The organism is Mucilaginibacter flavidus, assembly GCF_024055575.1.
GTDB classification, from domain to species: Bacteria; Bacteroidota; Bacteroidia; order Sphingobacteriales; family Sphingobacteriaceae; genus Mucilaginibacter; species Mucilaginibacter flavidus.
Genome location: NZ_JAMXOE010000009.1, coordinates 1 through 57,671, shown reverse-complemented (window position 1 = coordinate 57,671; position 57,671 = coordinate 1). Strand labels below are relative to the sequence as shown.

General features: G+C 43.0%; 48 protein-coding genes (1 of these 48 running past the window's edge). 16 read left to right on the top strand and 32 right to left on the bottom strand.

Annotation, left to right across the window (positions count from 1 at the left end):
• The 3 genes from NAF19_RS14880 to NAF19_RS14870 all read right to left on the bottom strand — a co-directional run.
• Positions 1-203, bottom strand: partial view of a hypothetical protein gene (locus NAF19_RS14880; protein WP_252790856.1) — the 5' portion only. It extends 184 nt beyond the left edge of the window; the window shows 203 of its 387 coding nt (coding positions 1-203); it begins with the start codon at positions 201-203; its stop codon lies off the left edge, out of view.
• A 251-nt stretch (positions 204-454) separates the two neighbouring features.
• Entirely contained in the window at positions 455-1,276 is an 822-nt protein-coding gene (locus tag NAF19_RS14875) for an energy transducer TonB (protein WP_252790855.1), read from the bottom strand.
• Between the two features lie 56 nt (positions 1,277-1,332).
• Complete coding sequence (locus NAF19_RS14870) at positions 1,333-2,154, bottom strand: energy transducer TonB (protein ID WP_252790854.1); 822 nt, start codon at positions 2,152-2,154, stop codon at positions 1,333-1,335.
• Between the two features lie 480 nt (positions 2,155-2,634).
• Between NAF19_RS14870 and NAF19_RS14865 the strand changes: the two genes are divergently transcribed.
• Together NAF19_RS14865 and NAF19_RS14860 are read left to right on the top strand one after the other, a co-directional pair.
• Complete coding sequence (locus NAF19_RS14865; protein ID WP_252790853.1) at positions 2,635-3,000, top strand: hypothetical protein; 366 nt, start codon at positions 2,635-2,637, stop codon at positions 2,998-3,000.
• A gap of 255 nt (positions 3,001-3,255) precedes the next feature.
• Positions 3,256-4,563: an ammonium transporter gene (locus tag NAF19_RS14860; protein WP_252790852.1), complete on the top strand. Its 1,308-nt coding sequence runs from the start codon at positions 3,256-3,258 to the stop codon at positions 4,561-4,563.
• A 147-nt stretch (positions 4,564-4,710) separates the two neighbouring features.
• Here NAF19_RS14860 and NAF19_RS14855 read toward each other — a convergent pair whose 3' ends face one another.
• From NAF19_RS14855 to NAF19_RS14845, 3 genes are all read right to left on the bottom strand, one after another.
• The gene (locus NAF19_RS14855) at positions 4,711-5,325 is read right to left on the bottom strand and encodes a DUF4468 domain-containing protein (protein ID WP_252790851.1); all 615 of its coding nucleotides are present in this window, start codon (positions 5,323-5,325) and stop codon (positions 4,711-4,713) included.
• Positions 5,326-5,389: 64 nt separating this feature from the next.
• Complete coding sequence (locus NAF19_RS14850) at positions 5,390-6,442, bottom strand: porin (protein WP_252790850.1); 1,053 nt, start codon at positions 6,440-6,442, stop codon at positions 5,390-5,392.
• Positions 6,443-6,666: 224 nt separating this feature from the next.
• The gene (locus NAF19_RS14845; RefSeq protein WP_252790849.1) at positions 6,667-8,286 is read right to left on the bottom strand and encodes an ammonium transporter; all 1,620 of its coding nucleotides are present in this window, start codon (positions 8,284-8,286) and stop codon (positions 6,667-6,669) included.
• A gap of 542 nt (positions 8,287-8,828) precedes the next feature.
• On the opposite strand from NAF19_RS14845, the gene NAF19_RS14840 reads away from it, so the two are divergent.
• Positions 8,829-11,003, top strand: coding sequence for a glutamine synthetase III family protein (locus NAF19_RS14840; RefSeq protein WP_252790848.1), 2,175 nt, complete (start codon positions 8,829-8,831; stop codon positions 11,001-11,003).
• 146 nt (positions 11,004-11,149) lie between these two features.
• Here NAF19_RS14840 and NAF19_RS14835 read toward each other — a convergent pair whose 3' ends face one another.
• The gene (locus tag NAF19_RS14835) at positions 11,150-12,538 is read right to left on the bottom strand and encodes a chloride channel protein (protein ID WP_252790847.1); all 1,389 of its coding nucleotides are present in this window, start codon (positions 12,536-12,538) and stop codon (positions 11,150-11,152) included.
• Between the two features lie 216 nt (positions 12,539-12,754).
• On the opposite strand from NAF19_RS14835, the gene NAF19_RS14830 reads away from it, so the two are divergent.
• Together NAF19_RS14830 and NAF19_RS14825 are read left to right on the top strand one after the other, a co-directional pair.
• Positions 12,755-13,936, top strand: a complete 1,182-nt coding sequence (locus tag NAF19_RS14830; RefSeq protein ID WP_252790846.1) for an AIR synthase related protein — start codon at positions 12,755-12,757, stop codon at positions 13,934-13,936.
• A 10-nt stretch (positions 13,937-13,946) separates the two neighbouring features.
• Positions 13,947-14,636, top strand: coding sequence for a sterol desaturase family protein (locus tag NAF19_RS14825; RefSeq protein WP_252790845.1), 690 nt, complete (start codon positions 13,947-13,949; stop codon positions 14,634-14,636).
• 267 nt (positions 14,637-14,903) lie between these two features.
• Here the strand turns inward: NAF19_RS14825 and NAF19_RS14820 are convergent, their stop codons facing one another.
• Positions 14,904-18,227 (bottom strand): TonB-dependent receptor, encoded by a 3,324-nt coding sequence (locus NAF19_RS14820; protein WP_252790844.1) that lies wholly within the window; start codon positions 18,225-18,227, stop codon positions 14,904-14,906.
• Positions 18,228-18,728: 501 nt separating this feature from the next.
• Here NAF19_RS14820 and lpdA point away from each other — a divergent pair.
• Positions 18,729-20,117: a dihydrolipoyl dehydrogenase gene (gene lpdA / locus NAF19_RS14815; protein WP_252790843.1), complete on the top strand. Its 1,389-nt coding sequence runs from the start codon at positions 18,729-18,731 to the stop codon at positions 20,115-20,117.
• 69 nt (positions 20,118-20,186) lie between these two features.
• Here the strand turns inward: lpdA and NAF19_RS14810 are convergent, their stop codons facing one another.
• Both NAF19_RS14810 and NAF19_RS14805 read right to left on the bottom strand, forming a co-directional pair.
• Positions 20,187-20,729 carry an RNA methyltransferase gene (locus NAF19_RS14810; protein WP_252790842.1) on the bottom strand — a complete coding sequence of 181 codons (543 nt, stop codon included), beginning with the start codon at positions 20,727-20,729 and terminating at the stop codon, positions 20,187-20,189.
• Between the two features lie 119 nt (positions 20,730-20,848).
• Positions 20,849-22,012: a galactokinase gene (locus NAF19_RS14805; RefSeq protein ID WP_252790841.1), complete on the bottom strand. Its 1,164-nt coding sequence runs from the start codon at positions 22,010-22,012 to the stop codon at positions 20,849-20,851.
• Positions 22,013-22,143: 131 nt separating this feature from the next.
• On the opposite strand from NAF19_RS14805, the gene NAF19_RS14800 reads away from it, so the two are divergent.
• On the top strand, positions 22,144-22,437 hold the full coding sequence (locus NAF19_RS14800) for a YciI family protein (protein ID WP_252790840.1): 294 nt from the start codon (positions 22,144-22,146) through the stop codon (positions 22,435-22,437).
• A 92-nt stretch (positions 22,438-22,529) separates the two neighbouring features.
• Here the strand turns inward: NAF19_RS14800 and NAF19_RS14795 are convergent, their stop codons facing one another.
• Positions 22,530-23,273, bottom strand: coding sequence for a hypothetical protein (locus tag NAF19_RS14795; RefSeq protein WP_252790839.1), 744 nt, complete (start codon positions 23,271-23,273; stop codon positions 22,530-22,532).
• A gap of 160 nt (positions 23,274-23,433) precedes the next feature.
• Positions 23,434-24,297, bottom strand: a complete 864-nt coding sequence (locus NAF19_RS14790) for an aldo/keto reductase (RefSeq protein ID WP_252790838.1) — start codon at positions 24,295-24,297, stop codon at positions 23,434-23,436.
• Between the two features lie 131 nt (positions 24,298-24,428).
• Between NAF19_RS14790 and NAF19_RS14785 the strand changes: the two genes are divergently transcribed.
• The gene (locus NAF19_RS14785; RefSeq protein WP_252790837.1) at positions 24,429-24,863 is read left to right on the top strand and encodes a DUF6526 family protein; all 435 of its coding nucleotides are present in this window, start codon (positions 24,429-24,431) and stop codon (positions 24,861-24,863) included.
• 188 nt (positions 24,864-25,051) lie between these two features.
• Here the strand turns inward: NAF19_RS14785 and NAF19_RS14780 are convergent, their stop codons facing one another.
• The 3 genes from NAF19_RS14780 to NAF19_RS14770 form a co-directional block, all read right to left on the bottom strand.
• Positions 25,052-26,803, bottom strand: coding sequence for a DUF6600 domain-containing protein (locus NAF19_RS14780; RefSeq protein WP_252790836.1), 1,752 nt, complete (start codon positions 26,801-26,803; stop codon positions 25,052-25,054).
• 198 nt (positions 26,804-27,001) lie between these two features.
• Complete coding sequence (locus NAF19_RS14775) at positions 27,002-27,415, bottom strand: DUF1761 domain-containing protein (RefSeq protein WP_252790835.1); 414 nt, start codon at positions 27,413-27,415, stop codon at positions 27,002-27,004.
• Between the two features lie 344 nt (positions 27,416-27,759).
• Positions 27,760-28,074: a DUF3892 domain-containing protein gene (locus tag NAF19_RS14770; protein WP_252790834.1), complete on the bottom strand. Its 315-nt coding sequence runs from the start codon at positions 28,072-28,074 to the stop codon at positions 27,760-27,762.
• A gap of 217 nt (positions 28,075-28,291) precedes the next feature.
• On the opposite strand from NAF19_RS14770, the gene NAF19_RS14765 reads away from it, so the two are divergent.
• On the top strand, positions 28,292-28,651 hold the full coding sequence (locus NAF19_RS14765; RefSeq protein ID WP_252790833.1) for a plastocyanin/azurin family copper-binding protein: 360 nt from the start codon (positions 28,292-28,294) through the stop codon (positions 28,649-28,651).
• Between the two features lie 426 nt (positions 28,652-29,077).
• On the opposite strand, the gene NAF19_RS14760 is transcribed toward NAF19_RS14765, so the two are convergent.
• From NAF19_RS14760 to NAF19_RS14730, 7 genes are all read right to left on the bottom strand, one after another.
• Positions 29,078-29,761, bottom strand: coding sequence for a LytR/AlgR family response regulator transcription factor (locus tag NAF19_RS14760; protein ID WP_252790832.1), 684 nt, complete (start codon positions 29,759-29,761; stop codon positions 29,078-29,080).
• Complete coding sequence (locus NAF19_RS14755; protein WP_252790831.1) at positions 29,758-30,903, bottom strand: TlpA disulfide reductase family protein; 1,146 nt, start codon at positions 30,901-30,903, stop codon at positions 29,758-29,760. Before NAF19_RS14755 ends, NAF19_RS14760 begins: the two co-directional genes overlap by 4 nt.
• 16 nt (positions 30,904-30,919) lie before the next feature.
• Positions 30,920-31,984, bottom strand: a complete 1,065-nt coding sequence (locus tag NAF19_RS14750; protein ID WP_252790830.1) for a sensor histidine kinase — start codon at positions 31,982-31,984, stop codon at positions 30,920-30,922.
• 174 nt (positions 31,985-32,158) lie between these two features.
• Complete coding sequence (locus NAF19_RS14745) at positions 32,159-33,055, bottom strand: hypothetical protein (RefSeq protein WP_252790829.1); 897 nt, start codon at positions 33,053-33,055, stop codon at positions 32,159-32,161.
• Between the two features lie 34 nt (positions 33,056-33,089).
• Positions 33,090-33,443 carry a nuclear transport factor 2 family protein gene (locus NAF19_RS14740; RefSeq protein WP_252790828.1) on the bottom strand — a complete coding sequence of 118 codons (354 nt, stop codon included), beginning with the start codon at positions 33,441-33,443 and terminating at the stop codon, positions 33,090-33,092.
• A gap of 112 nt (positions 33,444-33,555) precedes the next feature.
• Positions 33,556-34,089 (bottom strand): GNAT family N-acetyltransferase, encoded by a 534-nt coding sequence (locus NAF19_RS14735; protein WP_252790827.1) that lies wholly within the window; start codon positions 34,087-34,089, stop codon positions 33,556-33,558.
• Positions 34,090-35,637, bottom strand: coding sequence for a tetratricopeptide repeat protein (locus NAF19_RS14730; RefSeq protein WP_252790826.1), 1,548 nt, complete (start codon positions 35,635-35,637; stop codon positions 34,090-34,092). It abuts the gene before it with no gap.
• A gap of 329 nt (positions 35,638-35,966) precedes the next feature.
• On the opposite strand from NAF19_RS14730, the gene gltB reads away from it, so the two are divergent.
• The 4 genes from gltB (at position 35,967) to NAF19_RS14710 (ending at position 44,377) form a co-directional block, all read left to right on the top strand.
• Positions 35,967-40,487, top strand: coding sequence for a glutamate synthase large subunit (gene gltB / locus NAF19_RS14725; RefSeq protein WP_252790825.1), 4,521 nt, complete (start codon positions 35,967-35,969; stop codon positions 40,485-40,487).
• Complete coding sequence (locus tag NAF19_RS14720; protein WP_252790824.1) at positions 40,487-41,965, top strand: glutamate synthase subunit beta; 1,479 nt, start codon at positions 40,487-40,489, stop codon at positions 41,963-41,965. Before gltB ends, NAF19_RS14720 begins: the two co-directional genes overlap by 1 nt.
• Positions 41,966-42,164: 199 nt before the next feature.
• On the top strand, positions 42,165-42,974 hold the full coding sequence (locus NAF19_RS14715; protein ID WP_252790823.1) for a tRNA pseudouridine synthase A: 810 nt from the start codon (positions 42,165-42,167) through the stop codon (positions 42,972-42,974).
• 92 nt (positions 42,975-43,066) lie between these two features.
• Entirely contained in the window at positions 43,067-44,377 is a 1,311-nt protein-coding gene (locus NAF19_RS14710) for a DEAD/DEAH box helicase (protein WP_252790822.1), read from the top strand.
• Positions 44,378-44,519: 142 nt separating this feature from the next.
• Here NAF19_RS14710 and NAF19_RS14705 read toward each other — a convergent pair whose 3' ends face one another.
• From NAF19_RS14705 to NAF19_RS14680, 6 genes are all read right to left on the bottom strand, one after another.
• The gene (locus NAF19_RS14705; protein ID WP_252790821.1) at positions 44,520-44,738 is read right to left on the bottom strand and encodes a VF530 family protein; all 219 of its coding nucleotides are present in this window, start codon (positions 44,736-44,738) and stop codon (positions 44,520-44,522) included.
• A gap of 62 nt (positions 44,739-44,800) precedes the next feature.
• Positions 44,801-45,226: an SRPBCC family protein gene (locus NAF19_RS14700; RefSeq protein WP_252790820.1), complete on the bottom strand. Its 426-nt coding sequence runs from the start codon at positions 45,224-45,226 to the stop codon at positions 44,801-44,803.
• Between the two features lie 17 nt (positions 45,227-45,243).
• Complete coding sequence (locus tag NAF19_RS14695) at positions 45,244-45,564, bottom strand: ArsR/SmtB family transcription factor (protein ID WP_252790819.1); 321 nt, start codon at positions 45,562-45,564, stop codon at positions 45,244-45,246.
• Positions 45,565-45,645: 81 nt separating this feature from the next.
• On the bottom strand, positions 45,646-45,849 hold the full coding sequence (locus NAF19_RS14690) for a hypothetical protein (RefSeq protein WP_252790818.1): 204 nt from the start codon (positions 45,847-45,849) through the stop codon (positions 45,646-45,648).
• Complete coding sequence (locus NAF19_RS14685; RefSeq protein WP_252790817.1) at positions 45,850-46,152, bottom strand: hypothetical protein; 303 nt, start codon at positions 46,150-46,152, stop codon at positions 45,850-45,852. It abuts the gene before it with no gap.
• Positions 46,149-46,817 (bottom strand): YdeI/OmpD-associated family protein, encoded by a 669-nt coding sequence (locus NAF19_RS14680; RefSeq protein WP_252790816.1) that lies wholly within the window; start codon positions 46,815-46,817, stop codon positions 46,149-46,151. Before NAF19_RS14680 ends, NAF19_RS14685 begins: the two co-directional genes overlap by 4 nt.
• Positions 46,818-46,971: 154 nt before the next feature.
• On the opposite strand from NAF19_RS14680, the gene NAF19_RS14675 reads away from it, so the two are divergent.
• Positions 46,972-47,580: an HAD family hydrolase gene (locus NAF19_RS14675; RefSeq protein ID WP_252790815.1), complete on the top strand. Its 609-nt coding sequence runs from the start codon at positions 46,972-46,974 to the stop codon at positions 47,578-47,580.
• Between the two features lie 72 nt (positions 47,581-47,652).
• Complete coding sequence (locus NAF19_RS14670) at positions 47,653-49,260, top strand: S41 family peptidase (RefSeq protein ID WP_252790814.1); 1,608 nt, start codon at positions 47,653-47,655, stop codon at positions 49,258-49,260.
• Positions 49,261-49,375: 115 nt separating this feature from the next.
• On the opposite strand, the gene smc is transcribed toward NAF19_RS14670, so the two are convergent.
• A complete protein-coding gene (gene smc / locus NAF19_RS14665) occupies positions 49,376-52,918 on the bottom strand; it encodes a chromosome segregation protein SMC (protein WP_252790813.1) in 3,543 nt (1,180 codons plus the stop codon).
• Positions 52,919-53,179: 261 nt separating this feature from the next.
• Between smc and NAF19_RS14660 the strand changes: the two genes are divergently transcribed.
• Positions 53,180-53,818: an NAD(P)-dependent oxidoreductase gene (locus NAF19_RS14660; protein WP_252790812.1), complete on the top strand. Its 639-nt coding sequence runs from the start codon at positions 53,180-53,182 to the stop codon at positions 53,816-53,818.
• A gap of 96 nt (positions 53,819-53,914) precedes the next feature.
• Here NAF19_RS14660 and NAF19_RS14655 read toward each other — a convergent pair whose 3' ends face one another.
• The 3 genes from NAF19_RS14655 to NAF19_RS14645 all read right to left on the bottom strand — a co-directional run bounded on the left by NAF19_RS14655 (position 53,915) and on the right by NAF19_RS14645 (position 57,237).
• Entirely contained in the window at positions 53,915-54,703 is a 789-nt protein-coding gene (locus NAF19_RS14655; protein WP_252790811.1) for a PhzF family phenazine biosynthesis protein, read from the bottom strand.
• 119 nt (positions 54,704-54,822) lie between these two features.
• On the bottom strand, positions 54,823-56,256 hold the full coding sequence (locus NAF19_RS14650) for a glycogen-binding domain-containing protein (protein WP_252790810.1): 1,434 nt from the start codon (positions 56,254-56,256) through the stop codon (positions 54,823-54,825).
• A 3-nt stretch (positions 56,257-56,259) separates the two neighbouring features.
• A complete protein-coding gene (locus NAF19_RS14645; protein WP_252790809.1) occupies positions 56,260-57,237 on the bottom strand; it encodes a pepsin/retropepsin-like aspartic protease family protein in 978 nt (325 codons plus the stop codon).
• Between the last annotated feature and the right edge of the window lie 434 nt (positions 57,238-57,671).

Below are 57,671 nucleotides of genomic sequence, written 5' to 3'. Positions count from 1 at the left end.
GTAGGAGTGTTTTGAATACATGCCTTTATCAGACATTTAACGTGTGCTTTTTTTCGATGTTGATTCTCCTTTACAATTTCAGGCAAGGCGTTAATTAGTCTCAGTACCTTTTTTTCCCGGTCATTTGTACCAACGAAATCCTGGGCATTTATTTCTTTATAAAAACAAACGGTGAGAAAAAAAGCGAGAACGATGAATTTCATTGAATTGTAAAGCTTTATAAAAATACATTAAATTAACTGCTCGTCAACTTAATCAAAGCCCAATTAAATAAAAAAAGGGATAACAAAAAGGAAGTCAACCTTTAATGCTATCCCATAAAACCAGCCCGAAACTATTAATCACGTAGTTTAGCCCAAGTACAATCAAACCGGTTTTTATTTATTGTGCTCAGTTTAGTTTACATTAGTTTATAACTTGAGAAACTCCAGGCCTTTCGCCTTTTGCCTTTCACCTAAATTTCCGGTGCCTGGAAAGTGATCGGTATTGAATATTTTACCCTTACCGGCTGGCCATTTTGCATACCTGGCTTCCATGCTTTAGCCAACTTTAAAACGCGCAGGGCCTCCTCATCAAAACCATGGCCGGCTGCTTTGTCAACAGTTATATTCGACAGGCTCCCATCTTTTTCAATGATAAAGCTTAAATAAACTTTGCCGCCTACGCCCTCCTCTTGTGCAACCGCCGGGAAACGCAGGTTCTTGCTTAAAAATTTGTTCCAGGCTGTTGCGCCACCAACAGGTTCGGGCATAAAATCAACCGTGTTTACGTTGTAAACTATTTCAGGTGCTGGGGTTACCGATGGCCCCGGTTCAATAGCGGGCGGCCCGTGTTTTATATCTCCACCATCGCTAGTTACTGGTCCTATTAAAGTATTGGTAAGGGTTGCGTTGATTACCGGCTGCTTTGCGGCTTCGGCATCGGGCCTTACAACGGGGGGTACAAAAGCAGTCGTCTTAACTGGTTCGGATACCTTTGGTGGCGTTACCGGCTCAATTGGTTTTGGCGGATGCACTGCCTCCGGCGGTTTAACATTAGGGTCGATTTTTACAATTGTGGTATCGTTGGTCGGCAACGGTTGCACAGCAGGGCTTGTCTTGAAAACCAGCGTGCTGCCAAACAAAACCCCCACACCTAAAAAAGTGATGGCCATTGCTTTCACCATCGTATTAGAATAACTGTGACGTAATTCATAAGCGCCGTAAGCCTTGTTACGGTCATCAAACACCCGGTCGGTCCACTCGGTGTCGTACAAATTAAATTTTGAAGTAAGCATAAGGTTGAAATTAAGATTAGGTTAAAGCCTGTTGTTTGTTATTATTAATGAGTAAATTATTGGTCGGCTAACTGGAAATTAATTGGGATGGAATATTTAACCCTTACCGCCTGGCCGTTTTGCATACCGGGTTTCCAGGCCTTGGCTAATTTTAATACGCGAAGGGCCTCTTCATCGAAACCATGCCCTGCCGGTTTATCGACGACTATGTTTGATAAACTGCCATCTTTTTCAATAATAAAACTCAGTAACACCCGGCCACTAACCCCATCTTCCTGTGCAACAGCCGGAAAGCGCAAATTCTTATTTAAAAATTTGGCCCAGGCAGCCGCGCCGCCCACCGGCTCCGGCATAAAATCAAGTGTGCCTAAATTGTGAACACTATTGTCAACCGCTGGCCCATCGCCACCTGTTCCGGGTTTATCCTCCGGGATGTCAATATTTACACCCGTTGTCCCTTTTAGTGTTTGCTGACCAATAGCCGATCCTTTAATGTCATCATTTTTAACCGGATCCTGTGCTTTTAAATCGACAACTACTACCGGGGGTACATCCCTTATGGTAGCAATGGTTTTCACCGGCTGCGGCTTAATATGTTCAGGCGCTTTTGGTGGTTCAATTTTTTTAATCGGCTCCACGGGTGGCATAACATTCGGACGCAGGTCTACAGGGGTAATGTGCACAATTTCTTTACGCGAGCTGGCGTAAATACTGACCGCACACAGAACACCGATAGAAAAAAATGTGATAAGCATTGCCTTAACCATGTTATTGGCATAGTTGTGCCTTAAATCGTACGCGCCGTAAGCCTTGTTGCGGTCGTCGAATACAAGATCGAGCCACTCGTTCTTGTACAAATCAAATTTTGAGGTTAGCATAGTGGTTGAAATTTAATTTTATATTATAACGCTATTCCCCTATTTAGTATTGCAACTTTGTTACTTTTATCATTATTGCAATAATAAAATGCAACTTTGTGTATTTTTATAACTAAAACATTAGTTTATTGCAAATCTATCAAAATTTGCAACATTGTGTATTTACTATTTTACTGATTTTCCACGCCCTTTTTTAGAAATTCTGCGTGTTTTGCTGATTATGACCAACTGAGCACAATATCCACACCGACCGGTTGAGAATTATATCTAATAAAAGTATTTAACATAGAATATGCGGGGGTGCAGGAGTCAGAATTGTGCCGTTGTTTAGCAATATTTAAGGTCGATCAGGCTCTTCTGCCTATGAATAACTTAGCAAGTTAGCAGCTCACAATCATCAATACATCACCAAACATCGACAATAAATAAAAAAATTACATAAAAATGGTATTTTAAATAAAATTTACATACTTTCATAATATGCAAAACAGGCTTTTTAAAATATCAGCCTTATTTATATTACTATTCACCGTATTTTATGCGCGTGGCAACGACGCTTTGCATAAAAAAGAAGATTTAACGTCAAAAAAAGTCGCTACTTTAAAAGAATCACTCAAAAAAAATCCTGATTATCCTTTTAATTACGAATTTATATTAAATAATGCACCACCCCAGGTGCTAAATATTCAACAACACCGTGTGGTACATTTTTCGCACGGAATAAATAACCGCCCCTCTACTTACACCATATCGGTAAGCTATCTTAATTCTATCTGCGGGCAGGGCAACAGCGAGCTCTCGCATTTTCGCAGGCTCACCCTCTTTCCATTTCATGATTTCTGGTAGTCACTAAAACGGTGATAAGAAACATAGCTACCTGTGCTGATTACACAGTTGGCGACATTGTTTTTAATTTAGTTTTAGTACTGCGCAGGGTTTTGATTGAGCCTTGTGCAGTATTATTAAGTCCTAAGTCCATAGTCCCGAGTCGATAGTCCTGAGTCAATAGGAATTGAAGTCCCTTTTTATTTCATCTTTGACTTTTGACTTCCGGCTTAAGACTACAGACTCCCTGCAAACCCTTTTCCCAAAAACTTAAATATGAAAAAATTCATACCATTTGGCGTACTTATAATTGTAATTATACTTGCCCTTGTATATCCGTCTATTGATATTGTTACCATAAAAGACAGCCTGATTAATTCGGGCGATACTGCCTGGCTGCTGGTTAGTACAGCGTTGGTATTAATAATGACACCGGGTCTCGCCTTTTTTTACGGCGGCATGGTTAGCAAAAAAAACGTACTGTCAACCATGATGCAAAGCTTTGTATGCATGGGTGTTATTACCATTATATGGGTAATATTCGGATTCAGCCTTGCCTTTGGCGATGATATTGGCGGTGTTTTAGGCAACCCCGGCACATTTTTCATGATGAAAGGCATGCTCGGTAATGCTACCTGGAAGCTGGCCCCCACCATTCCCCTCGTACTGTTTGCCATGTTCCAGCTAAAATTTGCTGTAATAACCCCGGCATTAATTACCGGTGCATTTGCCGAGCGTATCCGCTTTAACTCTTATATCATTTTCCTTTGCCTGTTTATGATTGTTATATACGCACCATTGGCCCACTCAACCTGGCACCCCGACGGTTTCTTGTTCAAACTTGGTGTACTTGATTTTGCAGGCGGCACAGTTGTACACATGTCGGCCGGCTGGGCAGCACTTGCTTCGGCATTATATCTTAAACAGCGTAATGATAAAGCCCACGCTCCTGCCCGAATCAGCTACGTACTTTTAGGTACCGGCCTGCTTTGGTTTGGCTGGTTTGGTTTTAATGCTGGTTCGGCACTTGGCGCAAACGCTTTGGCAGCAACCGCATTAGGCACCACAACTACAGCATCAGCTGCAGCAGCTATATCATGGATATTTTTTGACATGGCCCGCGGTAAAAAACCTTCGGTAATGGGGGCCTGTATCGGTGCCGTTGTCGGCCTGGTGGCTATAACACCTGCAGCAGGTTTCGTATCTATTCCTCACTCATTAATTGTGGGTATCGTTGCTGCGGTGGTAAGCAACCTGGTTGTTATCTGGAGGTCATCAACCAGCATTGACGATACACTTGACGTGTTCCCGTGCCATGGTGTAGGAGGCATGGTAGGTATGCTGATGACTGGTATTTTTGCCCACGTAAACGTTAACTCGGCAAACACAACAGGCAATGGCTTATTCTTTGGTCAAACCCATTTGTTTTTTGTGCATTGTATTGCGTTGGTTGCTGTATCAGCGTTTGCATTTTTCGGATCGTTATTGTTACTAAAGATAACCGATATGATCAGCAAGCTGCGCGTTTCTCCTGAAGAAGAGCTGATTGGATTGGACGTTAGCCAGCACGACGAAGAATTATAATACTAAAAACTAAATCAACTGTAAAAAAATAAAGCTGCTCCGGTTATCGGTGCAGCTTTTTTGGTTTGTTGTAGAGGGCGTGTTGCATAAGCCCTGGATGTACAAAGTAGAGGGCGTATGCAATATGCCCCTACCCTAAATTCCGTGCTACCAATCCTTCGTCGATATCTTCTTTACCCCAATATCCTTTTTAATCGCTGAAACCTTCGTCATATATTCCTTCAATTTTTCGCCTATTTTAAGGCTTGAAGTTAATACACCATTCAAGTAAGCAGCTAAATCCTTCTTTTCAATTTTACCTTCCGGTTTTTCAAGCGGGATATAAATACCCGGAATAGACTCGTAGACGTTATACCTGTTACGCTGGTAAGGGTTAAACACAAAGTCTGTTAGCCAATAACGGTATTTCCCGTCCCTTATATCAATTCTTAGGGTAAATGATACCGAGCCATCTTCGTGCGATGTCAGCAGCGTTTTTTTTGATACCAGGAACTTACCCGAGCCCATTAATGCAAACGATTTTTCTTTTGTACGCGAATCTTCCTCCTCATGCATACTAAGTAGAGAAAGCGCCGTCGCCGGATCGGCTTTCTTGAAGAAATATTGCGCACGATTGAAAAGAGTATCTTTAATCGTTCCCGGTTGCTGCACCACCTGGTAATAAATGTATTTGTTATTCTCGTCGAAGGCAAGCGAATCTTTTTGGGCAAACGCCGCTCCTGCAAACAGTACAAATACTAAAACGGCTGTAAGTTTTTTCATATTACAAATATAAAGCCGCTCCCTAGCATGAGAGCGGCTCCTTGAAAATATTTTGGTTGAAATATTAGAATGCGTAAACCGCAGCCAGTACAAACTGTGATGCATGTTTGCTTGCCAGGCCATTGCTGTCGGTAAATGCCGCACCAAAAGCATCGCTCTTTGTGTCAAACCTTACTTCCGGAATAACAGTTAACGGACCAGCTTTAATGTTCGAGGTAACAGTAATAGCTTTCACATCGCCACCGTTATCTTTTACTTTAAAGTACTCACCGCGTAAACCGAAGGTTACAATTGGTGATACAGCTATTTGAGGATATAATGCTACACCTTCAAAACCACCACCATTGTTTGGAGCAGAGAATGTTGCAGCGTTTACACCCAATTTAAATGCATTAGTAATTTGATAGGCAGTTGTAAGGTCGAATTCAGTACCCGAATATGAGCCGGTTACCAGGTTTAAATAAGCTGTCCAGCCTTTCACAGGGGCAACCATTAATTGCGCACCAAAGGTTGACACATCTCCACTACCGGTTTTAGCGGCGTTTAGCGACGAGTAGTAATTCCACTGGTTGTTAAAGATACCTGCCATTAAGCTTACTTTATCGCTAAATGCATAAGTGGCTTTAAAGCCGGCATTTTGGAACGGGCCGCTGGTGAACAGGTACGATGTTGAATAGTTAAAATTACCTGCAGGCGATATCACCTCGTAACCAACAAACGTGGCCATATAACCCGCGGTAAGGTTGAATTTATCAGTTACATCATACGATACATACAAATTTTGGATGTGATAGCCCGAAGTTGGGATAGATTGATCGCTGCGGGGACCAAAAGAAAGCTCCCCAACAAAAGCTGCTTTGCCTACCTTTTTTTTCAGGGCAAGGTCAATCATGCCTATCGATATGGAATTGTTTTCGTTTGCAAAGCTGGTTGGGATATTTGAATGTCCCGAAAAATCAGCTTTGTAATAAGTATCTACCGAACCTGAAAATACCAGGGGCGGGTCTGCTGCCGGAGCAGCGGTCTTACCGGTGTCGGCCGGCATTGAAGCCGCAGTGGCTTTAAAAGTAGCAAGTGATGCGGCAAGTACAGTACAAAGTAAAAATCTTTTTTTCATGATAATGAGTTGATTGAAAGTTGAATTTGTTTTGATTGATTTGAAATTTTGATTGATTTGAAATTGTTAAAGCATAGAAATCCTGTATCTGAATTATTTAGCTTTAATTCAGCATTACTTTTAATAAAGTGTTATTATTTTAAAAGAACCCTTATGCGGCCGGTTGTAAAAGGATGGTAATTGCAGAATCAAAAACCAGCCGCATAAGGGTATATATTTTAAGGTTATGCAGTAACCTTAGCGCCTGTTTCAAACAAACCGCTTAAGCTAACTTCATCTTCCTGTGGTGGGTATACTTCAATACCGTGGTCGAATACGTCAAGACCACCAACACCTGCTTCGCCATGTTCTTCAACACGTAATCTCCATGGGTTCGGTAATTTGTTGATGATAAACATCATTACAAAAGTTACCACAAAAACCGCAATGGCAATTGTAAAGGTACCTATAGCCTGGGCCACAAGTACGTGCGTGCCACCACCGTAAAACAAACCGGCAACCGGTGCAGAGTTATCGGCGCCAGTCGGGCCTGTAGCGCCATACTGGCCACTTGCAAATAATCCTAATGACAATGTACCCCATATCCCACTTAAGCCGTGTACAGAAACTGCACCAACCGGATCGTCAATACGGAACCATTCGAAAATATAAACGCCTGCAAATACTATGAAACCTGCAACTGCTCCCAGCATTAGGGCGCCTAATGGGCTAACCCAGTAACATGGGCATGTAATAGCAACCAAACCGGCAAGGAAACCATTTACAGTAAATGCCAAATCAAATTTTCCTTTTGTCGGACCCCACCATAACGCAGCAAGCATGGCTGTGAAACCTGCGGAGCAGGCAGCAAGTGTAGTATTTGCAGCAACGCGACCAATACCCTGGCCATCCATAGCAGACAATGTACTGCCAGGGTTAAAACCATACCAGCCAAACCATAGTATAAAACCACCCACAGCGGCAACCAATAAGTTGTGACCCGGAGGTAGTCCGCCTTTTTCTTTGTTATCGCGGGCAAAAATACGGCCTAAACGAGGGCCTAATACTATTGCACCTGCTAATGACGCCATACCACCAATGGTGTGTACAACTGTTGAGCCTGCAAAATCGCGGAAGCCCTGGCCTAAAGATGGGAGGAAGTTTCCGGCGGTTCCCATCAGCGCAAGGAAACCATCAGGCCCCCAAGCCCAGTGGCCTATAATTGGGTAGATGAACCCTGTAATACCAATTGAATATAGAATATCGCCACGGAAGCTGGTACGACCGATCATTGCACCAGAAACGATGGTTGAGCAGGTATCAGCAAATGCATACTGGAAAATCCAGTGGGCCAATACGGGGATACCTGTACCTTCGTAAGTTAAAGGTGTATTTTGAAGAAAGAACCAGTTGGTGATGGTTTTACCGTCGGCGCCTAAGCCACCCCAACCGATAAAGCCGTTACCATGGCCAAACATAAATGCGTAACCAACAGCATAAAATAAAATTCCGCAAAGGCAGGTATCAAAAACACACTCCATCAATACGTTTACAGTTTCGCGCTTGCGGGCAAAACCAGCCTCAAGCATAACGAAACCAGCTTGCATACCAAATACAAGGAAAGCAGCAACCAGTGTCCACACTGTGTTAACTGTATTAATTAATGATGTTTCGTGCGCAGTGTACACTTCGGCAGCAGCGTGTGCCTTTGTACCAAAAATTCCTGGCAATGTCATCATTGCAAATACGATAAGGCCAAGGCCTATCATTTTCCCCGCAAAAATAGTAGCGCCAAGTTGCCATTTTTCTCGTGTCAGTTGTCGGACCGAACTGAGCAAGCCGTCCTTTGTAGTTTTCACTTTCATTGTTTGATTAGTTTAATTTAGTTTGATTGATATTATTTAAGGTGATTTTTTTACGCTAGTCTTATTTTGTTTGATTCCGTGTGATTATTGCTGATTTTTTGCGAAATATTTAACAAACACATCGTTTTTATAAATTTTTCTATGAAATTATGGATGAATTTTAATAAAAACAAATTTTACAACAATAATTTAACATTAAAATTTACATTTTTATCAAATTAATAAATTTACACCTAAAAAACAATGATTTTTTGAATTATTAATAATGACAAATTTATGATAGCAAAAAACAGATGTCAAAAAACATAAAACTCATATTAAATCAATAAATAACCGTTTAAAATTTAAATTTCATCATAAAAATTAGCAAATTAACGCATTAAAACCATCAAAAAAGCCAAAATCTAACCACAAACACTCCTAAACGGGTAAAAATTGAGTTGCTTTTAAAAAAAATACACTTTTTTTCATATTTATTTTAAAATCTGTATATATAATAAAGTATAGTTTTATTTTTGACCATAACCTTTAAAATCAGTTTCATGGGCAATATTCGTTTCCAGGCTTTGCAGGCAGTACTTACCAGGGGCATACCCGAGGTGAAATTTCCTTCCCAAAAAATCTCCGACTTTTTTGGAGCAAACGTTTTCGATAAAAAGAAAATGAAAGAATACCTGTCGTCCGAAGCATACCAGGGCATCATCAATTCTATTGATAAAGGCGAACCCATCCCCCGCGATATGGCGGAGCAGGTTGCCTCAGCCATGCGTTCATGGGCTATGGGAAAAGGCGCTACGCATTATACCCACTGGTTTCAACCGCTTACGGGCTCAACTGCTGAAAAGCACGATGCCTTTTTTGAGCCTACCGGCGATGGCGGCGCAATCGAAAGATTTTCGGGCGATGCATTGGCCCAACAGGAACCTGATGCATCAAGTTTCCCAAGCGGCGGTATCCGCAATACATTCGAAGCACGCGGTTATACCGCATGGGATCCATCATCCCCTGCCTTTATAATGGCGCGTACACTTTGCATCCCGACTGTATTTGTTTCATACACCGGCGAAGCACTGGATTATAAGGTGCCTTTATTAAAGGCATTGAATGTGCTTGATAAAGCCGCCGTTGACGTTTGCCATTATTTTGATAAAAGCATTGAAAAGGTTAATGCATCGCTGGGAATTGAACAAGAGTACTTTTTGGTTGATATAGCCTTATTTAATGCACGCCCCGATTTGTATCTAACCGGACGGACGCTGTTTGGCCACATGTCCGCCAAAAACCAGCAACTGGAGGACCATTATTTTGGCTCGATACCTGAGCGGGTGTACGCATTTATGCAGGACATGGAAACAGAAGCCTTATTATTAGGCATTCCGCTAAAAACACGCCACAATGAGGTTGCACCCTCACAATTTGAGTGCGCACCTATTTACGAAGAAATAAACCTTGCCATTGACCATAACCAACTGCTGATGGATTTGATGGACAGGGTGGCCAAACGCCATAACTTTAAGGTGTTACTGCACGAAAAACCGTATGCAGGCATCAATGGCTCGGGCAAACACAACAACTGGTCGATGATAACCAATACCGGTAAAAACCTGTTGTCGCCGGGCAAGACGCCAAAAAACAACTTGATGTTCCTTACATTTTTTGTAAATACTATCAGGGCAGTGTACGAACATGCCGATTTGCTGCGGGCATCTATCGCATCGGTAAATAACGACCATCGTTTAGGGGCCAATGAGGCGCCGCCTGCAATCATATCCATATTCCTCGGCAGCCAGCTGAGCGACGTGCTGGATGAAATTGAAACATCTCGCATCAGCAAAAAAATAAAAGAAGACGCGCTGTTATGGCAGGGTATCCCTAAAATACCGCAGATATTAAAGGATAATACCGACCGCAACCGCACCTCGCCGTTTGCTTTTACTGGCAATAAGTTTGAATTGCGGGCCGTTGGTTCTTCTGCAAATTCTGCCAGCCCGATGACAGTACTGAACCTGATAGTGGCCGACCAGCTTAAAAAGTTTAAATACGATGTAGATAAGCTGATAAAGAAAGGCGAGAAAAAAGATGTGGCATTGCTATATGTGATAAAACGCTATATCAAAGAGTCGAAGAACATTCGCTTTGAAGGCAATGGCTACAGTGCGGAATGGGAAGCTGAAGCTGCGTTACGCGGATTGGCCAATATAAAAACTACGCCCAAAGCGCTGGATGCGATGCTGTCAGACAAAACCGACTATTTATTTGCCGACACAGGTGTTTTCTCGAAAAGAGAGTCGCACGCCAGGCACGAGATTTTGTTAGATAGCTTTTACAAAAAATTACAGATTGAGGCCCGTGTAATTGGCGAATTAGGTACTAACGTAATTATCCCCGCTGCCCTAACCTACCAAAGCAAGCTGGTTGAAAATGCCAGGGGCTTAAAAGACCTTGGGCTTGATAAAGAAACCTACAAAACGCAGCTGGATATCATCATGAAAATATCAGAGCACGTTAACGCGATTCAAACCGATATCGACCAAATGGTGAATGCCCGTAAAAAAGCCAATACCATTGAAGACATCCGCGACAAGGCGATAGAGTACGATGAAAAAGTAAAACCATTCTTCCAGCCAATACGCTATCACGTGGATAAGCTGGAGCAGTTGGTGGATGATTCGTTATGGCCATTGCCGAAGTTTAGAGAGTTGCTGTTTATAAAATAATTGGGCACTAATTTTAACGAATTAAATCGAATTTTACGAATTAGATTAGCGCGAATCAAAGCAAGTTGAACCGGAACTGGTCCCTAAAACCGACTCCATAAGGTTAATTTGATAAAATTCGAACTAATTCGTGAAATTCGTGTCTTTCAATTCGCGTTACTATTTTCCACCTGTTCCGTCAGTTCCATCTCCTCCGGGGTATTTAGTTCCTTAATATATTGCACTTTGAGGTGGTCATATAGCGAGTGCTTATCAATTAATATCGATACGAGGCTTGCAATCATTCCGGCAAGTATCAAATGAAAAATGATATTATGGCTATTGGTCATCTCCAGCACCAATATAACCGATGTAAATGGCGACCTGGTAACGCCGGTTAAAAAACCAACCATGCCAGCTAAAATAAGCAGGTTCGCGTTGGCTTCGGTTACATTAAACCACGATGCCATCAGTGAACCGACGCTTGCCCCTGCTCCAAGTGCAGGCGCGAATATGCCGCCTGCCGAACCTGCAGTAAATGAAACCAATGTGCCCCCTATCCGTAACAGGGGCGTGTACCACGCAACATATTTATGCGTTGTAAATAACGTCGTCTCCATAATATCCTTTCCCGACCCTAACGCAACTTTATCGATAAAAAATGCCATCGATGCCAAAATAAGCGCGCAAGCAACTACATAAATAACATGGTGCCAATGAGATTTAAACTTTGCCTTAAATTTAAAAATGAACAGCACCAGTTTTGACATTCCGCTACCGCATAGCCCGGAAATAACAGCAACCAGTGCCACGCCTAAAAATATATAGCCCGACAAACCGTCGACTTTAGGATATCCCAGGTATAAATATGGACCAAGTAGCGCCTGTGCTGAAAGTCCGGCGATAATCACCGACGAAAAAATTGCTGTTTTATAATAGCTAAAATGGGTTTTTGTAAGTTCCTCAATGGCAAATACTATACCGCCAAGCGGTGTGTTGAAAGCCGCGGCTAAACCTGCCGCTGCCCCGGTTACCATCATATTTTTCTTAGCTATTTTTGGCCACCATTTTGGCAACACCTGGTAAACAATTTTGTATACCGACGTGGCAATTTGAATAGTAGGCCCTTCCCTGCCTATGGCGCCGCCGCCAACCGCCATCACCAGGCTTGAGCATACCTTTACTATAATAATGCGAAAACCCAAAAGCTTATCGACAATCTTTACAGTTTTGGGCGATGAAATCTGTATGGCTGCCATTACCTGCGGAATACCGCTTCCCCGCGCGTAAGGTGAAAAACGATGTACCAGCCACCAGGCAAACACAAAACATACCGGCGACAATATAAAAAGCATCCAGGCATGGTGCGTAAAAACAAACGTTGTTAAATCCTCCGCAGCAACAAACAGCTTTGTATACAAAACTGCCAGCAAGCCGGTAATTATTGAGGCAAACCAAAATGGTATAGCCTGCAGTGCATTCTTTTTTAAGTTTTCATTGCGTATCCTATCGAACGCGGTTTTGAGTTGAAGACGAAGCCAGGTGATGAATTTCATGTAGCAGCGGGGGTATTACTTCTGTTGAACAAAATACCGGCCGGTATGTGTTAACAATAGTGCAAATGTAATCCTATGATGCGAATTTCACGAATTAGCCCGAATTTTCTCAAATCGGATTCGTGTAATTCGACTTCGTTCGCAAAAATTAGTGCTAACTCAATTCGTCTAATTCGAAATAATTCGTGAAATTCGTGCCTTTTTAATTCGGTGCTTATGAGTTCTTCGCAAAGATATGACCAAAGGGGTGTTTCGGCCTCGAAAGATGATGTACATAATGCTATAAAAAATATCGACAAAGGCATCTTTCCAAAGGCTTTTTGCAAAATTGTGCCCGATATTTTAACCAATGACCCATTATATTGCAATATAATGCATGCCGATGGCGCGGGTACCAAATCGTCATTAGCATACACTTACTGGAAAGAAACAGGCGATATTTCTGTTTGGCGGGGCATAGCACAGGATGCTATTATTATGAACCTTGACGATTTGCTTTGTGTGGGTGCAACCGATAATATCCTGCTGTCATCAACCATAGGTCGCAACAAAAACCTTATCCCCGGCGAAGTGATTGCCGCTATAATAAACGGCACCGAAGAAATCCTGGCCGAATTGAGGCAAGCAGGCATCGGCATCTACTCCACAGGTGGCGAAACTGCCGATGTAGGCGACCTGGTACGGACCATCATCGTCGACTCTACCGTTACCTGCCGCATGAAACAAAGTGACGTAATATCCAATCACCGTATACAACCCGGGGATGTCATCGTCGGCCTGGCATCATACGGGCAGGCTACCTACGAAAAGGAATACAACGGCGGCATGGGCTCAAACGGCCTCACCTCAGCCCGGCACGACGTTTTTAATAAAACCATTGCGGATAAATACCCTGAAAGCTATGATGCGGCTATTCCGTACGAATTAATCTTTTCAGGTAGTAAAAACCTTACTGATTTAATTGATATCGGCGACAGCCAAAGCGTAACGGCCGGCAAGCTCGTGCTATCAGCAACCCGTACTTACGCTCCTATCATCAAAAAAATGCTTGATGCGCATCGCGATAGCATACATGGCATGGTTCACTGCAGCGGCGGCGCGCAAACCAAAGTGCTGCATTTTATCGATAACCTGCATATCATAAAAGATAACCTGTTCCCGGTTCCACCGTTGTTTAACCTTATACAGCAGGAATCAAAAACCAGCTGGCAGGAAATGTACAAGGTATTCAACATGGGGCACCGAATGGAGCTTTATGTACCACAGGAAATTGCTGATGACTTGATAAACATTTCGGAAAGTTTTGGGGTTGATGCAAAAATTATCGGGCGGGTTGAAGCTGCTGATAAAAAGCAGGTAACGATAACGTCGGAGTTTGGGGAGTTTGTGTATAATTAAAGCAAAATTCATGCTGCATTTTCTGTCGTCACAATCGCCACTAAGCTTATGGGTGATTTTTTTGGCGGAAAATTTTGCAGTAACGGCAATAGCTTTATTTGCCGGCTGGACTATTCTCAAGCTGCTTAAAAAACCTGCAAAACCCGCATCAGGGAAAGAGTGGCGAATTTGCCTAATCACCAACCTGTTTAATACGGCTATAACATTTTCAGGTTTTTGGTTGTGGAAACACCATTATATTAGCTTTAGCTTCGACCAAAACTGGCGGTTGGTGGCTGATTTCTTCATTGTTTTTATATTGATGGATTTGGCAATGTATATTTTTCATTACGCTATTCACCATTCAGCAGTTTATAAAATAATCCACCGCTTTCATCACCAGTACCAGCACCCTATCCCCATCGATTTATTCGTACTTCATCCGCTGGAAACGGTAAGTTTTGGTGCTTTGTGGCTCGCGGTTATCTCTTTGAATAGCTTTAATTTTTATGCCATTGCAATTTACCTGGCAGCAAACGTTATCTTCGGCATCATTGGGCATTTAGGCATTGAGCCCTTGTCTGCCAATACGCGTAACAAGCCTGTCTTCAAATACCTCGGCACGTCAACTTTTCACCACACGCACCACCTTGATGTAAATTACAATTTTGGTTTTTATACTAACTTATGGGATAAGTTATTTAGGACTTATAAGGACTAATACGATATATTTTCGTTGTTTCACTACCACTCTTTCGCCATTTCCTCAACTTACTTCAGCGAATAAAAATCACCCGCCTTAACCCTGACTACGGGCTTCTTCTATCCCGCGATTATATCGCTCAATATCAGTAGGATTATTTTCTTCATCCAATTCTTTATGCGTAGTAAATTTCACAAACTCTTCCATTACAAACTTAAATGTTTTGATACAAGAAAGGCCCGGAAGTTTGCCCGGGCCTTTTCTATTATGCGGTTAAAGGTGATATTAATTGAATGTGTACCTTACACCTAATTGTACCTGGTAACGCGAAATCTGGCCGATTTCGTTTACGAATGATGTAGTAACCGGTTTCAGGTTAGTTTTATCAAGGTACGGGAATGAATAGGTTGCGTGGCCTGTAGCCTGGTCAATACCCTGGTATTTAAGAACTGTAGTGCTGCCGTTGTTAAATCCGCTGTACGAATCCTTGTATAAACCCCAGTTTTTGTTTAAGAAGTTACCAAAGTTAATGAAGTCGGCAGTAAATTGTATAGAGTTTTTAGTTTTACCAATGTTCGTAAAAAACTCTTGTGCAAAGTGCAGGTCAAGCCTTTTAAAGTAAGGTAATACTACACCGTTACGCTGGGTAAATTGTCCCCTGTGAGCGCTAAGGTATTTATCCTGGCTGATAAATGAATTCAACTGGTTCCATATTTCATCTGGTGTACGTGGGTCAGCAGCAAAATCTTTAACCAGTTCGATATCGCCTTGCGCTTTTGGCACAAACATTAAATCGTTGGTGGTCGAGCCATCATGGTTTAAGTCGTTACCGGCGTTGGCTGAAGTGATGTACGACACAGCACCGTTATTAGCCATTTCGAAGATCAGGCCCAACGTGGTAGCTGTATGATGCCAGAACTCTTTTTTCCAGGCAAGCGATGCAATTATGCGGTTTGGTTGTACAAATGAACTGTTCGACAGGTAATCGCCGTTAGAGTTACCCGGAGTTGGGCGCGAGCTCCAGATGGTGCTGGCTGTTGAACCGCCATCGTTAACGTCTTTCGAACCACTATGGGTATAGGCTATATTAGCATATATGCCGTTTGTAAAGCTTTTTTGCAACTGTGCAGTAATAAAGTACGAATAACCTTTGCTGGTGTTGTTCATGTAGTACAACGATGTGATTGCAGGATTAGCCGCTGTTGCCGATGCAGCTGGCGTGGTTGTATTGCTCTTGGTATACTGGATTTGTCCTTCAGGGCCAGGCAATACGCTGAAGCCATCAGATACCACAAGGTTTTGGTGATAGATAGCGTTTATGTCTTTGCTGTAAACACCTTCAATAGTTCCTATCAGACCACCTGGCAATCTTTGATCGATAGCAAGGTTAGTTCTCCAGATTTTTGGATATTTAAGGTTTGGATTCGCAACGTCAAGCTCGTAAGAAGTGTTGGCTGCAGCTGTTCCCGGAGCAGGGCGGTTAGCGTTCGGATCTGGATTGAATTTCAACCTTGGGTCGGCTGGGTTATCCTTTTTGTTGATAGTGTATGAACCAAACAACACGCCATTGTTTGAAGCCTGGTTAGATATCCATACAAAAGGAACAGAACCGGCAAATAAACCAGAACCACCACGAACCTGGGTAGAACCATCGCCGTTAACATCCCAGTTAAAGCCTACACGCGGCGACAACTGTATACGGTTTTTCGGCAATACAGATGGGTCAACATGGATACCCTGCTGGAAAGTAATACCTGTTACGTTAGGGTTTTTCTGAAGGGTAGTTGGGAATATGTCATAATCAGCACGCAAACCGTAAGTTAACCTTAAATTATCAGTTACGTGGAATTTATCCTGCGCATACAAGCTAAGGTTGTAAGCCTTTATTTTAGCAAACGGGAACGCTCCACTAGGCAAAGCGGAGTTACGTGTTGCGTATTGGTTTGCAGGCAAATCATTTAAAAAGTCCGAAGCGGAGTTAAATATGTATATGCCATTGTAGTTAGGGGCAAAACCGTTGGTGTAGCTCTGCACCTGGTCATTAGTACCAAATGTAAATTCGTGTTTGCCTGAGTATATGGTTAAATCATCAGAAAACTGGCCAATATTCGTACTTAACAAGTTGCCGGCTGTAAATATTTCAGAACCGAACGATGTTAAGTTGGCAGTTGGCGCTGTTACTATATTACCATTTGCATCTGAAGTACCGTTGCCAATATCAACAAACGGAAGGGCGGTAGTACCCAGGAACGTGCGGAAATCGCGCAGTGCTGAGTAACCGATTGTTGCCCTGTTTGATATTTTGCTGCTGATACGGGTATCCAACTCAACAATACCTATGTTAAAGTTGTTGTTAATGCGGTAACCGGCTCCATAAAACGGAAGCGTAAACTTTCCGGCAGCCCTGGTACCAAAGTTTGACGGGCCTGAGTTTGAGTTACTCGGAGGTGCATCCCTGAATGATTTCAGGTAAAAATATTTCGCGCTTAAAGTATTGTTCTTGTCTATGTTCCAGTCAAGCTTGAAAGTTATTTTATCGCTGTGTGTTAAAAAGTTATAGTTCTGGTAAGGTCCCGGGTCATAACCGTAACCTTTTAGCTTGGCAGCAATAGCGTTAAGCGTTTGCGCATCAGCTTGCGACACGCTGCCGCTGCCACCCTGACCAGGTGCCGGGGCCGCAGTAAAGCTTGACGCAGGGTTGCTCACGCGTTCCTGCTCGCCTGACAGGAAGAAGAATAATTTATTTTTGATGATCGGGCCACCTAAACTGATACCATCAGTATGGTAATTAAACGGAATCTTGCTAACATTTGTAGCCCCCGCGCTGTAGCCGGTAAGGCCTACACCACGCCAGTAATCATATATTGTACCTTTAAATGTGTTGGTACCCGATTTTACTACTGTGTTAACACCTGCGCCGGTAAAGTTACCCTGCCTAACGTCGTAAGGAGCGATGTCAACCTGTATTTGGTCAATCGCATCTAACGATATTGGCTGCGAGTTTGTTTGACCGCCCAATGTGCTCGATAGACCAAAAGAGTTGTTAAACAATGCACCATCAACAGTAATATTGTTAAACAAACCGCTGCGGCCGCCAAAACTTAAGCCATTTGCTGATGGTGTAAGCTTTGTAAAATCAGACAATGACCTGTTAAGTGTAGGCAATGCCTCAATTTGCTGGCGGTTAACAGTTTCGCGGGCGCCGGTACGTGATGAGTTTATCACTTTACTGCCCGAAGCCTTGATAACTACTTCGCCTAATGTTGTAGTATTATCTTCCAATTTGGTATCAAGCCGTTGGTCCTGGCCAATTGAAAGTGTAATGTTTTCCTGAACATTGTCTTTGTAACCAATAAAGGTTACTTTAAATGTGTACGGTCCGCCTACCCTTAAGTTAGGAAGGTTAAAACGGCCGTCGGTACGTGTTACCGTTGAATAAACAGTACCAGTAGGTGTGTGTGTGATGCTAACGGTAGCACCTGGAATCGGGCCTTTCGCGTCGGTAACGATACCGTTAACGCTGGCCGTTGTTACGCCCTGGGCCGATACATCTTTCGTCATGAAAAACGTAATGCCTGAGAGTAAAATAAAGAGTAAAAACTTCCTCATAGTAGTTTCTTTAATTTTAAATTCTGTTAATTAATCAAATTGTGGGGCAAAGATAGGTACAACTATAATCGGCTATATTAAGTTAATGTTAATATTTATTATAAACTTTTCAACAGCAACGAATTATTTACATACATTAAGGAAAATAACAAGCTGTTTAATGTAATATTTCGCAAAATTTTATTTAGATTCAAGGACGTAAGTAAGACTATCGTATTTGTCTACTTTCCGTTTTAACCTCATAAAACAGACATTTCTCTGATTTTAGCATTTGACAGCTTTTAGTTAGCTTTGGCATCGGTTTTAAAGCGATAAAAGGAGGCAGTGGGTAAACGCATAATGGGCTTTATCGCCAAAAATCGGGACGGGATGGTTAGCAGGTTTGACCGCCCGGCAGGTAACAAAACATAAAAACTTTCACATTCGTAAAAAGGGAAATTGAAATCCCATTTTCAAAAAATTGTATAAAGAGTTCACTATTAAAAACATTATAATCAAAAAATGAATTACGATTTAATTGTTATAGGTTCAGGTCCGGGTGGTTATGTGGCTGCTATACGCGCTTCGCAGTTGGGTTTAAAGACCGCTATCATCGAAAAAGAGTCGCTTGGCGGCGTTTGCTTAAACTGGGGGTGTATACCCACTAAAGCCCTGATAAAAAGCGCCGAGGTATTTGAATACATTAACCATGCAGCCGAGTATGGTATTAAGGTTGGCAGCAGCGAGGTTGATTTTGAGGCAATGATAAAGAGGAGCCGCGGCGTGGCCGACGGCATGAGCAAAGGCGTCCAGTTTTTGATGCGCAAAAACAAAATTGACGTTATTATGGGAACCGGCAAGTTAAAAAGCAAAGGCACGGTTACCGTAACCAACGCAGCCGGAGAAACGTCCGACGTATCTGCAAAACATATCATACTGGCTACAGGTGGCCGCTCGCGCGAATTGCCTAATTTAAAGCAAGACGGTGTTAAAGTAATTGGCTACCGCCAGGCTATGGTGTTGCCTAAAAAACCGGCATCAATGATCGTGGTTGGCTCGGGCGCTATAGGCATCGAGTTTGCTTATGTATACAATGCAATAGGCACCAAAGTTACTGTAGTTGAGTTTTTAGATAACATCGTTCCTCTTGAAGACGAAGAAGTTTCAAAACAACTGGCCCGCACACTTAAAAAACAAGGCATCAATATCATGACCAGCTCAAACGTTGAGTCGGTTGATACCAGCGGCGATGTTTGCAAAGTGCAGGTTAAAACTGCAACCGGCACCGAAACACTTGAGGCTGAAATAGTTTTATCGGCAGTTGGTATTTCAACTAACCTTGAAGGCATTGGCCTCGAAGAAAACGGCGTACAAACCGACCGCGGTAAAGTTGTGGTTGACGATTACTACCGCACCAACGTTGAAGGAGTTTATGCTATAGGCGATATTGTTAAGGGCCAGGCGCTTGCTCACGTAGCATCAGCCGAGGGCATTATTTGCGTAGAGAAAATTGCCGGGCAAAACCCGCATCCGCTTGATTATAATAATATTCCGGGTTGTACTTATTGCTCGCCTGAAGTTGCCTCTGTCGGCTATACCGAAAAAGCCGCGAGAGCAGCAGGTTACGAATTAAAGATTGGTAAATTCCCATTCTCGGCATCGGGTAAAGCAAGCGCAGCAGGCGCTAAAGACGGTTTTGTAAAACTGATATTTGATGCTAAGTACGGCGAGTTTTTAGGCGCCCACATGATTGGCCATAACGTAACCGAAATGCTTGCCGAAGTTGTCGTGGCCCGCAAACTGGAAGCTACCGGCCACGAAATGATTAAATCAGTACACCCGCACCCAACCATGAGCGAGGCCATTATGGAGGCTGCCGCTGATGCGTATGGCGAGGTGATACACCTATAAAAAGTTGGCAGTAAGCAGTGGGCAGTGGGCAGTATTTTTACCAATTGCTCACTGCCAACTGAAAACTGGCTACTGCAAACTCTTCTCAACCATCTTCGAGAAGAAATCCCAAAGAACAATCCCGGCAGATACTACGATATTAAATGAATGCTTAGTCCCAAACTGGGGGATTTCGATACAGGCATCAATGTTTGCCATTACCTCCTCGCTTACACCGTTTACTTCGTTGCCGAAAATTAAAGCGTATTTAGCCTCTATATTGGGTGAAAACTCGTTCAGCATGGTTGCATTTTGCGCCTGCTCAACGGCTATAATTATATAACCTTCACTACGAAGTTGCTCAATTGCTTGCAGAGGTGTTTCAAAGTATTTCCAGTTGATAGATTGTGTGGCGCCAAGAGCAGTTTTTTCAATTTCGCGGTGTGGCGGGCAGGCGGTTATTCCACACAAGCAAACCTGCTCAACAGCAAAACCATCTGCGGTACGAAAAATAGAGCCGATATTATGCATGCTGCGCACATTGTCAAGCACTACCGCTACCGGAAATTTCTCCATCGCCTTAAATTCAGCTACCGAAGCACGGTTTAGTTCGTCGAGTTTTAGTTTCTTCATTTAGTGCAAAGGTAAAAGGCGAAAGGCAAATGGTGAAAGGTAAAATGCCGAAAGGCAAATTTAGCTCTCCTGGCTTTTTGCATATTTTTTTGCCGCTTCTTTCGAACTTCCGGACTTTACTAACTTTCGGACTTCATCACCCCCACCCCATCACCAATAAGTGAACGGTAAACTGAAGGGGCGTAACCTATTTTATTAGTATAATAAGTGGTGATATTTCTACTAAAATCCTCATATGCCGATTCTTTAACCAAAGCTATCCCACAGCCACCGAAGCCGGCGCCAGTCATGCGGGCTCCCGCTACATTGGCATCGATCTTACTGTATTCGGCTATCGCATCCAGTTCTATTCCGCTTACTTCATATAAATCGCGCAGCGAATCGTGCGAAGCATACATCAGACGACCAAATTCGTTAAGGTCATTTTGGCTTAAAGCAACCGCAGCCAGTTTAACACGGTCGTTTTCCTCAATTACGTGCTTGGCACGGTTGTAAACTACTTTATCTGTAATTAAATGGCTGTGTTTATTAAAGGTTGCGGTGTCAATATCGCAAAGGTTGTTAATATCTAATTCCTGTTGTAATGCTGCCAAAGCCGCCTGGCACTCCTGCACCCGCTCGTTATATTTCGATTCGGCCAGTTTGCGTGGTTTGTTGGTGTTTATTATTGCAAGGATATATTCGCCCAAATTGCTGTCAACAGCCTTATAATCCAGCGTGTCGCAGTTCAACATCAGGGCCTTGCTTTTTTCGCCGAAGGCAACAGCAAACTGGTCCATTATACCACAGTTAACGCCGATAAAATTATTTTCTACAGATTTGGCCAGCTTAACCAAATCAAGTTTGCTGTAACCGCTACTCATCAAATCATTCAATGCAAAGGCGGTAACTACCTCGATAGATGCTGACGACGAAAGCCCGGAACTAATAGGAATGTCACCATAAAAAAGCATATCCAAACCCGAAACCGGGTGACCGTCCTTTAAAAAATACTCGATTACACCCAGCGGATAATTAAACCAAAATTCATCTGTTTTAGTGTAGTCATTCTGTACAGGTACATCCAGCTTTTCATCAAAATTCAAACTCCTGAACCTGAAAACACCATCGCTATTTGGCGATACCAGCAAATAAGTACCAAAAGTTATGGCGCAGGGCATTACCAGGCCGCCATTATAATCAATATGTTCGCCTATTAAATTTACGCGACCAGGGGAAAAGTAAGCGTTTTGAGGTTCTTTATTAAATATCCTGTTAAACTCCAGCGTAAGAGATTGCTTCATTTAGTATCGGTAATTGGTTGAACTGCAAATATTGTAAAAAATGTAAAACTAACAGTTATTATTTACTTTTATTTTGCGATTGTTTCTTAAAAGTTTAACAAATTAATACCTTGACCCTAAATTAACTAAACATGAAACAGTATTTGATCACCGGGTATGACTTTACCGATGCAGGCGCTTTAGACCGCCGGATGGCCGTTCGCCCGCACCATTTAGACAAAGGCGCTGAAATGAGAAAAACGGGCAATTATATTTTTGGCGGGGCAATATTGAACGATGAGGGCAAAATGATCGGCTCGGTTATGGTAATGCAATTTGAAACCGAAGAAGAACTGGAAGCCTGGAAAATGGATGAGCCCTATATTACACAGGGCATTTGGGAGTCGGTAGATGTGAAGCCGTTTAAGGTGGCGCCGATGAGTTAGTATTAAGTCTATAGTCTTGAGTCCATAGTCGTCAGTCTTCTATTAAAAGAATAAACTACCCGGACTAAAGACTCAAGACTTCAGACTTTAGACTAACCCTTGCTTTTTTCGCCGGTTAACAGGTTGATAATAAATACTGAACCGTTAACTGTAAGTTTGGCCGTGCCATCGGTGTTAAAAACTAATGTACCTGCATAGCTGAAAGCACCTTTTTTAGGAACTGTACCAGTTAAAGTAAACGTAGCTGTGCCACCTGCAATAGTGGGTATTGGTTTGTTGAATTTTAAATTCTGAACTACTACGCTAAGATTCTCGTTGCCGTGATTGGTAGTGTCTTTTTTCGAGATAAACGAACCGCTTTGTATAAAAGTTGCGTTAAGAACGTAGTTAGGTGCTGTAGGTGTTAACCCGGCCACCTTAAATATTAAATTGCCGGTATTTGACGATGAAAAGTGAGGACCACTGTGACTGCCGCTAAAATTAACCTTACCTGTAATGTTATCGGGGAAATTACTTGCGTTACAGTTTAATGTATAAGAGTAGCCTAAACCATAGCTAAATGTTACCGGCGCGCCGGGATGGCTTGTTTTTGTAAGCGTATCTGTTTTAGTGGCTCCGCATGTCAGGTGATTATCTATAAACCATTTCGATTTAATTGTGACGTCGTCACTCAAGCTGGCCAGTCCGTTTGAATTAACTGACAAGGATGCGCCCACCATGTCCGCCGCGTCAGATTCGGAAACATTAGCAGTAGTATCGGTTTGAAGGCCGTTTTTGTTACATGCTATGGCGCCGGCCAATAGTAACATCATTAAGGGGATTGTGATTTTTTTCATAGCTTGTTTGTGTTTTGCCCTTTTACGTACAAAAAAAGGATTTGTTGTGCTTAAATGATTTTAATTTACTCATAATTAATTAGTTAATAAAACAACGCCAAAATTAAAAGAATAGTCTTTTGCGATTTTTATTTTCCTCAGACTAAATCATTATGGCATATCATCGCGGGTTTATGCTGTTTAATACGTTAACATCATCGTCTGTGAGGTCAATATTTACCGCTTCCATATTTTCTTCCAGGTGTTTTACGCTTGATGTGCCGGGAATCAGCAAAATATTATCCGAATGATTGTGCAACCAGCTTAAAGCTACCTGGTGAACCGATGCATTATGTTTATCGGCAATTTGTTTCAACTTATCCTGGCTGGTCACGTTGCCTGCATTGAGCGGGAACCATGGAATAAATGCGATTTGATGCGCCTTGCAATATTGCAGCACGTGCTCCCATTTGCGGTTATCAACGCTATACATATTTTGTACGGATACCACTTCAAAATACTCCTGCGCTTTTTTTATAACGTCTACATCAATCTCCGACAGGCCGATGTGTTTTATTAAACCTTCCTGCTGCGCCTGTTGTAAAAATTCAAAACTTTGCTCAGCCGGAACAATCGGGTCTATCCTATGCAATTGGTACAAGTCAATTTGATCAAGTTTTAGTCGCTTCAGGCTCCCCTCCAATGCTTTTCTTAAGTGGTCGGGTTTGGCGTTTATCGGCCATGCATCGGGTCCGGTGCGCAACAAACCGCCTTTAGTACCTATAACCAAATCAGCAGGGTACGGAAAAAGCGCTTCAACAATCAGTTCTTCCGAAACATGTGGACCGTAGCTATCGGCGGTATCAATAAAGTTAACGCCAAGTTCAACGGCACGCTGCAAAACCCTTATGGCTTCGGCTTCGTCTTTTGGTGGGCCCCATATACCTTTGCCGGTTATGCGCATAGCGCCATACCCCATTCGGTTAACGGTTAATTCGTTGCCTATGGTAAATGTTTTTTCGGATGTAATTGGTGAGTTAGTCATATTAGTTTGCGTTTTGGTTAAAAACATTAACGTCTATTTTCGCAATTTGTTCTTTAACGCTGGTTTAAAAGTGCAATTTACGATAGCCTATAAATCAAATAGTAGTATCTTGGCTCAAAATTTAAACCATCATGTTACAGCAAAATAACACCCACCACGCCCGCTACGTTAGCGGTTATCATTTCATATTAAGCAGCCTTCTGCTTTTTGGCACCATCACCGCACTGGTAAATGTTTACCTGCAATGGGCAGCCCACTACGATATGCTCAACTCCATACTAATAGCCGTGCTGTTTATATGCGGTCTGTTTGTTTTCTGGTATATGCGGCAATTCCCGCTAAGAGCACAAGATCGCAGCATCCGCGCCGAAGAGGGCCTGCGACATTATATTTTAACCCACAAACCCCTGGATAGCCGTATAACCATGGCACAGGTTATTGCACTCCGTTTTGCCCCCGACGATGAGTTCGTGGTGCTGGCCGACAGGGCCGCCAAAGAAAACCTTACCCCTAAAGAAATTAAACAGGAAATAAAAAACTGGCGGGCAGATAATCACAGGATGTAGTTTTAGTCCGAAAGTCCGGGAAAGTCAGTAAAGTCCGAAAGACGGAAAAAAGTAAGAAGAGAAGTTAAATAGAAAAACGCTAAGGGCTCTTACATTTAGTCCGAAAGACGGAAAGAAAATAAATAGTTAAAGCAAAAGGTTCTTACATTAACTGTAAGAACCTTTTGCTTTTTTCACCTTTTGCTGAATTATTGCTGTGTTGCTGGCCTTTGTTCTGGTTGTTTAACCGGTTCTGGTTTCTTTTCCTGTACCCGCGGCTGTGGTTTTGGCAAAATTACCGGCCTAGTTGCCGGTCTTTGAATTTGCGGGGCTGGCTGCGGGTTAGGGTTCACCTGCCCTGCATTAGGCCGTGGGCTTTGTACCTGCGGCGGGTTAACCTGTGGGTTTACCTGTCCGTTGCCCGGCCTTGGATATTGTCCCTGCTGCGGGTTTGGATTTGGGTTTACCTGTCCGTTGCCCGGCCTTGGGTATTGTCCCTGCTGCGGGTTTGAATTTGGGTTAACCTGTCCATTACCTGGCCTTGGGCTTTGCCCTTGCTGAGGGTTTGGATTTTGGTTAACCTGTCCGTTACCTGGCCTTGGATATTGTCCCTGCTGCGGGTTGGGATTTGGATTAACCTGTCCGTTGCCTGGCCTTGGATATTGTCCTTGCTGAGGGTTTGGATTTGGATTAACCTGTCCGTTGCCTGGCCTTGGGTATTGCCCTTGCTGCGGGTTGGGATTTGGATTAACCTGTCCGTTGCCTGGCCTTGAGTTTTGTCCTTGTTGAGGATTCTGATTTCCTTGCTGCGGGTTTGGATTTTGATTACCCTGCCCATTATTTTGCCTTGGATATCTTGTACCATCATCAGTTACCGGCCTGGTATTTGGCAGACCCTGTTGTGGGTTTGTATTTTGATTACCCTGGCCATTATTCTGCCTTGGATATCTTGTACCATCGTCAGTTACCGGCCTGGTATTTGGCTGTCCCTGCTGCGGGTTTGTGTTTTGGTTACCCTGGCCATTATTTTGTCTTGGATACTGGTTCCCCTGGCCGTTGTTCCCCCTTGAATTTTGACTGCCCGGGTTCCGGTTATCACCGTTATTATTGTAGGTTACTACACGCTGCGGTGCCGGCCGTTTACCATTTTGGTCCTGCGACGGGCGGTTTATAACGGGCCTGTAAACGTTCAGTTGGTTATTATCAAGTGTTTGACCGGGCCTGTTAATAACACCAATCCTAACCGGCCTTATAGTATTGTGTGTCCTGGTTTCAACATCGTTCACCTGCGGACCGCGATTGTAGCTAAACCCTCGGTGGCCATTTCTGTCGCGGTTATCACCATTGTTGGTATAAATATTATTAATAATTGTTGTATTATGTATAATAGTTACGTTGTTCCTAACCACATAGTGATTCATATCTCCGCGGCGGTTCATATAACCGGCATGCACGTAGCTCCAATCCTCGTCTCTTGGCCTCCAGTTGCCATTGTAGCCGGCATTTGGTGGCAATGGTGCCCAACCGTAATAGTCGCCGCTTTGGCCCCAGGTTACCCATGCAGGTGCCCATTCATTGCCCGGCCGCCACATCCATCCATAACCGCCATCGTAAAACCAGCGACCATAGTGAAATGGAGCCCAGCCCCAGCTATAATTTGATACCCAGGTCCAGCCTGCATCGCTGTAAACCCAGTTACCATTGGTATCATAGGGTCTAAAATCGGCATCTACATTTGGCTGCCATACGTAACCATAGTCCGGGTAGTCGATCCATTGGCCGTAGGGGCTCAATTCATCATAAAATACCTGGTCGGTGGTTGGCTGGTCGGCATATTGCGGCTGATTATCATATTGCGGCTGGTCGGTATAAACCGGCTGTGGATTGGTACTGGTGTATACAATAGGCGAACATGAACTTATCAGTGCGGCTATTGGGAATATATAAAATATCTTTTTCATGATAAGGAACTGTTTAATATGTATATAATAATTTCATATACTTATGACAGCCGCAAATTTATTAAGTTTAATGGATGATGATAATTATTATTTGGTTTGATTAGCTTCGTTGTAACGTTTGAAAGTTGAAATGTTGTAATGTTATTCAACGCTGCGCTCAATTTTCAAATTGACAAATCTTCAAATCGATTAATCGCCTTACCTCCACGCCCCGATAATAGCCCCCATAAGCGTTAGCGATACCATGCTATAACCGCCATTAACGAAAATGTACCGCCAGCTTTTTAATTCAAACAAACTGTGAATAGCAATTGCGCTGAATGTCCAGATACCAGCAAGGAAACCAGCTTCTGCACCCCAGGCAACAGTAGTTTTGCCTGCGCATGAGTCTAGCAGGAAAATGCCAAGGTTTACGGCCATCAACAGGGAAAAAAACGCAGTAAAACCGAATATCTTTCCTTTGTTTCCGGATTGTATCTTTTCTATGGTGAGGTTGCTGTCAACCATCCACGCATTGCCAAATAAGGCTTTTGAATACCAGATACCGCCAACCATAAAGGCTGATAAGGCCGCGACTATTACAGCAAGCCAGTTCAAATGTGAAATGTCCATTGTCTTAAGTTTTAATAAATGTAATAATATATTATTTGGAAGTCAAAAAATTTAAAACTGGCTTCTCGGGTAGTTTAACTTACCTTCCTGCCGGCGTTTTAAATTTTGTGCTTAAAGTAATAATATTGAAATGCACGCGATGTGCGAATAATGACTTTTGTTTTTAGGAAAGAACCAAGGGGGTAAGAGTCAAGAGCCAAGACCCAAGAATCAAGAATTTTAAATTAAAAGTAATGGGTAAACCCTTTATAGGATGTCAACGATAAATGTCGCCTTAGTGCTTTTTATCTTGGTTCTTGATTCTTGGCTCTTGCTTCTAAATTCCCGCTTCTTGAGTTCCGTTTCTAACTTCCTGTTTCCTGGCTTAAATCGCATTGTGGTAGCAGCAATAGCCTGTCGGTTACAGTTTCATCGTCCACCGTTTTTACGTATTTATTGCCCTGAGGACATACAGCAGGTATAAGGTAAGTCTTATTGCCTTCGGCATCGGTTATGTAGGCTTCGCCGTCGGCGTCTTTTATCCAATCGTAAATTTGAGTGCGGTCGGTTACACCGTTTACGTTTATCTTTTCGTTAATCCACTCAAAATAATCAATTGCCAGGTAGGGATTGTCGCTAACCCCCTCGTCTTTTTTGATACAAATTATTCGTACGGCCATATAGGTAGTGTTAAGTTAACCAGGTAAGCCAAAATTAAATTAAACACACCTGCGGCTATACCGTATTTACACCCAATTTGCCACGTAAAACTACGTAAAGTACTCAGCAGTAACGCATATAATTAATTAGTTAGAAAGAAATTGTCACAGCAGGCAACCTTTATGGCTTTTCATCCGTGATGATATAAAACAACGTATTATTTTTAATATTCATCTTATGAAAAAGAAAATCATCTATTTGTCGCTTATAGTTTTTGCCGGCGTATCGTTAACGTTTAGCTGCTCATCAAATAAAGCCAAGGTAAACCCTACCCCTTCGACCCCGGCGGCTACAGTAGCTATACAGGGCTTTGCCTTTGTTCCGGATACCGTACGAATTACAAAAGGCTCATCCGTTGAGTGGACAAACAAAGATTCGGCGCCACATACCGCAACAGAGTTATCAACCGTGTTTGATAGCGGCAGCCTTTCAACCAATCAAAAATTCAGCTTTACATTTAACAATACGGGCACGTACAGCTACCACTGCCTCATCCACTCGATGATGAAGACCGCTGTAGTTATTGTAACTAATTAAGGAGTGTTGGTCAACTTATAATATGGGGCGTTGCGGGGTAAACTGCAGGCCCCTTTTTTATTTAGTAATGCCGGGTTGAAACCCGGCGCTACAATATTGGCCGAGCCTACGGCTCTTTAAAAGTTTCAATCCTGGTGGGTACAAATTCCCGTGGCTTACAGGGGTCCAGGTGCCATTTTAATAAATACCAAAAAACTGAAACATGCTGATTATAAGTAAATTACAACAAATCACGCAAAAAGCATAAATCCTGTAACACTTGATTATCAACAAATTACATTTCTTAAAAACACAAAAACCTAATAATCAAGATGTTCCACAGCGTTCCACCGGTTCCGCATAAAAATGGAACGCTTTGCCGGCGTGACCCTGCGCCGTTGAGGTTGATTTTTTTGGTCAGCCCAGGGCCCATTGTATTAACATATTTTACAATTTCACCTTACCCATTAAATCATCCCGGAAATTTATCGAAACCGGTATCTTAGCTCCGCCCACCAACACTTGTCCCCGTTCTATTTTCTCTATTTTATCAATAGCCACGATGTAAGATTTATGTACTTTTTGAAAAGCCTCGCCCGGTAATTTGGCAATTAACTCTGTAAGTGTCATGCGTGTCAGTGTTCGTTTTTCGCCTTCATAAATACTCAGGTAGTTATCACCGGCTTCAATATAAGTTATTTTCGACGGGTCTATTTTCACCAGGTTGTAGCCATCCTTCACAAAAAGGCTTTGCGCCTCCGGCGGTTTTTTATCAGCAACAATCCTTTCATTTACCAGCGTGCAGGCCTGTAACAGCCTGCTTAAACTAACCGGTTTTAAAAGATAATCTGTAGCAGCCAGGTCAAAACCTTTCACTGCATATTCGGGATAGGCTGTAGTAAAAACAATGTGGACAGGTTTTGGCACCAGTGAAGCAAATTCAATCCCCGTTAAATCAGGCATCCTGATATCCAATAGTATGAGGTCGATTTTATGTTGCTGTAAAAAAGCCATGGCTTCGGTTGTGCTTAAAAACGTCGCCTTCAAATCCAAAAATGAAATTTTGGCTGCGTGCGTTTTCAACACATCCAGCGCAATTGGTTCGTCGTCTATAGCAATGGCGCTTATCATTTGTCTTTGTTCAGTTGTTCTATTTTTGCGACCAGGTCGGTAGGTTCTATGTTTCTTGCTATCACCTTTCCCTTTGGATCGATCAACACATTTTGTGGGATGGCCCTTATCCCGTATTGTACAGCCACCGCATTGTCGTGGCGTTTCAGGTCTGATAATTGCGTCCATGCCAGGCCATCATCTTTAATGGCCTTTATCCACGCGGCGCGGGTGTCATGCTCGTCGAGCGATATGCCTAATATAGTAAAGTTTTTACCTTTTAAAAGTTTAAAGGCCTCTACCAATTTCGGGTTTTCGGCGCGACATGGTGCGCACCACGATGCCCAGAAATCAACCAGTACATATTTACCACGGAATGACGAAAGTTTAACCGGCCGGCCATCTACATCGTTTTGAGCAAAATCCGGCGCTATAATACCTACGTTAACTTTACTATCCAACAGCATTGTGAACATTTGGCCGGTTCTATTATTTCGCAAACCCTGGTCTATCTTCTTAAATAATGGTTTTATTTCGGCAGTGTCGGGAAAAGGACCGGCATAATCAATAAGTGCAATAAGCGCTATGTAGCTTTTTGGATTTTGCAGCACAAATTGCTTTAACAACGGCCGGCGGACGGCTTTCAGGCTATCATAATAGGTTTCATAGGCATTTCCAGCCGCAGGTGTGCGCAGTTTTTGCATTTGGGCCGACAGGTGGTAGAGTTTATGCTCTGCTTTTATACCGAGTAGTGCATTTAATCTCGCATAATCCTGGTTTACCGGCGAATTGGTAAAAACTGCAGTCGAAACTGAATCTTTCAACGTTAATTTGATATTGCTTGGATGCAGGTAAAATTTCAGGGCGTCAATTTCATCAACAGGGGTTTTAAGTAGTTTTTTCAGGCCGATGCCGTTGTGATCCAGCACAAGGGTTGCCAATACAATATTTTGTATATCTCCCTTAACCTGGAATTTCCGGTTAACAACTGTGGCAGAGTCAATGTATTTTTGCCCTTCGTATTGGTAAACAAGGTACACTTTTGAAGACTTTGCCGATTGTCCCATAGTCCCGGTTAGTGTAAATGGCATTGGCGCCTGCGCCATTAATTTTCCACTGAATTGAGCGCACAGAGCAGCGATGATTAGTATTGCTTTTTTCATGTTGTTATTGGTTTAGTTAGATTACGATTGAAAGTTTAACCCTGAATATATTCCCGTCGTTTTCGATGGTAAGTTGATGCAGGCCGGGATACAACATTTGAAGACGCTGTTTCACGTTTGAGATGCCCAGGCCCGACCCTTTCTCTGCGTTGATGCCAGAAAAAACGCTGTTTTTAATCGTCATGATAAGTCGGTGCTTCTCAACGTAAATAGCAAGATCAATATTGCTGGGGTTATCCATGCTGATGCCATACTTCCAGGCGTTTTCAATCAGCGGGATGAGCAACATTGGGGCTATTTTATATTTGACTTTTGGGTACTCAATGCTGGTTTTTATGGTAATATTCTCTGTTTGAGGAACGCGCAGCTGCTGCAATGCAAGGTAATTTTCAATAAACTTCAACTCGGTATCCAGCTTTATAAAGTTCTCGCGCATGCCATCCATATTGTAGCGCATCATATCGCTCAGCAATTCAATGGCGTCGGCTGTTTTATTGGCATTTTCGTTTAGGGCGATCCCATAAATATTGTTGAGTGTATTAAAAAAGAAATGCGGGTTGATTTGCGCCTTCAGTAATTGTAGTTCGGCTTCTGATTTTTGCCGGTAGTATTGTATCCGTTGGTAGCGCTCATAAAAAAAGTTGTATAAAATAGCGTACCCGGCAACGTAAAGTTTAATAAAAATCGCCGACTCGATAAACTGTGCCCCGGTTGAATAAAATGCCAAATGCTTTGTAAACAACAGACTTATTGCGCCGCCAAGTATACCGAGACAGGCACTGCTAACTATAAACCAAACCAAACTTTTTTGCCGGAAGACAAATACATAATTTGCCTCGGCCAAAAAAGCTACTAGCACTACCCATAAAAATAAGGGCTGGCGGATATTGTGGTTTATAAAACTGTCGCTAAAGCTTATCAGCGAACCATCTTTGTTAACCGTATAAGCAAGGTCGAATTTTACCTTATAGATGTACTCAAGCCAGCTAAAAGCATTAACCGCGAGCCAAATAACAACCGCATGTACAACAAACCTCTTTGTGAAGGCAGAAGCTGTTGGTTTTTGATAGATCTCTTCCATTTTTTTAATTGCTTATCCAAATGAAAGATGATTTTTTTGCCCTGTAAAATAAATGAGCCGAAATGGGGGAAGTTTGGGGTGAAATGGTGGATAAGATTTACGAAGTTTTAAACTTGTTACGGGTGTACCCGACGTTGGCGATAAAAGTGAAGATTTGATTTTTACCGTGACAAATCATTTAATTTTCTTCAAAAACGGCTCGTTTTCTAACATCAGTCTGAAATTATCCGGGCTTACCACATCGTTATGCTCCTTTAAACTGTGTATAAAAAGCAGGCGATGAGCAACCAGTTGCTGTGTTACCAGCTTAGCTTCTTCCACCTGGAAATTGCGGATATCGGCATCGTCAAGTTTGCCCGCCATGGTTTTGCTTTCATCAAGTGTACCGCCATGGTCGGTGTATATGTCGATAAAACGGTGCTGGGTATCGGCAGTTATCCACTCCATAAACTTGTCCGTCTCGGCATAAAGGGCGTCAAAAAGCATTACCTCATCCACAGGCATTTGCCCGTTTTTTACAACGCGGGCAATAACCCGGTAAGCACCGCTATGACCTGCCAGCAGGATATGCCCTGCAGCACAATTGGCGGACACAAGTTTTTTTGCTGCCAGTCCCTGTAGCACATCGCTAACCAGTTTTTTAAACGTACCCGCATTTTCCAGCTTACCGCCGTAGCTATCGGGTGCATTGCGGGCTGTTTCGGCTAATATCAGCACAGCGTTCCGTTTTGAAGCGATAAATTGTTTGGTTAGCTCATATCTTATTGCGGCACTGTCAATATTGTTGCCCCACCCGTGAAACCAAAATACCAGGTCCACTTTTTTAGATGCACCAAGATTTTTTGGCGCGATAATTAATACCGAACTGTCATTATAATGAGCCGCCGCCGTATACAGCTTGCCATCGTAAGTATGCCCTTTTGCCCTGCCAGTATCAGGAAATGATGTATGCGATGAAAAAACGTGAAATTGCACAACACCCGGCATATCCTGCGCAACAACATTAAAGCACGCAAACAACATCAACACAATTAGTTTGGCATATAACCCGGATGGTTCTATTCTAAACATTCCTTTCTTGATTCTTGGTTCCTGCCTCTCGCTGTTATCCTATAAAAAACTGCTGACTTACAATTTTACCATTTTCAACCTTATAAACGCAAATCTCTTCAATCATTTTTGTTCCCTGGCCCTTAATCGTAAAATGCATGGAAAGAACTATACTAAAATAGTTTCCGGCAAAAATTGCGTCAGACAATTTGATATCATGGATTTCAACATTTGCCAAAAATTGCTCCTCGCGCTCAATCAGATTATGAAGGCCGGTGAATGGTTCACTTTTATAATTGGGGTCGATGCTTACTGCGTTATCGGCATATAACTCGGTATAAGCCTCAACAAATTTAAGCTCGGTGCATAGTGATGCTAAACGATTGGCTATTTCAGGTATAGTGTTCATTCTTTTTAAAATTTTGTGTTAAAACTAATGAACGACAATAGTATGCGATTGTTTACAACATCAACCATTTAAAAGTGAAGAATGATACGGATATGATATAACCCAAAAGCACCTAGCTGATCTTATACAAAACATGGCGTTTTAAAGGATGCCCATCGGCAATAGACGGATGTTCAAAATATCCCGCCTTAAGCATTCCAATTTTTCTCATTACGTTTTCCGACCGTATGTTATGTTCCGCTGTAAACGAAAATATTTCATCAATTTTTAACGTTTCAAAACCAAATAGCAGGCAGGCCTTTGCAGCTTCGGTTGCAAATCCATAACCCCAATTTACTTTGCTCAACCGCCAGCCTATTTCCACGCAGGGCGTAAAGTAGCTTTCGAACCGTGGATGCGAAAGGCCGGCAAAGCCAATAAATTCCCTGTTATCCTTTCGTTCAACGGCAAAAAAGCCGAAGCCATGTTGTTTAATATGATTAGTGGCCCTGTCAAATTGTGCCATTGTTTCATCAACAGTTGAAACCGACGGAAAAAACTCCATAACATCTTCGTCATTATTTAATTCCGAGAAAGGTCTAATGTCTGCTTGCTGCCATTGCCTTAATATCAGCCGGGGTGTTTCAACAAAAATTTCAGCGTTCATTTATCTTACTCCCATTATATTTTTAAACTCTGCCGTATTCCTGATGTTGTCAAAATCACCGTCGGTAAGCGCATACTTTTTATTGTAACCGCCATCAATACATTTTTTAAGGAAATTATTTGCTTCCCCAGGCTTATTCATAATAGCATACAAACAGGCCATATTATAATAATCACCCATCAACACAAAAGTATCGTTAGTTTTCAGGAAGCTACTTTGCATTACTTCAACTGCCTTATCAGCGTTGCCTGTGTAGTATAACGAAAATGCATAATCGGCCGACTGTTTTGAGGTATCTCTTGCCAGTATTTCTTTAAAATCATTTACTGCAAGGTCTTTGTTATTCATCTTTAAATAGGCCCGCCCGCGTTCAAAATAAGGCGACCAGTCCACCGTATTTAAGGCAATTGCTTTTGTGCAATAATCAATTGCTGTTTGGTAATTGTTTAAGAAATATTCGTTGTGAGCCATTGAACTATAAATAGAGGTCATAGCCAGCGGATTATTCATATAATAGGGTATCGTCTTTTTAAATTCCGCATTACTACGGGTATATTCACCATTTTGGGCGCGGGCATTCGCCTTATTATAATAGGCAACCCTATAAGCGGTATCGAGAGAAATAGCCACCGAATCATCGGCAATTGCCTGCTGATATTGCTGCAGACCTACCTCCATCAAGGCCCTGTCGTCATAAAGCCTGGCCAGTTGCATCCGATCATTTTTAAAGTAGCTTATTGCTTTGCTGTAGTCCTCGTAAGCCAGTTGATAGTCGCCATTTTGCCTGTACGACGCGGCACGGTTCCAATAAGCTAAACCGTTATCAGGGTTAAGTTTTAGCGCAAGGGAATAATCATTTATCGATTCTTTGTATTGTTTCAGCGCCCTTTTCATATCCGCCCGCTGCATAAGCAATACCGAAAGCGCCCGTGCATTATCCTGAAAACCATACATGGCAGGTAACAGATCATTAATGGCAAGCTGGAATTTCCCCAACCTGCCATATGCTTCGGCGCGACTTGCATAGGCACGTGCAAACTTAGGGTTTAATACAATAGCCATCGAATCGGCGCTGACAGCTTTGTCATATTCCCTCGTGTTGATATACGAACGCGCAATCAGATTGTACAATTGGGCTTTATCTTCTGTTGTCGTAATGTATTGTATGGCTTTTCTATAATCTGCAATAGCTGGTTCATCTTTGTAAATTTTGTTGTAGATGTTGCCCCTGGTAGCATATGCTTCACCTGATTTTGGGTTTATTAATATCGCTGCTGTGCAATCATCAATGGCCTTGTCAAACTTTTTCAAAATTACATATGCCCCGCTCCGCTCAAGGTGCATACGCACCTTTGCTTCCGGTTTTAAGCCTTTATAAGTAAACGTTTTGGTGTAATAGTCGATACTGCTCTGTGCAAGCTTCATCATAGACCGGGCCCTGCCTGCCGAATCTGTTTTAGAACTAAACTTTGCAACCACTTGCCCATAAATCATGCCGCTAAAGCCAATAAGGAAAAGCAAAGCGGTGATAAAAAAAATTCTTTTCATTGATAAGGTACCTTACAAAATTATTAATCTTCTAAAACTAAAAAATAATCCGTCAAAAACAATTTATCGAACAAAACCGGCGTTTCGACCCAAAAAATCTTATCATATATGAATTTAGTAGATATTACCAAATAAACGGGAGGTATTACAACTAAAGTTCCATTTATAAAATTCATATAATTACCTACCAAAATTTAACAAATTATCAATTTTAAGCTTTTTAAATATTATGTTATTTAGATAAATTAAAAAATTTTGATAAATTTTTAATTAAAAGCCATTTTCAGTAATTTCGTAGTTGCACCATTTTATAAACATTACTATTTACAATGGATCAAGCTGAAAGCCACCAGGGCCTTTACCGGCCGGAATTTGAACACGACTCGTGCGGTACGGGATTTATAACCAATATTAACGGCCATAAAAGTCACCAGATCATTAGCGATGCCCTTACCATGCTCGAAAACATGGAGCACCGCGGAGCATGCGGCTGCGACCCCGACAGCGGCGACGGCGCAGGTATACTGATACAATTGCCTCATGAATTTTTCATGGAGGAATGCTCCGATCTGGAGATAAGCCTGCCTGAGCCGGGCGAATACGGCGTTGGGATGATATTTTTTCCAAAAGAATCGGCATTAAAAAAAGCATGTAAAAATGTTATTGATAATGCAGTTGAAAAACTTGGCCTGCACACTTTGGGCTACCGCAAAATATCGGTTAACTCGTCGGTTATTGGCGAAACTGCCCGTAAGGCCGAGCCAAATATGGAGCAGATTTTTATCCAGCGTCCGCATAATATCACCAATCCCGAAGATTTTGAGCGCAAGCTTTATATATTAAGGCGGTATGTTAACAAAACAATAACAGAATCTATTTCTGCCGCTACCGAGCATTTTTACTTCACCTCGTTATCGTGCAAAACCATTATATACAAAGGGCAGGTAACCACCTATCAGCTGCGTAAATATTTCAGCGACCTGGCCGACCCGCGCATTGCTTCTGGTTTTGCCATGATACACTCTCGTTTTTCAACCAATACCTTCCCGTCATGGAAGCTGGCCCAGCCATTCCGGTTGATTGCTCATAATGGCGAAATAAACACTTTAACCGGTAACTTAAACTGGTTTTATTCAGGCTTAAAATCGTACGCATCAGCTTATTTCACCAACGAGGAAATGGAGATGCTGCTGCCGGTGATTGATAACAATCAATCGGATTCGGCCTGCCTTGACAATATTATTGAGATATTGTTACATACCGGCCGCTCATTGCCGCATGTAATGATGATGCTTATACCCGAGGCATGGGATGGCAACGAGCAAATGGACCCGGTTAAAAAGGCATTCTACGAGTTCCACGCAACTTTGATGGAACCATGGGACGGCCCGGCAGCAATCACCTTTACCGACGGTAAATTGGTAGGCGCATTACTCGACCGCAATGGATTACGCCCTTTACGTTTTGTGATTACCAACGATGGCCGCGTTATTGCCGCGTCTGAAGCCGGCGTATTAAACCTTGACGAGAGCAAGGTATTGCGCAAAGGCCGGTTGCAACCGGGTAAGATGCTGTTGATAGATACCGAAAAAGGTATGATTATCACCGATGACGAAATAAAACACCAGATAGCATCGCGCCAGCCTTATGGTCGGTGGCTTGAAAACTATAAAATACAGTTAGGCGAGCTGGCCGAGCCCCGCCTGGCTTTTGCCAGCCTTTCTGAAGCATCTGTCTTTCGTTATCAGCAGGTATTCGGCTACAGCCGCGAAGATATCGACACCATTATTAAGCCGATGGCCCTTGATGGCAAGGAACCAATTGGCTCCATGGGTACTGATGTTCCGCTTGCGATATTGTCTGACAAACCGCAGCATTTATCAAGCTATTTTAAGCAGTTTTTCGCACAGGTAACCAATCCACCCATCGACCCGATTCGTGAGCGTTTGGTAATGAGTCTTTCTACTTTTATCGGTAACAATGGTAATTTACTGGATGAGGACAAGATGCATTGCCATTGCGTGGTACTACAGCACCCTATTCTTAAAAACCATCAGCTTGAAAAATTAAGAAGTATCGATACCGGCATGTTCCATGCAAAAACCCTGCAGACCTATTATAATGCCGATGGCATGCCGGGTTCGCTCGAAAAAGGGATAGCAAGGCTTTGCCGCTACGCCGAGGATTCGGTGGATGACGGATTTGAAGTATTGATATTATCCGACCGGGCTATCGACTCGGAACATGCTCCTATACCATCATTATTGGCTGTATCAGCCGTTCATCACCATTTAATAAGAAAAGGCCGTCGCGGCGCAGTAGGGCTGGTAGTTGAAACCGGCGATACCTGGGAAGTACACCACTTTGCCTGCCTGTTGGCATTCGGAGCAACTGCCATAAATCCATACCTGGCGCTGTCAACAATCGAAACGCTGAAAAATAATGGCAGCCTTGAAACCAACCTCGACCTGAAATCATTGTATAAAAACTATGTAAAATCGGTTAATGACGGGTTGTTGAAAATATTCTCAAAAATGGGGATATCTACCCTGCAATCGTACCATGGCTCGCAGGTTTTTGAAATATTGGGTATCAACAAAACGGTTGTGGATAAATATTTTACCGGTGCCGTAACCCGCATTGGTGGCCTGGGGCTTGACGAAATTGCCCGCGAATCGCTTTGTAAGCACAAAGTAGGCTTCGGCGGCTCAAAAACCGGCCCGCATTTATTGCCCGAAGGCGGCATTTACCAATGGAAACGCCGCGGCGAACAGCATTTGTTTAACCCGACAACAGTTCACCTGCTGCAGCACGCAACCCGAAGTAACGATTACAACGTTTACAAAAACTATGCGAAAGAAATAAACGAGCAAAGCGAAAAGCACTTCACCATACGTGGCCTGCTCGACTTTGCTCATCACCGTGAAGCGATAAGCCTTGACGAAGTTGAACCGGCTGAAAACATCATGAAACGCTTTGCTACAGGCGCCATGTCATTCGGCTCTATTTCGCACGAGGCGCACAGCACAATGGCTATTGCCATGAATCGCATCGGTGGCAAAAGCAATACCGGCGAAGGCGGCGAGGACGAACTGCGTTACGAGCTGATGCCAAATGGCGACTCCATGCGTTCGGCTATCAAACAAGTAGCATCGGCACGTTTTGGGGTTACCTCCAACTATTTAACCAATGCTGATGAGTTGCAGATAAAGATGGCGCAGGGAGCAAAACCCGGCGAAGGCGGACAGCTGCCCGGCCACAAGGTTGACGACTGGATTGCGAAAACCCGTCACTCAACCCCGGGCGTTGGCTTGATATCGCCACCTCCGCACCACGACATTTACTCTATCGAGGATTTGGCCCAGTTGATATTCGACCTTAAAAATGCGAACCGTGCTGCGCGTATTAATGTTAAATTGGTATCAAAAGCCGGTGTAGGTACAATTGCTGCCGGTGTTGCTAAGGCTCATGCTGATGTTATCCTGATTGCCGGCTACGATGGAGGCACAGGTGCATCGCCAATAAGCTCGATAAAACACGCCGGCTTGCCATGGGAACTTGGCCTTACCGAAGCACACCAAACGCTGGTACGTAACAAACTGCGCAGCCGCGTAGTTCTGCAGACAGATGGCCAGCTAAAAACCGGTCGCGATTTGGCAATTGCTTGTTTAATGGGCGCCGAAGAATGGGGTGTTGCTACCGCGGCCCTTGTTGCAGGTGGGTGTATCATGATGCGCAAATGCCATTTGAATACTTGCCCTGTGGGCGTTGCTACACAAGACCTGGAACTTAGAAAACTGTTCAGTGGGAAGCCGGAGCATGTTGTAAACCTATTCCGCTTTTTGGCAGAAGAGATGCGCGAAATAATGGCTGAACTTGGTTTCCGTACCGTTAACGAAATGGTTGGCCGGGTACAGTTCCTGAAAGTAAAAGACGGGCTTAAAAACTGGAAAGCGCAGAAAATCGACTTGTCAGGTATATTACATCCCGTAAATAATCCAAAGGATGTTACCCTTTACAACAGCGAAAAACAGGACCACGGTATGGATGCTATCCTTGACTGGCAACTGTTAGAAGCGGCTAAACCTGCTTTAGAAGATAAAACACCTGTGTTTGCCACTTTTGACGTAAAGAACGTTGACCGTACCATAGGCACATTGTTGTCAAACGAAATATCGAAGATATATGGTTCTGCTGGTTTGCCTGATAATACCATCAACTTTAAATTTAAAGGATCTGCCGGGCAAAGCTTTGGAGCATTTACCACCAAAGGTGTTTCGTTCGAACTGGAAGGCGAAGCCAACGATTACGTAGGCAAAGGTCTTTCAGGCGCACAGCTAGCCATCTATCCATCAGAAAAAGCAACCTTCACCCCCGAAGAAAATATTATCATTGGCAACGTAGCCCTTTATGGCGCTACTGCCGGAGAGGTATTTATCCGCGGTATGGCCGGCGAACGTTTCGCCGTACGTAACTCGGGTGCAACAACTGTTGTGGAAGGCATTGGCGACCACGGTTGCGAATACATGACCGGTGGCCGTGCCCTTATACTTGGCGAAACAGGCAGAAACTTTGCTGCCGGCATGAGCGGTGGCATTGCCTGGGTCTATAATCCAAACAACACGTTTGCCGACAATTGCAATGTAGAAATGGTTGACCTTGATCCGCTGTCGCCGAAAGACGAGGAGCAGATTAAAGCCCTATTGCATAAGCATATTCACTTAACTGGAAGCAAGGTAGCACAAACCCTGCTCGACAAATGGGCCATTGCTTCAGGTCAATTTGTTAAGGTGTATCCAAAAGAGTATAAAAAAGTTATCGAGAAATTACAATATCAAACTATCAGCTAATGGGAAAACCAACAGGATTTCAGGAGTTTAACAGGGAACTGCCCACAAAAACACCTGTTGCCGAGCGCGTTAAGAATTATAAAGAATTTGTTCATTTATATACCGACGAAAAGCTAAATCAGCAATCGGCACGCTGCATGAACTGCGGTATTCCGTTTTGCCATTCGGGTTGCCCGCTGGGTAATATTATCCCGGAGTTTAACGATGCGGTTTACCGTAAAAACTGGGAGGAAGCTTATAATATCCTTTCATCGACAAATAATTTCCCGGAGTTTACCGGCAGGATATGCCCCGCGCCTTGCGAATCGGCTTGCGTATTAGGCATAAACAAACCCGCTGTGGCTATAGAGGAAATTGAAAAACATATTATTGAAATAGCTTATTCAAAAAACCTGGTTAGGCCAGCAGCGCCGCTACTAAAAACAGGTAAAAAGGTAGCTGTAGTAGGTTCGGGCCCCGCAGGTTTGGCTGCTGCTGCCCAACTGGCAAAAGCTGGTCATGCCGTAACCATTTATGAGCGCGATGACCGCATTGGCGGCTTATTACGCTACGGCATCCCCGACTTTAAGCTTGAAAAAACAATCATTGACCGCCGCCTGGAAATTATGGAAAAGGACGGCATCGAGTTTAAAACCAATACCGAAGTTGGTAAAGATATACCGGCCGAAGAATTAGTACGCAGTAATGATGCAGTGATACTGGCTGGCGGTTCAACCATCCCGCGTAACCTTAATATCCCCGGCAGGGAGCTGAAAGGCATTCACTTCGCCATGGATTTTTTAAAGCAGCAAAACAAACGCGTTAGCAATATTGAAGTTACGGCCGAACAAATTATAGCAACAGATAAGGATGTTATAGTAATTGGTGGTGGCGATACCGGTTCCGACTGTGTAGGCACATCCAACCGCCAGCAGGCACGCTCAATCAGGCAGTTTGAGGTGATGATGCAGCCGCCTGAACAACGTACCCAACATATGCCATGGCCAACCTACCCCATGCTGTTAAAAACAACCAGCAGCCACGAAGAAGGCGCCGACAGGCATTGGGGAATTGAAACAATTGAGTTTTTAGGAGATGCCGAAGGCAATTTAAGAGCATTAAAGGTAATTGACGTTTCGTGGGAAAATGACATTGCAGGCAGGCCGGTTGCAAAAACAATTAAAGAAGGTTCCGAGCGTGAGATACCTTGCCAGCGGGTTTTCCTGGCCATGGGCTTTTTAAACCCGCAATATGATGGCATGATTGAAAGCCTTGGTGTTGAACTGGATGGCCGCAACAATGTAAAAGCCACCGAAAAAGCATTCCGTACCAATGTAAGCAAAGTATTCACCGCCGGTGATATGCGCCGCGGCCAGTCGCTGGTTGTATGGGCCATATCAGAAGGTCGTGAAGCTGCACGCAGGGTTGACGAGTTTTTAATGGGCGAATCGGTACTGGAAAGCAAGGATTCAGTGAACCAGTTCGCGGAGGTGTTTTAAATGAGTGATTAGAGGCTGGAGATTAGAGATTAGTTTCTGTCCTCCTGCATAAACAAGGATCAATCAATCAACTATACAATGGAAACCGTTCGGCGAAAGCTGGTCGGTTTTTTTGTTGACAATAAGATTTACGAAGTTTTATAAACTTCGTAAATCTGTCCGTACCTTGCGACATTCGGGTATTCATTAACTTTTCGCCTTGCGCTACTTCTTCCACATAGCCTATCATGGCACTAACTACAGCGGCTGGCAAAAACATCCCGGCGTTTTGAATGTGCAGGAAGTTTTAGAAACTGCCCTTGGTAAATTATTAAAATCGACCGTAAACATTAACGGCTGTGGGCGTACCGATGCACAGGTGCATGCGGCCCAGTTCTTTTTTCATGCTGATATTGAACAGGATTTGGATGATGAATTCTTTTTCCGGTTAAATAAAATTTTGCCCGATGATATAGCTGTTTTTGAGATCATCCCGATGCAGGGTTTGCCGCATGCGCGTTTTGATGCCGTTCAGCGGAGTTATGATTACTTTATCCATACGTATAAAGACCCTTTCCTAAGCAATTTCAGTTCGTTGTATCTAGGTCCGCAACTCAACCTTGACAGCATGAAGGCGGCCGTTGCTCTGCTCCCGCTTTACAACGATTACCGTGGCTTCTGTAAAATGCCTGACAGGCAGGAAAGTACTATCTGCAATGTATCTTCAGCGGGTTTGTTCATTAATAACAGTGGTGATAAAATAAGATTTCAAATTTCGTCCAATCGCTTTTTAAGCAAGATGGTTAGGATCATAATCGGTCGGCTTCTTGAAATTGGCGAAGGCAAAATGAGCGTGGACGAATTTGAGCATTATCTTAGTGCCAAAGAGACGCCTAAAATCATTATCCCGGCTTATCCTCAGGGACTGTACCTGTCGAAAGTCACCTATCCATACCTTGATTTGCCACCTGCCACTACATTTACAACTATGCTGCAGCACGACGTTGACTGCGACTGGGTGGCGGTTTAAATCGCCTCAAAATAGCTCATTATATTAAATAGCAGAAACTTAGCTATAAAAAGGGTAATTTTGCGCTCCTTCGGGATTTTTAAATTAAAAGGATGGCGTGGTCAGAAAAATTAAAGCTTAATAAACAACTTGTACGTACTATAACCGAAGCTGGGTATACCAGCCCGAAAGAGGTTCAGCAAAAAACACTGGCGCGCATTTACGGTGGCCAGGACGTAATTATTGCCGGCCCTGAGGGTTGCGGGAAAACCACTACCTATATTTTAGCCGTTTTAAATAAGATAAGATACAATGCTGAAGGTGTACCGTTAGTGTTGATACTGGTACCAACAAAGGACGAAGTATTGGCTGTAATAAGCGGATTGGAACACTTCAGCAAAAATAAAAACATAGCCATTGTTGGGCTATATGCTGCCACAGGCACCGAGGCACAAATGGATGCCCTTGCCGACGGTGCGGATATTGTAGTTGCCACACCCGACAGGGCCCGGGCAATTTACCTAAAACTCGGCCTTAATTTGAATAAAATTGAATTGTTGGTGGTTGACGATGCCGACTTGATTGTTAAGCAAGGCCTGCAGCTCCCGGTGGTTGAACTTGCCAATAGCATAACCAAGTGCCAGCGCCTGGTGTTTACCGAGGTGATACATGATAAGCTTAACAAAATGATTGCGCCGTTTATGGGGGCAGCAACCGTTGTTGAAGTAGAAGAAGTTGCAGAAACCACGCTTGATACATTGCCCCAGGTACTGTACCATGTGCCAAACTTTGTCACCAAACTTAACTTGCTTAACCTGTTTATGCAGGATAGTGAGGTATTTACCAAAACAGTTGTGTTTGTAAATACCCGCCACACAGCCGAAAAGCTTTACAAAACACTGCAAAACCGTCAAAACACCGCTGTTGCAGTATTGAACTCCTGGACGATAGAAATGACTGGTTTAACATCAGTAGAAGATTTCAAATTATCGGCGAATACAAAAGTGCTGATAGTTTGCAATGAGGGCCACGAAAATATCGATATAAGTTATATTCCCTTCATCATCCATTTCGAACTGCCTGAAGAAAAAGAAACTTTTATTAACCGGATAATTAATAAAACCCCTGCCGATACCGAAGAAACACTGGCCATAACATTCACCACCGACCTTGAACTTACCATGGTGCGGCGAATTGAGCAGGCCATCGGTCAAAAAATACCTGTTGGAGACCTGCCCGACGATTTAGTAATTGAACAGGAAAATAAACCGGCTGCTACTGAAGAGAAAAAGCCGGTAAAAAATAAAAACGCAGCACCGGTAGCCGGGGAGGCCTTTCACCAAAAAAAGCCAGAAAACGCTAAAACTTATAACTATAGTTCAGGTGTTAAGGCCAAGATGAATAAGAAGAAAAAGCACGGGTAGGAAGAGCTGAGCGCTGAAAGGCTTTAGAAATTGTCATTGCGAGCGAGGAACGAGCGCGGCAATCGCATGCTATACAGAGCAGACCTGCTTAGTTCGCGATTGCTTCATACCTAGCAATAACATGGTTGTTAGTATCTTACCTCTAGTCTACCGGACTATCCAAATATAAGTCCTCAACTTTTTTTCTTGCCCATGGTGTTTTGCGAAGGAAGGTGAGGCTCGATTTAATGCTGGGATTATCCAAAAAACAATTAATCCGGATACGATAACCCAACTCCGGCCAGCCATAGTAGGCCACCAGCGCGTTCAGTATCATTTCTAAAGTTTTACCGTGAAGCTTGTTGTTGGGCTGTTGCTGCATATCGTTGCAAAATTAGCAAAATTGGAGACACAAATAGCTGTATCTCCACAAATCCAATTTTATCAGGCCTTTTCTAAATATTCCTTCAACATCCGCCCAAGAATATCTGTCCAGCCCATTACAAAGTTTTCCTTGGCAAAATCGGGGATTGCAGGGAAGGTTTCCAGCCCGGCATGGGTAAGCTTAACGCGGGTTTTATCGCCTTCATCAAAAACTTCCCAGGTCACGAACGAGTTACCTTCATACCCATCGTACCGCCAGCTATGTGTAAGTTTTTTACCAGGTATTACTTCAATAACCTTGCAAAGGTGCAAAAAGGTCTTTTCAGGCGGGCCGCCTTCAAATTCAAATTCAAAGCCAACTTCAGGCTTAAATTCCTTTAGTTTAAAGTACCATTGCTCCATTTTATCCCTGTCGGTAATAGCTTGCCATACTCTGTCGGCTGTGGCGTTATAGGTGCGTTCAATTACAAAAGGTACTGTTTCCATAATTTGTTTTTTTATTATTATTGATTGTCCTTAGTTTCTTTGTCCAAAAAATCGCCGAGTGCATCCAGCTTCTGGTTCCAGAATTTTCGGTATTGGTCCACCCAGCTTGCCACTTCGTTAAGCTTTACAAAATTGGCTTTACAGTACCTGTCGCGCCCATCCTGTTTGATAGTTATCAGGCCACATTGCGTTAAAATCTTTATGTGTTTGGATACAGCGGGGCGGCTGATATCAAAATTATCGGCTATTGAATTAAGGTTTAGTTGCTGGTTGACCAATAAGCCTATTATCTCTCTCCGGGTTGGGTCGGCAATTGCCTGGAAAACATCTCTGCGCATAACACAAGGTCATATGAAACCTTTCGGTTATAAATATATATGAAACCGATTGGTTACGCAAAATAAAAATAAAAAACTTTCCTAACTTAAGGTGCCGTTATAATCTCGTTTTGCATTGTATGAGACGAGATAATCTTTATGGCTGATATAGCTTTTAATTACATCGTTAGTTGCAGGGGCTGAAAACTTTGACAAATAATAAAAACCACTAATTAATTTGTATTTGTAGTACGAATCGGCGGGGTTATCCATCTTTTTAAACGAAGATATCGCAAGATTAATCATCTAATTATCGTTGATTATCATAAATATGGAGGACGTTAAAACTAGTATATCCACACTACTCGAGTCATCGGTCAGCTTTTTATATAATTCAGCTAAAGCCTTATCCGATTTCAAGTATCCCAGGCTTTCTACCACGAGATAGTCAAGATCAATTGCATCGGATAACATTGCAATCAATCTATCCACTAACTGCGCTTTTTCATCATCGTTTAATTCATCGATATAAACGGTATTATCAAACCCGTCCCGATGTTCACGGTCGCTGGGCGGAATGATTTTATTTATGATACGATCAATATTCATTTCTCCGATGGGTTTTTCTTTCCTTCGCTCAGCTTTTCAACCAATTTTACCAGCCTCTCGTTTTTTGTTTTTTCCTGTTTGGCCGAAAGTATCCATGCCACATATTCCTTTTTATTGCTGTAGGATAGCTTTTGATAAAACTCCATCGCCACCGGCTCGTTGGCCAACACCTGCTGCATTTCGTCAGGCAATTTTATTTGTTTGTTGTCAACGTCAATGTAGTTGGCGTAGTCGTTTTTCTTAATTTCCTCATTGCACGAGTCGGGTACCTTTGACTGCCCTTTTGGTCTGAAACGCAAGGCCGTCCATATATCGTTAATAGCAGCGGCGGCAACGCCATTGTAACCATACCTGTCCAATTCATCCCAGCTGCTCATCATTTCTAAATCCGAAGGTATGCCCGAGCTCTTTTTAGGATATGTAACCCAAAAGACCGTGTCAGGCTTTAATATCGGCATTATGGTTTTTAAGCTGTCAATCAACTCGCCGCTGTTCTGTACAAAAAGCTGCACGCCGTCAAATTCGCCGTCAGTACTAAAATTTGCTGCAGCACCTTCGGGCAGCGGTTCAAGTACCGCAAGGTAATCCTCCGGCGCATTATAAAACAGCCAGTTTTTTCCGGGCTTTATCAGTAGTTTTTTTGCAACAGGGCTTATTGCATCCATAGCTTATAGTTTGCGGGTTATAGCAAATGTAGTAAGGCTGATTCTTATCTTTACAAAAAATTAACGTCCGGCCAAAATATAGCAATAATGAAGAAGCGAGGGTGCCCGGATAGGGCAATGCAAACGCCCAGCTCGCGAAAACGTTACTAATAGAATGAAATATACCGACATAGACAACCGTAAGCAGGCATTTATATTTGAATTGGACGATGTGCTATACCCCGAAAAAGACTATTTATTCCAGGTTTATTACCTTTTTTCCGGCCTTTTAGAGTATACTACACTTATTGATGCCAGGCAGACAACCGACCTGATGGTAAACACGTATATAAATGAAGGTAAGGAGTTTGTTTTTGACAGGCAGAAGGAAAAACTTAACATTGACGAAAAATACCGCAGCAATTTAAAACACCTAATGGTTACTGCAAAACTGCCTTTAAAGCTACTGTTGTACCAAAATATGTTAAATTTGCTACAGGACATTGTTGTTGACCGCAAAAAAATATTCATTGTAACCAACGGCGACCCGGCAAAACAACTGAATAAGATCAAACAGACAGAATGGCACGGGCTTGAACAATATTTAATAGTTTATTTTACTGATGAAATTAAGCCAAAGCCAGATACCGATGCCATTGATATGTTAATAAAAGACCATAACTTGCAAAGGCGGGATATAGTGATGATAGAAAATGCTGAAATTGACCGGCTTTGCGCCGAATCCAGTGGCATTGATTATATAAATGTAAACGAATTTTTATAAGTAAAATCATAACATACTTTGCTTATTTTCGTTAAATAGCCTATTCATTCGAAATAACTTATATTCATTAATATGAAAAAAATATTTTACTTAGTTTTAGTTGTAGCGGCAGTAGCTGTGTCATCATGTAAGAAGAACAGCAAAAGTAGCAGTGGGGGAACCACACCCACTGACCCAACGCAGCCATCAAAAACGGGCACGATAATACAATTGGCACAGGATTCCATTTGGCTATACGCTAAAGAGGCTTATTTGTGGAACGACCAGTTACCCACTTACGCAACATTTAAACCACGCTCGTTCACTAATGCGGCCCCACTAACTGCTTTGTCTGATGAACTGGACGCACTGTCACAGTACGCAATCAACCCAGCCACCAGTAAACCCTACGAGTATTACAAATACAATCCGGGTCGCGCTAAATATTCATTTATTGATGACGGTACTGAAACAGGCGCACTAAATGGAACTAAAGGCGATTTTGGTTTTGATTATAACTACCAGGCAGTTAACGATGTGCGCATTGTGTACGTATACCCTGGTTCACCGGCTGGCCTCGCAGGTTTAAGGCGCGGCTACGAGATCATGAGTGTCAATAACAACACCAAACTTTCCTATGACGGCGTATCAGGCGGCACTACCTATGGTGATGGCTCCGGTACCAATATCAACTTTTTATACAACTCAGTTTTCAATAGCGGCAACATTAAAATGACGGTTAAAAAGCCCGATGGCTCGACATTTGATGTTAACTTTGCCGCTGCAAATTATAACGTAAACCCAGTTTTAAAAGATACGGTTCTTGATCTGGGCAGCGGTAAAAAACTGGGATATTTTGTGTTTAACAGTTTTACCTCAGATGCAAATGCCGACCCTAAACTTGATGCCGTTTTTGCAAAATTTACCGCTGCAGGGGTTACGGATGTCGCAGTTGATTTACGCTATAACGGTGGTGGTTATGTTTCAACAGCCGAGTATATCGACAATTACCTGGTACCGACTGCAAAAAATAATACATTAATGTATAACACTTATTTTAACAGCATCTTGTCGTCGAACAGCGAAACACTGTTAAAAAACCAGGTAAGGAAAGACAACACCGGAGCTTTATATAACTTGTCGCAAATTGATTACTCCTTAAATTCTCAATATAACACACCAAAATTTTCTAAAATGGGAAATTTAAACGTGGGCCGCGTGTTCTTTATCATAACCGGAGGCACAGCCTCGGCAAGCGAGCTTACCATTAATAACCTGCGCCCGGTACTGGATGTTGAGCTTGTTGGAGAGACTAGCTATGGTAAACCGGTTGGATTTTTTGATATAGGCATTAACAAATACACAATGTTTACCCCTGAGTTTTCAACCAAAAATTCGGCAAACCAGGGCGATTATTTTGACGGATTCACCCCTGGCACCTCTGGCCTTCCGGGAGTAAATGACTTTGACGATTACACCAAAGACTTTGGCGACCCTACAGAAAAATTATTGGGGCATATTATATCGAAGATAACCACAAACGCTTATGCCGCGCCTACAAAGGTTATTCAAAGCGTTGACCCGGCCAAGCGAACTTTCTCGCTTGCCGAATCGCGCGACAAAACTATGCTGCTTAACAAAAGTAAGTTTACAGGGATGTTATTTAACTTCAAGAAAGTACAGCTTAAGCCAAAAAAATAAGGTAAAAGCAGAAAGCCTAATAAAGAAGCCGAAACAAAGAAGCAAACGCTTCAAAGTTTCGGCTTCTTTAGTTTTAGTCGCAAAACGCTCTCCGCTTCAGTCTCTAAGCTTTTGGCTAATCCACTAATTCTCTCAAGTCAACGGCTACAACGCGGGATATGCCTTGCTCAACCATAGTTACGCCGTAAATAATATCGGTACTGGCAATAGTGCGCTTATTGTGGCTAATGATGATAAACTGCGAGTCTTTGGAAAACTCCCTGATGATGTTGTTAAACTTGTCGATGTTGGTATCGTCAAGCGGGGCATCAACCTCATCAAAAATACAGAATGGCGCCGGTTTCAACAGGTAGAGCGAAAATAGTATAGCTGTTGCGGTCAATGTTTTTTCGCCGCCCGATAGCTGGTTGATTGACAGCGGTCGTTTGCCTTTGGGTTTAGCTATAATGTCTATATCAGATTCAAGCGGGTGCAACGGGTCGCTTAGTATCAGGTCACACGAGTCTTCCTCATTAAACAACGACCTGAATACCTTTATAAAATTCTCGCGTACCAGCGTGAAGGAAGTCATGAATTTTTCTTTCGCCGTATCGTCAATTTCCTGTATGGTTGCCAATAACGATGCCTTGGCATCGCTTAAGTCCTTCTTTTGCGCCTGTATAAAGGTATAACGTTCATTCATTTCGTTATAAGCCTCAACCGCAAGTGGGTTTATCGCGCCAAACTCATCGAGGCGTTTCTTTAGTTTCTCGGCTTTGTCGCGTATTTCATGTTCGTTTTCACCCTCTCCAACTTCGGTTTCGGGTAAATCCTGTATATCTATATTAAACTCAACTGAAAGCCTTTCCTTAAGCGCGTTAAGTTCCAGCTTTAGGTTGTTGCGTTCATCCTTCAGTTCGTTCTCTATAATCTCAGCATTATCTTTTTTTCGTCTTAATACGGTGATTTCCTCCTCGGTCTCCGATATTTTCCCACGCCACGCGTAGTATTCCTGCTCAGCTTGTTGGGTAGCTTTTTCAAGCAGGTCCTTTTGCTCATACATCTCCAGCAGATCATCGTCTGAATTATCGGCCTGCTGCAGGTTTTCCTGTATGGCAAGTTTAACTTTCTCCAATTCCCCGCTGTTGACCTTTATCCGGCCTTCAAGGTTTTCTTTTTGCGATTCCCGGTAGTCCAGGTCCTTCACCAAACCCGAAACCTTATTTTGCTGCTGGTGAAAGCGGATATTCTCCTGGTTATATGCGCTTGATTTTACAGATACAAACTCATTCAGCTCATTGAAAGCTAGTTGCTTTTCGGCAAACAATTCGTTTTGCTCCTGCTTTTGAGCCTTCAGGTCTTCCAATAGCGGCAGCAGCGTTATGGTTTCTTCTTTAATGCTGGTTATTTTACGGGCTATATCTTCTTTGCGGTTAAGGCTGTTTTCAATAAAGGTCTGGTATTGTTCCTGCCGGGTTTTAACGGTAACCAGTTCGGTATTTAGCAGGTTTAACGCATGCTGTTTTTGCTTTATTTCAGCAGCTTTGCCGGCAGCTTTCAGCTCGCCCAGTTTAGTGTGCAGCCTGTCAAAACGTTCTTTAAGCTCATGTACCTCAACATCTATCAATTTAATTACCTTCAGCAGTGCTTCAAGGTTTTTCGCCCGGCCTATACGCTTACCCTCAAACAAACCCACCGATCCGCCCGCCATGGCATGCTTCGATTTATTAAACTTGCCGCTTTTGCCAATTAACACCACACCATCCGGCAGTACATTATTATTAAGTGCGCTATCACTCTCATCATTAACCAGGTATACATTTTTTAGCAGGTGTTCGCAAAGGGGTTGGTATTGCTTTTCAACTTCTACCACGTTTAAGGCAGGTATTGCGCCTTCCAGTTCCAGCTTCTCCGAAAAGCTTTGAATGGTTTCATAACTATCCAGCACAAAAAACTGCGCCCGGCCCTGCGCTGCCTTACTTAGCAGGTTGATGGCCTTAATCGCCTCGTTATAGCTTTCAACCACGTAATGGTTCATCAGCGGCTCCAGGTAGTTTTCAATAGCCACCCGGTATTCCTCGCGACAAAACAAGATATCACTAAACAGCGGCGCACTTTTAGACCACTCCGTATTCTTCTTTAAAAACCGTATCGACTCCGGGAAGCCTTCCAAGTTATCAACCATACTCTTGGTAAGGTTGTATTCGTTTTGCTTGGCATCCAGCTTGCGGCTTTCTTTTATAATGGTTTCCTGTATGGTATTTAGTTCCGTTTCGGTGGCTGTTATCTGCTCCTGCAGCTTAGTCTCAAACTCAACTACCTGGTTATAGTCTTTTTCGGCCGCCTCAACTTTTTCAAGCAAGCCGTCAACAGCAACGTTAAAATGCGAGAGCTCGGCTTCTTTACTGCTGGCATCTTCCATATTGCGCTGTGCTTCCTGCTCCAGCGCCTGTTCCTGTATCTTTAAAATGTCAAGATCCTTTTCGGCCTTGTAAGCCTGGTTTTGCAGGCGGGTATTTATGTTGGTGAGTTCAGCCAGCTCGCCCCGGGCTTCCGACTGTTGGGCCCTTAATTCATCAACCGCTTCTTTTAAATCAGTTACCTGTGCAATCACCTTTTGCAGGTTTTCATCCTCCTGCATTTTCTCTTCCGACAGACGCTTGATATTATAAAGCACATGGTTAAACTGTGTTTTATCCTTGTCCAGTTCTTCGGTTAACCGTGCCTCTTTATCCTGCTGAAATTTCAGCTGCTCATTCTTTATCTTCTTCTCGCTTTCGTAGGCACGTATTTTTGAAACATATTCGTTGGTAGCTTTTTGCTGCACCGACAGGTCTTTCTCTTTGGTAAGGCTATCCAGCTTTTGCTGCTGCAGAAATGCCTCCAGTGTATCAATCTGGGTTACTATGCCCGATTTGCCTTCCTTATGCTTTTGCTCCTGCTCCTCAATCCGGGCTAACGACTCGCTGAAGGATGCAATCCTGAACGATGCCAACGTGATGCTCAGTGCCTTGTATTGTTCTTTTATCTGGTAGTAGCGCTCCGTCTTCTTTGCCTGGTTCTCCAGCGTTTTAAGGTTCTTTTCTATCTCAAACAGCAGGTCCTCTACCCTTTCCAAATCGGCTTCGGTATCCTTCAGCTTGGTAAAAGTTTGCTTTTTACGCAGTTTATATTTTGATATGCCCGATGCTTCCTCGAACAAATTGCGACGCGAACCTTCTTTGTTGGTGATGATCTCGTCTATCATCTTCAGTTCGATGATGGAGTACGAGTCGGCGCCGATACCTGTATCTAAAAACAAATCGGTAATATCCTTCAACCGGCATTGTACATCATTCAACCGGTATTCGCTTTCGCCGGTGCGGTATAGCCTCCGCGTAAGGGTCACCTGCGAAAAATCAGTAGGCAGTATGTTTTTGGTATTGTCAAAAGTCAGCGAAACTTCGGCGAGGTTGGCAGCCTTGCGACTTTTGGTACCGTTAAAAATAACGTTGTCCATTTTCTCCGACCTGAGCATACGGGTACTTTGCTCGCCCAGCACCCAGCGGATGGAGTCCACCACGTTTGATTTTCCACAGCCGTTAGGACCCACAATTGCAGTTACACCCTCGTTAAAATTAATCGTAATCTTATCGCCAAAACTTTTAAATCCCTTGATTTCTAACTTTGTAAGCTGCATTTACGTCGTACCCGTCCTTAAATTTTCGAACCTTCAAAGTAATCATAAAAAAATCATTTTTCTATGATTTTTTTATGATTACTTTAGAGATTAGAGGCTGAAGATTAGAGATTAGTTTTACTTAGCCGACCTGCTTTGGGCTGCTTTAAATCAGGAAGAAAAACACCCGTTTTCGCCAACTAAAAAATCTAAAGCAAAAAAGGATTTGTTTTGTTATACTTTCTCAGATGTAAAGCTTTGGACCTTTTAGCTTAACCTACCATGAAAATAGCAGTATTTGGAGCCACCGGCAATATTGGCAGCCGTGTAATTACCGAAGCCCTAAACCGGGGGCATGATGTTACCGCGATAATGCGCCATCCCGAAGATTATACCCTGGAGCAGCCACACTTAAAAGTAACCCGCGGTGACATTTTCAGAACGCAGGATGTGGAGGCTGCAGTATTTAATCACGATGCCATTGTAAGTGCCTACAACTTTACAAAAGGCGCTAAGCCCTCAACTATAGTAGAAGTAGCAGAACCGCTTATAAACGGCCTAAAACAGGCAGGTGTTAAACGGCTGATAATCGTCGGCGGCGCCGGCAGTCTTGAAGTTGCGCCTGGCCTGCAATTGGTTGATTCGCCAGGGTTTCCACCGGAGTTTAAAGACGCTGCCCTGGCACATCGCGATGCTTTAAAAGTATATCAAAAGGAGAAAGATCTCAATTGGACTTACATCAGCCCGGCAACCTACATAGAACCCGGTGAACGGACAGGTAATTTCAGAAGAGGCAAAGACAAACTGGTAACCGACGAAGAAGGCAATAGCCGCATATCAATGGAAGATTTTGCGGTGGCCATTATTGATGAAATCATGAACCCGCAGCACATAAAGGAACGGTTTACGGTGGGATACTGATGAATTTCGGATGTCGGAATTAAAAAGAATTTAATATTTAGAAATCTCAAATTATGCTATTGAGCAAATCCGAAATGGAAAATCCGAATTCCGAAATCAAATAAAAATCTCTCCCTTTAAATAGGTTACCGCTTTTCCGCTCATCTGCACACGGTCGCCTTTTAACTCGCACCAAAGTTCGCCCCGCCGCGCTGATAACTGGTACGCGTGTAATTTAGTTTTGCCCAATTTATCTGCCCAATATGGGATGAGATTGCAATGTGCCGACCCTGTAACCGGATCTTCGGGGATACCAGCGCCGGGAGCAAAAAAGCGGGAAACGAAGTCGGAATTATCACCAGGAGCGGTAACAATTACGCCAACGGTATCCATTTTTGATAAAGCAAAAAAATCCGGCGATATATCACGGATGTCGCTTTCAGATTCATAAACCAGAAAATAATCCCTCGACCTTAATACTTCGAGGGGCTGTTTTTCGCCCAAGGCCTCAACCAGGCCAACTGGAGCGTCGATATGAATTGGAGGCCTCGACGGGAAGTCCATCGCGTATTTATCGCCATCCTTTTTTACTGTAAGGGTGCCTGCTTTTACAGTTTCGAAATGTATTTCATCCCCGTTATGTCCTAACTGGGTAAACAAAATATGCGCAGATGCCAGCGTGGCATGGCCGCACAAATCAATTTCATATTCGGGGGTAAACCAGCGCAGTTTATATCCGGTATCGTTTTTTACAAAAAAAGCGGTCTCGGCTAAATTATTTTCAATAGCAATAGTTTGCATCAGGTTATCAGGCAACCATTTATCCAACGGACAAATAGCAGCCGGGTTGCCGCCAAATAATTTATCGGTAAAAGCATCAGCCTGGTATATGGGTATTGTCATCATTTTTTTTGCTAAACGCTAAAGGTAAAAGGTTTTTTTAAATTGCGGAAGTCGGAATGCTAAATGAATTAAATGGAATCTTCTCTGCTTCCCCATTCGGCATTCCGACTTCCGCATTTCACTCACTCTATCCAAAGCACACTATTCCCGGTTCCGTATTCATTTTGCTCCCAAAGCTTGTTACCGGGGTCAATTATCTGTTTACCACCCACTACAAATTTGTACAGGTATTTACCCGGTTTAAGATAAAAGTTAATTATCCATTCATCCCCGGCACGGGTCATAGTATAGCCATCATCATCCCAGTTATTAAAACTACCCACCATACTCACTTTTTTTGCACTTGCATATCCTTTTAGCCTGAAAGTATGGTTGGGTTTTACTGCAATAAACGAATTACGTTTGCCCCCCTCAGTGGCAAAATGCGGGTTTGCAGGATCCGTGATCCAGTCGCCATCTACAATAAATTTATAATTATAATTACCTGCGGCAAGGGTGGTAGTTAATGCCCAGCCGTCTATAGTTTTCACCAGGCTTAACTCTTCGCGCCGCCATTTGTTAAAAGTACCTGCCAAAAAGACCTTTTTTGCATTTCCATAACCTGCCAGTTTAAAAGTAACGTCGCTGCCAAGGTTTAAAACCGAATTTAAATTACCCTCGCCATCTTTCAGTTTTACAGGGTTGCCCGGGTCGGTTACCCAACGGCCATCAACCAAAAAATGGTAAACGTGCTTTCCTTCGCTTAAGTAAAGCTGCTTTTCCCAGCCGTTCCCTTTTTTCTCCAGCGCAATTTCGTTGGTTTTCCATTTATTAAAATCGCCGGCAAACACCACCTTACGTGCCGATGCGTAGCCCGGCAGTTTAATGGTGTAATTATATTTAAAGAAAAGTGAATTGGTGTTGCCAACGCCATCACCAACCTGCAAAAGGTTATTTGGGTCGGTTGTCCAGTGCCCGTTAATAATGTATTTGTATTCGTAAGCTCCGGCTGCCAGTTTAACATCAAGTATCCAGCCGCCATCCGTCTTTTTCATGGCACCTTTTAAGGTACTCCAGTTATTAAAATTCCCTGACAAAATAACCCTCTTTGCCCTGGTGTTGCCCGGCAGGATAAACCTTGTAAGGCCTGATGATAAACCAAAAACGGTAACCTGCGAAAACTTATTAACTCCATACTTTACTTCTTCCGGGTAACCCGGCGCGCCGGCAAACTCCGGCAAACGGGTAGTAATTTCAAAGGGTGCACTTTGGGGATTATCATTCAGATCGGAAAGCGAACGGTCGAAACGGATCAGGTTTTCGTCTTTTGTGGCCAGGTTCCAGCCATCTTCTTCTAATCCCTTATAGTCATTGTCGAAAAACTTCTCGGCGCTTCGCCCGGTCACGCCTGCCACTTTAAGAATACTGTCGATCACTTTCCGGGGCGATTTCAGGTCGATCTGTAATATCAAATGGTCGCGTGCAATAAGCAGGCTATTCTGGCGCTGGGCCATGGCAGTTTTTATACCGCTTAAAAGCAATACAAAAATAGATACCATATAAACCCTTTGCCTCATTTGTTAATTTTTATAAATGTACATCTCAAACTCTTTTTTAACGAAATTGATGGTGAATATCCCCCTCGAGAAAAAATCGTACCCTAGAATGCCGTCAACCGTTTGCCCGTAGGCCTTGCCCATTTTTTCCAAATTAGCCACCAGTGCACGGTTTTTCCCGAAAGTATGGTCAGCCACCGTCAGTTTATCAAAGCTGGTGTACAAAACTGTTACACCTGTGCCACCCAGCCCTTTTATTTTTGCGCGACCAATCACTTCCAGCGTCGCCATAAATTTTTTCGACCTGTCATAATCCAACAGGTTTGTTTCTGCAGCGCTGTCAAAAGCAAACCACAATGTATAATTATTAACGCTTCCTTTTAAAAAAATAACGTCATTGATCAACCTAAACGGACTTACCAGCAAACGGTCGTGAAATATACGTTCCCCTTCGGGGATATTGCCGTTTTTATCCAGCTTTTGAATGTAGAGAACGTTGTTAAAAAGATCGACTGTTACGGCAAAATTTGCAAAAAGCCTTGTGCCCAGTAAACCGAGGATCTTAATATTTCTGCCGTTTTCAATAAATCCAAGGTCGCAAACATGGGCAGTTAGGCGGCTGTATTGCAGGTCGAGAATTTTAAAATTGCGGACATAGGTGGTAAACGAACCTGTAGAACCATTAATACCGCCGGTTTCGGGCTCATCGATAACCGGCATACTCCTGAAATAGGTTGCATTTAATACCAAACCGGGCGCGCCTGTATCCAAAATAAAATTACCCTCCATGGTATCAACCTGCGCTTCAACAACTATGAGGTTGCCTACCCTTTTAATGGGTACAATCATCGTGGTAAAATCGGCATACGGCGCAGGGTCGGGGTCATAAACCCGGTGATGCGTATTAAATTTCAACTTGCCAACCAAAACTCCTCCATCTGCCAGCGCGTTGCTGTGCCGGCAAATAATAAAAAGGAGCAATATCAGGCAAAATTTTCGCATCAGTTTGGTTGATGCTTAATAGACCTGTTTTTTGGCATGATAGTTACAGGGGAAGTAAAAAAAGTCTTGAGTCTGAAGTCTGGAGTAAAAAAGTCAGCCCCTTGACTTAGTACAAACAAGGTCTACATGCACGCTAAGCGTTCCACTTTTACTCACGGAACACCCGGAACGCTGTGAAACATTCTGACTATCAAATACTTGCAAAATCAGCTTTTTTTTATCTTCTGCACGCCTGTAGACTTAGGACGCAGAACTTAACGTGAGTAGATATAAGAACGCGATACTTTAAGTCGCGGGCGACACCACAAAAGCTGGTCGTCGCCTCACCCTGCCCTCTCGTGACCGTTGCGCAACTATTTGTAATATTATACAGTCGTGAGCCTGTTCAGCTGTTCTTTGAACTATTGATTAAAACGATGTCGGCAAGTTTGCCG

What these genes read in the sequence shown, in the direction of transcription:
- NAF19_RS14695 (WP_252790819.1), bottom strand. Translation starts at nt 45,564, where the DNA reads ATGCGCAGAGATGTTTTCCAGGCAATTGCCGACCCAACCCGGAGAGAG.
- NAF19_RS14700 (WP_252790820.1), bottom strand. Translation starts at nt 45,226, where the DNA reads ATGGAAACAGTACCTTTTGTAATTGAACGCACCTATAACGCCACAGCC.
- gltB (WP_252790825.1), top strand. Translation starts at nt 35,967, where the DNA reads ATGGATCAAGCTGAAAGCCACCAGGGCCTTTACCGGCCGGAATTTGAA.
- NAF19_RS14755 (WP_252790831.1), bottom strand. Translation starts at nt 30,903, where the DNA reads ATGAAAAAAGCAATACTAATCATCGCTGCTCTGTGCGCTCAATTCAGT.
- NAF19_RS14765 (WP_252790833.1), top strand. Translation starts at nt 28,292, where the DNA reads ATGAAAAAGAAAATCATCTATTTGTCGCTTATAGTTTTTGCCGGCGTA.
- NAF19_RS14840 (WP_252790848.1), top strand. Translation starts at nt 8,829, where the DNA reads ATGGGCAATATTCGTTTCCAGGCTTTGCAGGCAGTACTTACCAGGGGC.
- NAF19_RS14735 (WP_252790827.1), bottom strand. Translation starts at nt 34,089, where the DNA reads ATGAACGCTGAAATTTTTGTTGAAACACCCCGGCTGATATTAAGGCAA.
- NAF19_RS14745 (WP_252790829.1), bottom strand. Translation starts at nt 33,055, where the DNA reads ATGTTTAGAATAGAACCATCCGGGTTATATGCCAAACTAATTGTGTTG.
- lpdA (WP_252790843.1), top strand. Translation starts at nt 18,729, where the DNA reads ATGAATTACGATTTAATTGTTATAGGTTCAGGTCCGGGTGGTTATGTG.
- NAF19_RS14660 (WP_252790812.1), top strand. Translation starts at nt 53,180, where the DNA reads ATGAAAATAGCAGTATTTGGAGCCACCGGCAATATTGGCAGCCGTGTA.
- NAF19_RS14855 (WP_252790851.1), bottom strand. Translation starts at nt 5,325, where the DNA reads ATGAAAAAACTTACAGCCGTTTTAGTATTTGTACTGTTTGCAGGAGCG.
- NAF19_RS14705 (WP_252790821.1), bottom strand. Translation starts at nt 44,738, where the DNA reads ATGCAGCAACAGCCCAACAACAAGCTTCACGGTAAAACTTTAGAAATG.
- NAF19_RS14845 (WP_252790849.1), bottom strand. Translation starts at nt 8,286, where the DNA reads ATGAAAGTGAAAACTACAAAGGACGGCTTGCTCAGTTCGGTCCGACAA.
- NAF19_RS14775 (WP_252790835.1), bottom strand. Translation starts at nt 27,415, where the DNA reads ATGGACATTTCACATTTGAACTGGCTTGCTGTAATAGTCGCGGCCTTA.
- NAF19_RS14780 (WP_252790836.1), bottom strand. Translation starts at nt 26,803, where the DNA reads ATGAAAAAGATATTTTATATATTCCCAATAGCCGCACTGATAAGTTCA.
- NAF19_RS14825 (WP_252790845.1), top strand. Translation starts at nt 13,947, where the DNA reads ATGCTGCATTTTCTGTCGTCACAATCGCCACTAAGCTTATGGGTGATT.
- NAF19_RS14805 (WP_252790841.1), bottom strand. Translation starts at nt 22,012, where the DNA reads ATGAAGCAATCTCTTACGCTGGAGTTTAACAGGATATTTAATAAAGAA.
- NAF19_RS14650 (WP_252790810.1), bottom strand. Translation starts at nt 56,256, where the DNA reads ATGAGGCAAAGGGTTTATATGGTATCTATTTTTGTATTGCTTTTAAGC.
- NAF19_RS14710 (WP_252790822.1), top strand. Translation starts at nt 43,067, where the DNA reads ATGGCGTGGTCAGAAAAATTAAAGCTTAATAAACAACTTGTACGTACT.
- NAF19_RS14720 (WP_252790824.1), top strand. Translation starts at nt 40,487, where the DNA reads ATGGGAAAACCAACAGGATTTCAGGAGTTTAACAGGGAACTGCCCACA.
- NAF19_RS14730 (WP_252790826.1), bottom strand. Translation starts at nt 35,637, where the DNA reads ATGAAAAGAATTTTTTTTATCACCGCTTTGCTTTTCCTTATTGGCTTT.
- NAF19_RS14685 (WP_252790817.1), bottom strand. Translation starts at nt 46,152, where the DNA reads ATGAATATTGATCGTATCATAAATAAAATCATTCCGCCCAGCGACCGT.
- NAF19_RS14785 (WP_252790837.1), top strand. Translation starts at nt 24,429, where the DNA reads ATGTTACAGCAAAATAACACCCACCACGCCCGCTACGTTAGCGGTTAT.
- NAF19_RS14675 (WP_252790815.1), top strand. Translation starts at nt 46,972, where the DNA reads ATGAAATATACCGACATAGACAACCGTAAGCAGGCATTTATATTTGAA.
- NAF19_RS14680 (WP_252790816.1), bottom strand. Translation starts at nt 46,817, where the DNA reads ATGGATGCAATAAGCCCTGTTGCAAAAAAACTACTGATAAAGCCCGGA.
- NAF19_RS14795 (WP_252790839.1), bottom strand. Translation starts at nt 23,273, where the DNA reads ATGAAAAAAATCACAATCCCCTTAATGATGTTACTATTGGCCGGCGCC.
- NAF19_RS14865 (WP_252790853.1), top strand. Translation starts at nt 2,635, where the DNA reads ATGCAAAACAGGCTTTTTAAAATATCAGCCTTATTTATATTACTATTC.
- NAF19_RS14875 (WP_252790855.1), bottom strand. Translation starts at nt 1,276, where the DNA reads ATGCTTACTTCAAAATTTAATTTGTACGACACCGAGTGGACCGACCGG.
- NAF19_RS14770 (WP_252790834.1), bottom strand. Translation starts at nt 28,074, where the DNA reads ATGGCCGTACGAATAATTTGTATCAAAAAAGACGAGGGGGTTAGCGAC.
- NAF19_RS14810 (WP_252790842.1), bottom strand. Translation starts at nt 20,729, where the DNA reads ATGAAGAAACTAAAACTCGACGAACTAAACCGTGCTTCGGTAGCTGAA.
- NAF19_RS14800 (WP_252790840.1), top strand. Translation starts at nt 22,144, where the DNA reads ATGAAACAGTATTTGATCACCGGGTATGACTTTACCGATGCAGGCGCT.
- NAF19_RS14655 (WP_252790811.1), bottom strand. Translation starts at nt 54,703, where the DNA reads ATGATGACAATACCCATATACCAGGCTGATGCTTTTACCGATAAATTA.
- NAF19_RS14835 (WP_252790847.1), bottom strand. Translation starts at nt 12,538, where the DNA reads ATGAAATTCATCACCTGGCTTCGTCTTCAACTCAAAACCGCGTTCGAT.
- NAF19_RS14820 (WP_252790844.1), bottom strand. Translation starts at nt 18,227, where the DNA reads ATGAGGAAGTTTTTACTCTTTATTTTACTCTCAGGCATTACGTTTTTC.
- NAF19_RS14670 (WP_252790814.1), top strand. Translation starts at nt 47,653, where the DNA reads ATGAAAAAAATATTTTACTTAGTTTTAGTTGTAGCGGCAGTAGCTGTG.
- NAF19_RS14870 (WP_252790854.1), bottom strand. Translation starts at nt 2,154, where the DNA reads ATGCTAACCTCAAAATTTGATTTGTACAAGAACGAGTGGCTCGATCTT.
- NAF19_RS14690 (WP_252790818.1), bottom strand. Translation starts at nt 45,849, where the DNA reads ATGATTAATCTTGCGATATCTTCGTTTAAAAAGATGGATAACCCCGCC.
- NAF19_RS14860 (WP_252790852.1), top strand. Translation starts at nt 3,256, where the DNA reads ATGAAAAAATTCATACCATTTGGCGTACTTATAATTGTAATTATACTT.
- NAF19_RS14750 (WP_252790830.1), bottom strand. Translation starts at nt 31,984, where the DNA reads ATGGAAGAGATCTATCAAAAACCAACAGCTTCTGCCTTCACAAAGAGG.
- NAF19_RS14740 (WP_252790828.1), bottom strand. Translation starts at nt 33,443, where the DNA reads ATGAACACTATACCTGAAATAGCCAATCGTTTAGCATCACTATGCACC.
- NAF19_RS14760 (WP_252790832.1), bottom strand. Translation starts at nt 29,761, where the DNA reads ATGATAAGCGCCATTGCTATAGACGACGAACCAATTGCGCTGGATGTG.
- NAF19_RS14645 (WP_252790809.1), bottom strand. Translation starts at nt 57,237, where the DNA reads ATGCGAAAATTTTGCCTGATATTGCTCCTTTTTATTATTTGCCGGCAC.
- NAF19_RS14850 (WP_252790850.1), bottom strand. Translation starts at nt 6,442, where the DNA reads ATGAAAAAAAGATTTTTACTTTGTACTGTACTTGCCGCATCACTTGCT.
- NAF19_RS14830 (WP_252790846.1), top strand. Translation starts at nt 12,755, where the DNA reads ATGAGTTCTTCGCAAAGATATGACCAAAGGGGTGTTTCGGCCTCGAAA.
- NAF19_RS14790 (WP_252790838.1), bottom strand. Translation starts at nt 24,297, where the DNA reads ATGACTAACTCACCAATTACATCCGAAAAAACATTTACCATAGGCAAC.
- smc (WP_252790813.1), bottom strand. Translation starts at nt 52,918, where the DNA reads ATGCAGCTTACAAAGTTAGAAATCAAGGGATTTAAAAGTTTTGGCGAT.